Raw genomic sequence first — 49,168 nt, forward strand, 5'->3', positions numbered from 1 at the left:
CGAGTACGGACTTGGACGTGCCACTTGCTGCTTCCCTCGATTCCTTACAGGACAACCCTATTGGGTCCCTGTCCGGGATCTTCGGGGCCCCTCAGACGTCCAGTGCCGCCGCTGCGATCGACTTCTCGTCGAGAGCCCGCAAGAGGGCGGCCTCGTCCACCACGGGCCCTCGTGACGTGTTGACCAGGATCGCTGTCGGCTTCATCAGGCGCAGTTCACGCTCGCCGACCAGGCCGCGTGTCCGCTCGCTGAGCACGACGTGGATGCTCAGTATGTCCGAACGCGAGAACAGTGCGTCGCGCGCGACGCAGGTGACGCCTTTCGCCTGGGCGTCATCCGGTTTGAGATGCTGGCTCCAGGCGATTGTGTCCATGCCGAAGGCCGAAGCGATTTCTGCTACCCGGGTGCCCAGTCGTCCCAGCCCCAGGATGCCCAGGGTGGCGCCGTTCAGACTCGTGCCCTGTGCCGCAGACGGTGATGTCCAGCTCTCCGGCGGCGTCGAGATCGATCGCCGCGTTGGCTGGCGGTGGTGACGAGCAACCTCAGCCGGGGCAATTGGCCCAGCGTCGATGAAGGAAACGGCGTGCGCTCCCGCATCGCCACGGCCACGTCGTAGTCGGCCAGTGAGTCTTTCCCAGTAACGGGTCGTCGCTGACTGTGACCACGATGCTGGCGCTGCGGTCGGTGTGGACGCCAAGTCCGGGCAGGCGTAAGGCCCCTGGTAGGAACCTGGTTCCTTGATGGCACCCGACTGGCCCAACTCGCCCGTGACAACGGCCTGTCGGCCTCCACCGCCTACCGATACCTCCACGAAGGAGCCGTCCTGGCCGCCGGCGCACCGGACCTGTCCACCGCGCTGGAGCGTGCGAAGGCAGCCGGGCTGACACATCTGAACCTCGGCGGCACGGTCGTCCGCACCGACCCCGTGGCCGCCCCCGGCCCCAACGGCGCAGACCTGTAGTGGTCCGGAAAACACCGGCACCACGGCGGCAACGTGCAGGTCATCGCCACTCCGGACGGCTGGCCGATCTGGGTCTCACCGGTCCGCCCGGGCCGGGAACACGACACCACCTGCGCCCGCCACCACGGACTGATCGACGCCCTCAACCGGATCGCCGCCGAGCTGGACATGCCGACCCTCGTCGACCTCGGCTACGAGAACGTTGGCGACGGCTTCCGCCACCCGCACAAGAAGCCCGCCGGAGGCGAGCTGACCGAGGCCCAGCAGACCTGCAACAAGGTCATCCGCGGCATCCACGGAGTCTGCGAGCGCGCCAACTCCCTACTCAAGACCACCTTCCAGGCCCTGCGCAGAGTCAGCCTCGACCCCAGTCGCATCACGAAGATCGCCGCCGCAGCCCTCGTCCTGCTCCAACTCGAGTACGACCGCACCATCTGAACGATCACACACCGTCGTGATCCGTTAGGGGAAAGGCTCACTGCCTCGTACAGCTGGTGGGGCGCTGTCTCATGCAGCATGGATACGACATGCGTGAGCGCGCGGCTTCATGTGCGTCGACTTGATGGTGCCATTTTCGTGATGAGGAAAGGGATCCACTGATTTCGCCTGATCGCCCTGGTAGTGCGTCGTTACGTCGGGTGATCTCGCCTGGTGGTGAACAGCCGGACGCCGAGCCCACACCGATCGCCACTCGAACTCTCCCAGGGGGAGACGACGGTCTTCGCCCTCGACCGGTCAGCGGCGAGGCCCCGCCGCGCGGGTGCCCGCACGCCGAGGCCGAGCAAGCGTTCACCGCCACGGTCGCCCCACCTCGCCCTCATCAGCGCCGCCTTCAACCTCGACCGCGCCCGAGCTGACAGCCGACCGGCTGACGGCGTCCCTCGAACCACCTCGGCACGGCACGCCTGGTCGAGGACCAGGCGTGCCGTGACCATCCGGATGTGAGGCCCGTCGTGGGTCATGGCGTCGTCAGGATCGCATCAGAGATCGCGGCACCTTGATGCTCCGTGAGCGCAGCCATTCGCCGAGTGCCTTGGCCTGCGAGTCCAGCCGCAGTGTCGAGGTGGCGCCGGTCCCGAGCAGTCCTCGAATGAGGAAGTTGACCGCGCCCAGGTTGGGGAATTCGTGGCGCGAGATCTCCAGTGCGAGGGTTTCGGGAAGAAGGCGTCGCAGTTCGTCGACGGTGAGGGTGGACATGAGCCAGTCCGATGCCGCACGGTCGCGTACCCAGACGCCGAGATTCGCATCGCCGCCCTTGTCGCCGGAGCGGGCGTGCACGATCTCACCGAGTGGGGCGACGACGAGTTCGTCTGCCCGCGGCGCAGGCGCCGATGGTGCGAGCGCCGGCTCGGCCAGCGGCACTACCTCGCCATCGGCTCCGTCCGGGTTGCCGGGGGCGATGATCTCGGTCGTGCCGTCGTAGTGGTGGACCGTGTGTCGGATCATCCGCTGGTCGAGCAGCGCGGGCCAGTAGACACCGAACGCGGACCCCGGTTGCGGAGGGCCGAGGGAGTACAGCCCGGGGTAGCCGGCCAGGGCCAGCTCGACCACGCGCGACGAGAAGGCGCGCCCGGCGGCCTGCTGCGTCCCTTGCACGATGATCCTGAGCAGCTCGGTTCCCGCGTTCTGGGTGTCGGGATCGGGCTGGGCCCCCCCGATGCGCTCGACGGCGACCGCGTCGAGCCCGTCGACGGTTTCGGCGTAGCGGTGGACGAACCGCTCCACGAGGGCGGCCTTCGCGTCGAGGTCCGTTCCGGTGAGCGCGAGGATCGCGCTGTTCGTCCAGCCGCCCACCCCTGTGATCGCGACCTTGGTCGTCCTGGACGGCGCCGTGCCTCGCACGCCGCGGATCCCGACGCGGTCCTCGCCGAGGTCTGTCAGCGTCGCGGTGTCCAGGTGGGCGGTCACGTCGGGGTTGAGATACGCGGGTTCACCGATCTCATAGAGCAGTTGGGCGGTCACGGTGTCCTGGGTGACCATGCCGCCGGTGCCCTGGTTCTTGGTGATCACCGAGGCGCCGTCGGCGGCGATCTCGGCGATCGGGAACCCCGGCTCCACGAGGTCGGGGACGGAACGGAACCCGGAGAAGTTGCCGCCGGTCGCCTGAGGCCCGCACTCGATGACGTGTCCGGCGGCGACCGCGCCGGCGAGGGCGTCGTGGTCGTCAGGCGTCCAACCCCACCACCAGGCGGCGGGACCGACGACCAGGGAGGCGTCGGTGACGCGGCCGGTGACGACGATGTCGGCGCCGCCCTGGAGGGCGCGCGCGATGCCGAAGCCGCCGAGGTAGGCGTTGGCCGTCAGCGGCTGGTGCGGCCAGTCGGACAGCGGCTGACCACTCGTCAGGTGCGGCAGGCAATAGCCCTCTTGCCGCAGACTGTCGAGGCTGCCGAAGACGTCGTCGCCTTCGATGTGGGCGACCCTCAGGTCGTGACCGTGGCGTGCGATCAGTTCGCGCGTCGCGGCGGCCAGCCCGGCGGGGTTGAGTCCTCCTGCGTTGACGACGAGCCTGATCCGGTTGGCGACGAGGTGCTCGAGCGCCGCGTCGAGGTGCTGCAGGAAGGTGGTCGCGAAACCCTTCGTGCTGTCCTTGGCGCGCGCCTTGCCGAGGATCAGCATCGTGACCTCGGCGAGGTAGTCACCGGTGAGGACATCGATGCCGCCCGCCCGGGCCATGTCGGCCATGGCCGAGGCGCGGTCGCCGTAGAAGCCGGAGCAGTTCCCGACGCGGAGGGGGCGCCGGCCCCGTTCAGATGCTGACGTCATGCCGACTCTTCCGGTGTAGAGGAGCGAAGACCGCCGGCGTTCTCTCCCTCGGCCCTGCTGACCCGTATCGTCCCTTCGAACCCCACCTCGCCGGAGGGGTGTTCCTCTGCGAGCTCAAGGGTCATGCTGTCGCCCTCGATGTGGGTCACCCGCGCGGTGTAGGCCAGGTTGGCGGGAACACAGACGGGCTTGCGCAGGCGGTAGGCGACCTTCGTCACGCGCCAGTCGGGGCCGAGAGCCTCGGTGACACAGCGCAGGGCGAGCGCGGCTCGCAGGTGGGAGTGCACCACGAGACCGCCGTGGCCCTCCTCGCGCGCGTGGGACTCGTCGAAGTGGATGCGGTGGGGGTTCCAGGTGACCGCGCTGTAGCGGAACAGCTGAAAGGCCGTGGCCGTGTGCTTGAGCCGTGGGAGCGTGTCCCCGACCTGGTAGTTGATGGACACTACGACTCCTGCAAAGGGTTGCGCAGTACGACGGTGCGCCGGTTGCGGTTGAGGACGGCACCCTGGGCGGACGTGAACGTGTTGAGGGTGGTGACGAACACACAGGTGCCGGCGCGCGTCTGCTTGGGAGTGACCGCCTCGAGGGTGGTTTCGAGCACCACCTCCGTCCCCGCGGTTACGGGAGTGACCAGCTCCATCTCCTCGCCGGCGCCCATCACGCGCAGGCCGTCACCGAGGGGTGTGTCACCGCCGAGGGGTGTCCCGTCGGGCTGGAGCTGGGCCTCGGGGGTGCCGATGCCCCACTCCACGATCGCGGCGAGCATGTTCGGTGGCGCCACGACGTCCGCGTACCCGGCCGAACGTGCGGCCGCGGCGTCGTAGTGGACCGGGTCCGCGGCGCCGATGGTCAGTGCGTAGCGGCCGATGGTCACCGCGTCCAGCGTGCCGAGGCTCCGGCGCGAGAGGACGGCTCCGGTCCGCGGCTGGGTCTGGTCGTAGTACTCCGCCAACGGAGTACCGGGTTCAGGTGTGAACATGCCTGGGATCCTCATCATTGATCTGGCTGCCGGCTTCGCCGGCGGCATCCGCGTGGCCGGCGAGCTCCGCGAGAACCTCACGCGTCGACTCGCCGAGCGGCGGGGCGGCCCGCAGCGGGCCCACCGGCGAGTCGCTCAGCCTCAGAGGGCATCCCGCAACCGGCACCCGGCCCCTGGCCGGGTGCTCGACGTACTGGATCATGCCGCGCTGGATCAGGTGCTCGTCGGAGTCGACCTCGCGGATCGACTTGACCGGCGCGCAGGGCACACCGGCGGCCTGCAGGTCCCGCACCAGCTCGGCACGCGTCCGGGTCCTGGTGAGGGCAGAGACCTCCTCGTCGACCGCGTCGATGTGGGCGACCCGGTCCTTCGGCGTGCGGAACCTGGGGTCGTCGATCAGCTCGGGCCGGCCCAGTGCGGTGGCCACACCGCGCCAGTGCCGCTCGGCGATGCAGATGATGGCCAGCCATCCGTCGCTCGCCTCGTAGATGTTGTACGGCGCGACCGCCATGCCCGTATGCCGGTTCCCGGTGCGCTCGGGGAGCTCTCGGCCGGGGTTGTTGTGCAGGCCGCCCAGGCTGGACGCCAGCATCGGGTAGACGGTGTCGTGCATCGAGACCTCGACGATCTGCCCCCGTCCCGTGCGCTCGCGCTGGAACAGGGCCGTGCTGATCGCCCCGAACAGGTGGATGCCGCCGGAGAAGTCCACGAACGCGGCGCCGGCCTTGGTGGGCGGCCCGTCGGGATCCCCGGTGGCCGAGGCGCTGCCGGACATGGCCTGCACGGTGATGTCCATGGCCGACATGTGGGCGTAGGGGCCGGTGGACCCGTAGCCCTTGCCGGAGGCCACGACCAGACGCGGGTTGTGTTGGAGGAGCCGCGCCGGGCCGAGCCGGAGGCGCTCCATCGTGCCCGGCGCGTAGTTCTCGATGAGTACGTCGGCGGTCTCGACCAGGTTGAGCAGCGCCTGGCGACCGGCGTCGGTCTTCAGGTCGAGCACCACACTCCGCTTGTGGGAGTTGAGCATCACGAACTCGTGGGACTCGATCGGCTCGTGCGAGCGGAAGCGCAGCGGCTCACCGCCCGGTGGCTCGACCTTGATGACGTCGGCGCCCAGTTGCGCGAGCAGGAGCCCGCAGTAGGGGCCGTTGTAGATCTGGCCCAGTTCCAGGACCCGGATGCCGTCGAACGCCGGTCGCATGGCTGTTTCCCTCCGATCAGGACTTGATCACGCCGGCGGCGCCGCCGTGGATGTACGGGATCGGTCCGGTGCCCTGCGCCGCCGACACGGTCTCGGTCACGTGCTGAGCGGAAACCGCGTCCAGGGCCGAGTGGAAGGTGCCGTCCTCGTTGAAGTTGACTGCCGCGCCCTCGATCCAGGCCAGGGCGATGGTGTCCTCGGTGTTGTCCTCGGGGCAGTAGAAGGTGTGCACCGAGCCGCCGGGCTCGTACAGGTAGGAGCCCGCCGTCTGCACCTGGTCGGGGTACTCGCGGTACGTCCAGCGACCCTGGATCGTCCACACCTGCACCGGGCCGGTGTGGTAGTGCATGGGCAGCTCGGCACCGGGCGCCAGGGTGCCCAGGACGACCCACTCGCCGCGCTCGGGGTCCAGGCGCAGCGGCTGGAGGTGGATACCAGGGCCGATAGCGTCCTTGAGCAGCGGGATCTGGTCGATGTTGACGGTCAGAAGCTCACCCTGCGGCAGAGCGACCAGCGGCAGCGGGGCGCCGCTGCGAGTGGTGGCCACGCCGGGAGAAACGGGAGCGGTCATGGGATCGGTCCTTTCCATGTGAGGGCGTTGTCGATGTGAGGGCATCGGGCATGGGCAGCGCTGACAGGTGTCGGCGAGAGCCGGACTACCCCTGCACCGGAGCCGGCGCGACGAGCGGCTCGGCGCGCCGGGAGAACAGGTAGGCGGCGAGGCCCGCCGGCACGAACATCAAGATTCCGTAGAGAGCAGCGGGGACGGCCATCACCTCGTCGCCGATCACCGAGACGCTGACGATGATGGCCAGCGTGGAGTTGTGGAGGCCGATCTCCATCGCCGAGGCGATCGACTGGCGGCGGCTGACCCGGAAGAGACGGGCCACGGCGTAGCCGATCGTCAAGCTCAGCGTGCAGAGCAACAGGGCGATTCCGCCGAGCCTGCCGATGTTCGTCGTGAGGACGTCGAAGGATTGTGCGAGGGCACCCAGGGTCACCAGCACAAGCACCGACACCGAGGCGATCTTGACGGGTTGACGCATCCGGTCTGCCCAGGCGCTGAACCGATGGCGTGTCCAGACCCCGACGGCGACCGGGATCAGCACGATGGCAAGCACCTGGACGAACTTCCCGAACTGCAGACCGATCGAGGCCTCGTCTCCCTGGAATCTCAACGTCGCCAGCGCGACGACGACCGGCAGGGTGAACGCGGCCAGCAGGGAGTTGATCGCGGTCAGCGTGATGTTCAGCGCGACATCGCCACCGGCGAGATGGCTGAAGAGGTTTGCGGTGATGCCCCCCGGGGCGGCCACCAGGACCATCACGCCCACCGCCAGCGCGCCCTGCAGCTGAAACGCGAGTACCAGAGCGAAACAGACCACGGGGAGCAGCAAGATCTGGCAGGTCAAGGCCACGGCTGCGGCCTTCGGGTACTTCAGTACCCGGGTGAAGTCGGCGACGGTCAACGTCAGCCCCAGGCCGAACATCACCAGCCCGAGAGTGAGCGGCAGAAGGAGGGTGAACACGAGTGACGCCATGCGTGGCTCCTATCGGGATGGGCCAACTCGGGTGGTGCGGTCCTGGCGGGACGGTTGGGTCACTCGAGCGGGAGCCCGCCGGAGGAGCCGTTGGAGATCTGGCCCAGTCCGAGGACCCGGATACCGTCGAACGCCGGTCGCATGGCTGCTCCCCTGCCGGTCAGGACTTGATCACGCCGGCGGCGCCGCCGTGGAGGTAGCCGACCGGTCCGGTGCCCTGCGCCGCCGCGGCGGCCTCGGTCAGGTGCTGGAGGGTCACCGCATCCATGACCGAGTGGAAGGTGCCGTCCTCGTTGAAGCTGACCTGCGCACCCTCGATCCAGGCCAGGGCAACGGTGTCCTCGGTGTTGTCCTCGGGGGTGTAGAAGGTGTGCACCGAGCCGCCGGGCTCGTACAGGTAGGAGCCCGCCGTCTGCGGCTGGTCGGGGTACTCGTGGTACAGCCAGCGGCCCTGGATCGTCCATACCTGAGCGGAACCGGTGTGGTAGTGGACCGGCAGCTTGACCCCGGGTGCCAGGGTGGACAGGAAAACCCACTCACCGCGCTCGGGGTCCAGGCGCAGCGTCTGGATGTGAATGCCGGGGGCGACAAGATTCTTGAACAGCGGGATCTGGTCGATGTTGACGGTCAGAAGCTCACCCTGCGGCAGAGCGACGAGCGGCAGCGGGGCGCCGCTGCGGGTGGTGGCCACGCCGGGAGAGACAGGTGCGGTCATGTGTTGGGACCTTTCGGTGCGAGTGCTGACCTTCCGGGACATGCGACCTACGGGCGGTGCGTAGGGGTACATCCAGAGCGTACGTATTTACGTATGGCTAACCGGATTTCCGGATGGCTGGGACGCTACGGCGGCCCACGTCTCCCTGACAAGACGCGTGCACAGACTTTTGATGGAGAGGGCGGTGCTAGCATCAGCCGCATGCCTGTCCGCCCGCATCGCACGGTCGATCGAGTGATCGGGATCCTCGAAGCCGTGGCCCTGAGCCCGCGGGGAGTGACACTGGCTGAGCTGGCAGCCGCGCTGGACGCGGCGAAGAGCTCCGTTCAGGAGCTGACCAACGGACTTCTCGCCCGCGGCTACCTCATCGAGGACGACCGCCGGTTCCACCTCGGACCAGGGCCCTTCATCCTCGCCGCTCGCGCGAACAAGCTGGCCGCGCTGTCGCTCGATCACCAGTTCCTGGCCGAGCTCAGCAAGGTCCTCCGCTGCGTCGTCCTCGTCGGGGTGCGCGTCGGCGACGCCCTCGTCTACGCCGACCATGCCGGTCAGGAGTCGCCCAACCTGACGTTCGTCGCGCGCACTCACGCCCGTCGCCCCCTCTTCACGACCGCTGCCGGCAAGACTCTGCTCGCCAGCGTTCCCGACCAGGAGATGTACCGGCTCCTGGAGCTGGCCGGCCCGGAACAGGCGGGAGAGGTCCGGCAGTTCCTCGCCGAGCTCCCTGAGATCCGCTCCCGCCGACTCGCCTTCAATCGTGGAGTCACGTTCAAGGACGCCTTCGCCGTGGCCACGCCCCTGCTGGCATCCGACGGCAGTCCGATAGCGGCGATCAGCGCAGCCGTCGACCCCGCGGAAGCGGATCGTCTCGACGACGTCGGCGAGGAGCTCAAGAAGGCAATCGCCGTTCTCGGCCCCCGGTACGGGCTCGACCACGCCTGATCCCCGTGGCGTCGAGCGGCCCAGCTGTCGCCCTCCGGGTGCGGAACTGGCTGCCCTCTACCACCAGCGCTGGGAGATCGAGACCGCCTTCCACGGGCTGAAGGTCACCCCTGCGCGGAGCCGACCGGGTCCTGCTCGCGCACCGTGGACGGCGTCGAGCAGGAGCTCTTTGCGCTGTTGGTGCTTTACCAGGCCAGCCGCCGGGCCATCACCGAAGCCGCCAGCAGCGCACACCTCGGCCGCGATTTGCGTCCTCGACGGTCAACTATTTTCCAAGCAGGTGCGGACAACGTAGTAGAGCGGTCCGCAGGTGCGCGTCCCTCGCTGTCGCCGTCGCGCAACCAGCACATTCTTCGGCCCTGGCGGTCGCGTCTGCGAAGGTATGTCGCCAGGAAGCCTCGTAGATCAGCACCCGTCCGGACATGGGCGGGTTCCGGGGTGCCAGGGTCAGTTCTCGATCAGCGTGACGTCCTTGGCGACAGCCTCCAGGGGGTTGTGGACGAACTCGAACCCGCCGCACGGCGCGTTGAGAGCGCAGGAGTTGGGTGCCCAGGTGTCGCCGCGCTGGGCGGCGACGACCATCGGGGCGCCGATCGGGACGGCGTCCACCAGCTCCAACTCCTCGATGGGCTCCGCTTCCGCGCCTCGCGGAACGCGGCCGCGACCGAACGCGACGAGGACAGCTCGCCGGAGAACGGGGTTGAGTCGATGGGCAGATGGACGGCCTTGAGCCCTTCGGGTGCGGCGCCCTGGGCTTCTGGGGCCGAGCGCTGGAGCGGCTCAGCCGGCAAAGTTGCACTTAAGATCGTTACGAGTGATACGGTTGCAGTCGTAACAATAGTGATCGTGCAACTCGAGCAGGAGAATGTTGTTCGTGGATGTCTATGAGGCGGTCGCAAGCCGACGGGCGGTACGCAGCTTCACCGATCGTCCCGTCTCCAGACAGGTGCTGGAACGCGTGATGTCGACCGCGGCCTGGGCGCCCTCCGGATCGAACCTCCAGCCGTGGAAGGCCTACGTGCTCACCGGCAGCCCGCTGAAGGAACTCAAGCGGCGCGCGGGCGAACGCTTGGCTTCCGGCGACGATTGGGACGAGCCGGAGTACGAGCAGTACCCGTCCGTGCTGAAGTCGCCCTACGCCGAGCGCCGGTCGGCCTTCGGCGAACAGCGCTACGGGGCGCTCGGTGTCCCGCGCGAGGACCTGGAAGCGCGCCAGAGAGCCGCATCGGCGAACTGGGACTGCTTCGGTGCCCCCGCCGCACTGTTCTGCTACATCGACCGCACCCTGGGGCAGCCGCAGTGGTCTGACGTTGGCATGTTCCTGCAAAGCGTGATGCTGTTGCTGCGCACCGAAGGGCTGCACAGCTGCGCGCAGATGGCGTGGGCAAAGTTTCACAGGACCGTCGCAGAGATCGTGTCCCCACCCGACGACCTGATGCTCTTCTGCGGCATGTCGATCGGATTCGAAGAGCCAACGACATGCGACCCACGTACGGGCCGTGCGCCTCTGGCGGAGACGGTCACCTTCATCGACTGCCTGTAATGCGCTGAGGAATCATCAGATAGCCACAGAGCTACGGTACTTGACGCCGGTAATGTCCTGAGCCGTAACTCCCTGAGTTGAGTCACCAGTACGGGCGCGCGCCGACACCGTCGGTGCGCGCCCGTGTCATATCCGCGTCTACGTCGCGCTACCTCAATCGACTGCGCCTGAAGGCGGCTCCTCACTCAGGACTCACGTGGAGACCAGGGCAGCCACGGGGAGGCGCTCTCGAAGGTGGTGTCACGGGTGGCGTAGGTGCCTTGTGCCGCACGCGTTCCAGCAGCTGCTCGAAAGTCAGTCGCGGGCCATGCTTGCCGAACGCTACGATGCCGGTCATGGAGTGCTTTGCCGCCGAGCGTACCCGCCTCTGAGGGTCCCGCTCACTGCCGACTCAAGGGACTGAGCGGGCTGACCGACGCCCTTTTCCCCCTCAGCCTGAAAGGCGCACTCCCATGCCCATTCGCGCATTCGTCCCGGACGACCTCGCGCCCCTCACCGAACTGACCATCGAAACGTTCCGACCCTTCTACGAGGATTCCTTCCGGCCTCTGGTGGGGGAGGTCGTCTTCGCGGGCCTGCACGACGACTGGCGCGGCGATTACCGCAAGCAGATCGCCGAACTCCACGCACCCGAGCGGCACGCTTACGTCGCGGTCGCCGACGCCGAAGACGGCATCGCCGGGTATGTGGCGTGGAGCGTCGACCCGAGCCGCAGAACCGGCAGCGTCACGCACCTCGCTGTCGCCGCCCGACACCGCCACCACCGCGTGGGCACGACACTGTGCGAGCACGCCTTCGCCCAGATGCGGACGCTCGGAGCGCGCTCCGTCGAGATCGGCACCGGAGGGGATTCCTTCCACGCACCCGCCAGAGCCCTGTACGAGAGTCTCGGCTGCACCCCGTTTCCGGTGACCTACTACTACCGGGAGCTCTGACACACCACCGGGAACCGGAATCGGAACCGAATCCGCTCCGGGGCGGGCACATGCACACGCACATGCGCGAGCCCGTCCCGGAGCGTGCCGGCACCGGAGATCGCCGGCCTGCGTCAGCTCCCGCTGCCCTTCAGCGCGGAAAAGGGCTTCACTTGGTGCTTGAGTCGAAGCGGGCCCGATTCTGGCTGATCTCGTCGTGGTGGAGGCCCGCCCAGTCGATCAAAGACACCACGATGTCGTGCAGAGTCGCCCCCAGCGGGGTGAGGTCGTACTCCACGCGCGGCGGCACCTCGGCGTACGCGGTACGGGTGATGAGTCCGTCGCGATGCAACTGCCGCAGGGTGAGCGTCAGCATGCGCTGGGAGATGCCGGGGATGCGGCGCAGCAGGTCGGTGTAGCGGAGCGGTCCGTCGTTCAGGGCGGCGATCACGAGCGCGCTCCACTTGTCGCCGGCCCGGTCCATGATCTGCCGGATGATCGCGCGGTTCTCCGGTGGCCACCGGGCGCAGGGCCCTGAGGTCACGACGGTGTCCCTCTCGTCCGTGAGGTCCTCTGAGGTGGCGTCCATGGCGCACATTCCCTTCCGGTTGCACACACCCATGTGCCTTATGTACGGCCTCCCATACTGGCCCATCATGGCGCTGCGCCCAAGACGTAAGAAGTGGAGGTGCCGGCGTTGAAGGTGGAAATCTGGTCCGACCTCACGTGTCCGTGGTGTGGTCTGGGCAGCCATCGTCTCGACAAGGCTGTGGAGCGGTTCGCCCATGGCGGCGACATCGAAGTCGTCCACCGCTCGTTCCCGCTGGACCCCGATCTGCCGAGCAGCCCCGCGGTGCCCACCCGGCAGCTGCTGAAGCAGAAGTACGGGATGGACGACGCCCAGGCGGAGGCGGCCGCCCGCCGGGTCGAGGACTTGGCCGAGCGGGAAGGGCTGAGGCCGTACGTCGTCCTGGAGAACAAGAAGGCCAACACTCAACTGGCCCATGAGTTCCTTGCCCATGCCTCCGCCCAGGGCAAGCACGCGGAGGCGTGGCACCTGGGCTTTCGCGCCTACTTCGGCGAGGTCCGCTCCCTGTTCGACGTGGACGCCCTGCTCGAACTGAGCGACGAACTCGGACTGGATCGGAATGAGACCCGCCAGGCCCTCGCCGACCGCCGTTTTCGGCAGCAGGTCCAGGACGAGACCCGCCGCGCCAAGGAGCTCGGCGCCCGGGGGGCACCCTTCCTGGTCATCGACGGCCGGTACGCGATCTCCGGCGCGCGGGACGCCGACACACTCCTCGGCGTTTTTCAGCAGGTATGGGACGCCACCCACTCGCCGCTCATCCAGACCCCGGTCGAGGACACGGACGGGATCTGCGGTCCGGAGGGATGCGCACTGCCTGCCGATCACGTCGCAGGTGGCTGAGCGTTCTTCGCTGCTCCACTGCCCTCGAAGTCCGGGGGTTCGCATCGAAGCGCGGCCCCTCTTTCCCTCACCCCATACGACAGGAAGCGTTTGTCATGTCCTACCTGCTGCACGTCGACTCCTCCTCCCTTGGTACCGCTTCGGTCTCCCGTCAGGTCGCCGACTCCTTCCGGGACGCCTGGACGGGCGAGGTCGTCCATCGGGACCTCGCCGCCTCCCCCGTACCGCACCTGAGCGCTGCGGCCATATCCGCCCAGTTGACGGACCCCGCCGAGCGCACCGCGGAGCAGGCCGCAGCTGCCGGCGTTCAGGATGAACTCATCGCGGAGTTCCTCGGGGCGAGTGCCTACCTGTTCACCGTGCCGATGTACAACCGCACCATGCCCTCGGTGTTCAAGGCCTGGCTCGACCAGGTCATCGTCGTCGGCCGGACCATCAGCCGCACCGGCGCCGCCCCCGCCGCCGACCGCCCGGCCGTGCTGATCTCCGCCCGGGGCGGCGGCTACGGCCCCGGCACCCCCAACGAGGGCAAGGACTTCCTCGTCCCGACCCTGGAGTCCATCCTGGGTGACCCGGCCTACCTCAGCCTCGACGTCACCACCCTTACCGCCGAGCTGACCAAGGCCCCTGTCGTCCCGGCACTCGCCCACCTCATCCCCGCTCACGAGGCCTCCCTCGCCAACGCCCACGAGCAGGCGCGCCTGCAGGCCGAGAAGATCAGCCAGCAGCTCACCGCCTGAGTCACCCGCTCTGCGAGTCGACCACGGCCGCGGCCGGTTCCACGCTGCGGCCGTGGCTCGGCGGCCTTTGACGGGCCTGAACCGCCACGGCGGGCAAACAGCTCCGCACCCGCTATGAGCGCCGCGCCGATCTCCACAAGACTCTGCTCGCTCTGACCTGCAGCCTCATATGCTTCCGCCGCTTGCGAACCTCGTCCTGGAACGATGCTGCACTGCTTCGGCTATGTCGGCTGGTAGGCGCTGACCGAGTCGGCCATGGGCGGGTCTGTACGGTCTTCGGTGTAACTTCCGATCATGGAAGTAGCACCTGATGAGCGACGTGACTTGTCTCTGCCGAGGCGGTTGAAGAGGTCCGGCCGGCCGAGTTGGCGGCGGACGTGCTGGACGAGCAATTGATCGGGCAGTTGGTCGACCGGGCCTGCGCGAGCGGCCTGCAGCTGACCGGTGAGGGCGGCCTGCTGCAGCAACTGACCAAACGCGTGCTGGAGTCCGCGCTCGAAGGCGAGATCACCGACCACCTCGGCTACGAGAAGCACGACCCGGCCGGTGCCGGCAGCGGCAACAGCCGCAACGGCACCCGGTCCAAGACCGTGCTGACCGACATCGGCCCGGTTCAGATCAAGGTGCCACGTGACCGCGACGGCAGCTTCGAGCCGCAGATCGTCAAGAAACGGCAGAGGCGCCTGACCGGCGTCGACGAGATGGTCCTGTCGCTGTCCGCACGTGGCCTGACGCACGGTGACATCTCCGCCCACCTGGCCGAGGTCTACGGTGCGAGCGTGTCCAAGCAGACCATCTCGACCATCATCGACAAGGTCATGGACGGGATGGCCGAGTGGCAGAACCGGCCGCTGGACCCGGTCTCCCCGGTGATCTTCATCGACTGTGTGCACGTGAAGGTACGCGACGGGCAGGTGGCGAACCGGCCGATCTACGTCGCCCTGGCGGTCACAGTGGACGGCACCCGCGACATCCTCGGCCTGTGGGCCGGCGACGGCGGCGAGGGCGCCAAGTACTGGCTCCAGGTCCTGACCGAGATCAAGAACCGCGGCGTCGAGGACGTGTGCATGGTCGTCTGCGACGGGCTCAAGGGCCTGCCCGACTCCATCTCGGCCGTCTGGCCCCAGGCGGTCACCCAGACCTGTGTGGTCCACCTGATCCGGGCCTCGTTCCGCTACGCAGGGCCGCCAGGACTGGGACAAGATCTCCCGCGCGCTCAAGCCCGTCTGCACGGCTCCGACCGCGAGCGCGGCGGAAGACCGGTTCCTGGAGTTCCAGGAGGAATGGGGCGCCAAGTATCCCGCGATCGTGCGGCTTCGGGAGAACGCCTGGGCCGAGTTCGTGCCCTTCCTCCAGTTCGACACTGAGATCCGCCGCGTCGTCTGCACCACCAACGCGATCAAGTCGGTAAACGCTCGCATACGGAAAGCCGTCCGGGCCCGCGCGCACTTCCCGAACGAGGCTGCAGCCCTCAAATGTGTCTACATGGGCGTCATGAGCCTCGACCCCACCGGCCAGAGACGCAAACGCTGGACCATGCGCTGGAAGCTGGCCCTGCAGGCTTTCGACATCGCCTTCGACGGCCGACTCTCCGTCGGCCGCCGCTAACTCACACCACCCGAGTTACACCGTCGGCTGGACAGACCCTATTGTCGAAGCCCACCGACAAGACCAAATAGGAAAAACCGGTGGACGTCGTCGGGATACTTGGCAGTAGAGGCGGTCGCTGGCGGTCCTTCATCCGGACGCGGCGTTTCGGCAATCAGTTTGGATGGCTGTCCTAAAGCGTTCCGCAGTGAACGCGCGCTTGCCGGCTGCGGTCCCCATCGTGGCCGATGGGGCGCCGGTGGAGTGGGGACCTGCGTCGGTTTCCCACGAAATCCGGTGGAGTCTCAGCGGCCGGAAGTGGTTGGGTCCTGCTCAATGCTTCGCTGACGGGCACAGTGCGAGGCGCAAGGTCCGCATCGCAGGCGCGGTCTAGCCCGCGTGCCGTCGAGTGATGGAGGTTATCGCGGTGGCTGGTTATGGGGCGCTTTCCGACGTATACGAGTGGCTGATCGGGGACGACAGGTTGACCCCCGCCAAGGCAGCCGCGGTCTACTACAGCGATGTCGTGGGCTCTCTGCCGCCCAACGCGCGCGCCCTTGACTGCGCGTGTGGAACCGGCCAGCTCGCCGTCGGTCTTGCGAGTCTTGGCCTTGACGTGGTCGCGGCAGACGCCAGCAATGGGATGGTTCGCCGGACCGAGAAGGCCGCCGACGAGCAGGGTGTCTCGCTTCGAGCCCTCCGCGCGAGCTGGGACGAGCTGCCCGACCACCTGGAGGACTCCACGTTCGATCTGGTGTTCTGCGTCGGCAACTCGCTCGGGCACGCTGAGGGCGCAGCCGGGTGCCTGACCGCACTGGAAGCGATGTCGCGGCTGCTGAGTCCGGGCGGACGCCTCGTGCTCACGTCACGCAACTGGGAGCTGGTGCGTTCCGCCGGCTCACGGGTAGACGTCCGCGATCGACTCATCCGCCGCAACGACCGCGATGCGGTCGTCAGCTACTACTGGCAGATCGAACAGCGATGGGAGCAGGAACACTTCCTTGAGATCGTGGTCGCCCAGATCGAGCCGGATGGGGTAGTGCGAGCCTGCTCGGAGCGGTTGTCCATCTGGCCCTACCGGTACGAGGACCTCGTGGCGCAATTGCGGAGCGTTGGGCTCACGGTGCAGTCCACCACCTTCGACCCCGAGAGCGATGGATACCTGGTGGTCGCCAGCCGCGACCAGGCGCGAGGCACGTCTGAGCCGGCGCGCTGATCCGCCTTTCCTCGTTGTCGTTGCCGACCTGCCGGCTCGCGACCGCCTGCAGCGGGTTCTTCGCGCAGTGTTGAGCGCTTGAAGCGGTTGCTGCGGTCGCTGGGAGACGCTTTCCGCAGGTTCAGCAGGCTGTCAACCGCTCGCATGCGAGGATCCGTGCGCTCGTCGAGCAGGCCATGGCCACCCTCAAGACCTGGCGGGCTCCTGCGCGAAGCTGCGATGTTCCACGACTTGCATCACCAGCCTGGTTCAGGCCGTCCTCACCTTGCATCTGACCTGCTCAAGCTGAGGTTGGAAACAGCTGCACTCCTGACCACTTCGCACAACCGATGGGGCAGCCCCTGGCGCCCGCGGTCGCGATGGCGACCTGTGAGCATCGGGCCTCACCGGCTGTCGGCGGTGGCTGAAGGCGACCGTGGTCAGCTCAGCGCACTAGCTGTGGGTTCGTGGCCCATTGTTCGGCCGACGCCTTCCGGCCCTGGTCAGCGCATCCTCCGCCTGGGCAGCCAGCGCAGTGACGAGGTCGGCGGCGCCAGGTAGATCGGTGATGAGGTCGACTGCCTCGCCCGCCCAGACCGGCAGAGGCGGAATCGCTCCTTGTGCCACGTCGGCCTGGTAGTCCTGACGTACCTGGGAATCGCCGGCCAACTCGGCCTCCCGACCACGCCAACGTTCGAGATAGGGGTGGGCGAGAGTACGGGCGGTGTACTTCCCGGTCGGCCAGTCCGCGCCCCGGGCGATGTCCAGCACGGTGCTGCGTTCGGTGTCCTGTCCGCGTCCTTCGAGGAGCGCCTGGCTGATGGAGGGGGCGACCAGGGCCTCGGCCGTGGCCTGGAAGCGGGTGCCGATGAGAGCTCCGGCGGAACCCAGGGCCAGGGCTGCGGCGACGCCGCGGCCGTCGGCGATCCCGCCCGCTGCCAGGACCGGTACGGGTGCCGCGAGGTCCACCACGAGCGGCACGAACGGGAGCGTGGAGCGCCCGCGGCGGGCACCGTGACCACCGCTCTCGGTTCCCTGCGCCACGATGACATCGGCGCCCACGTCCACGGCCTGCCTGGCCTCGTCAAGATCGGTGACCTGCACGATCAGCACCGCGCCCGACCGGCGGATCCGGTCGACGAAGGGGCTGGGATCGCCGAAGGACAGCATCACTGCCGCAGGGCCGAACTCCAGCGCCTGCTCCACCGCGTCAGCATTGATCGCCCAGCTCAGAAAGCCCACTCCCCAAGGCTGGTCGGTTCCCTCTGCGACGATCGGCAGCTCTCGCTCCAGCCAAGCCCGGTCCCCGTACCCACCGCCCAGCAGTCCGAGGCCGCCTGCTCGGGAGACAGCCGATGCAAGCGCACCTCCGGCCGATCCGCCCATCGGTGCCAGCACGATCGGGTGCCGCACGCCCAGCAACTCCGTGAGCTCGGTCGACAAGGCCATGACCACATCATTCCTCCGGCACCAGCGGCAAGGACCGGGCTCGAGGCAACGCGGTCCCCAGGAGCACCACTCCGAGCCGCCAGGCGCGGAGCTCGCGGCGGTTTCGGAAGCCTCCTGTGCCGCCAACGGAGATCGAGCACTCCGTCCGATCCTTCCCTCCGTCCGCGAGCGCGTGGCCGGCATGGGCATCGAGCGGCCCCCTTCATCCAGAGCCAGACAGCCGTGGGCCGCATCGGTCTGACGGGAGCATCGCTCGGCCAGTTCTCGTCAGGCGACCCAGACCGGGGCGTCCGTGCCCCACAGGCCCGCCGGGCGTGCCCAGTTCACCGGCCCTGCCTCGTACGACACCGGCGGCAGCGCGTGCCGCAGCCGGCCCGCCGGGCGTCGTACTGGTCGGCCTGGCTGACCAGTTCGTTCTTCTTGCGCCGCACCTGGTCGCGGGCCTTACCGCGGGCACAAGGGTGAGGTCGACGGTGTAGTCGACGGGAAGTCCAAGGTATCCAGCTGGGCGAAGAGATCCGCGGCGTCCTGGGCTGACCGCGAGTGGGCGTTCCGCCAGCGCCAACTGCGCCTGATAGCCGACATCGGCGTCGCACTCCACCTGCAGACACCGCCGACGCAGCGGCGGCGATGCCTGCACCGCCACCAGGCGTTGCGGCCCGAGCGCGCGAGCCGGTCTGTGCCGGCCAGGTCGTACGCGTTGCCGAGCGCGGGATCGACGCCGCCCACCTGCAGACGGCCTTGCCCGAGGCCGGCGTAGCTGGGGGAGTGCAGGATCTGTGCCCTGAGCGCCCGCCGTGCATATCGCTGGTCTCCGCCTCGGTCAGCAGCGGCTCGGCAAGGCCTCGGTGGAGGGCGTGCTGAATCATCCACACGATGTTCGCCGGGCGGGCCGGACGCAACGCGACGCCGCCGGCGAGCGCGGACTCCACCCGGAAGGCCTGCTCGCGGCAGGAGGTCACCTCGCGGCGCGCTACGGGAGCGGCCCGCTTGGTCGACGCCCCGACGTACAAGCGAGGCCAGGCACATGGTTACCGCGAATGCGTACCCGGCGTATGACCGAATGCGCGCCGGAACACGTCGATGAAGGCGCTGGTGGACGACCAGCCGCACTGGTTCGCCACCTTGGTCACCGGTGTCTGCTCGGCCAGCAGGACCAAGGCGCGGTGGAGGCGCAGCTGGGTGCGCCACTGGGGGAAGGTCATCCCCAGCTCCTTGCTGAACAGGCGTGAGAGTGTCCGGTCGCTCGCTCCAGCCTCTCGGCCCAGTTCGGCGAGTGTGCGGTTGTCCGACGGGTCGGTGCGCAGGAGGTCACAGACCGTTCGCAGCAGTGGGCTGCTCGGGGTCGGCAGGTGCAGGGGCTGCTGCACCGAGATGCGTAGCTGGTCGAGAAGTACCCCGCGCAGTCTCGTCCGCTCCGGGCTGTCGCCGTCCTCAGTGCGCGTATAGGTGATGATCAGCTCGCGCAACAGCGGGCTCACCGCCAGCACGGTGGGGCCGTCCAGACGCAGCGGGTCCTCTCGCGGGGGTAGTCCCACCAGATGCAGTTCGAGATCACCGTGCGCCTGATGGGCGTGGACGGTGCCGGCCGGGACCCAGATGGCGCGAGTCGCCGGGGCGACCCAGGAACCCGCGCTGGTGGTGACGGTCAGCACGCCCCGGCCCGCGTAGACGATCTGATGGTCGTCGTGCCGGTGCGCGTCGATCTCCCCACCGGAGGCCAGTCGCTGGGTGCGGGTGGGGGCCACGGGCGTGTGGCGGACTTCCGTCATTATCTGGCAGCTTATCGGAAGCGCGACGCGCAAAGTGCCGCGCAGGATGACGAGGTGAGAAGAAACCTCTCGATCACCCTGCTGTCCGTCGGGCACGGCTGTGTCGACGTCTATCAGGGGGCCGTCGCCGCCCTCGTGCCCTATTTCGTCGCCGAGCGCGCCTACAGCTACGCGGCCGCCTCGGGCATCGTGCTCGCGGCCTCGCTCCTGTCCTCGGTGGCCCAACCGCTCTTCGGCGTGCTCACCGACCGCCGGGCCATACGCTGGCTGCTCCCGGTCAGCACCCTGCTCGCGGGCCTGGGCATCGCCCTGAGCGGGGTGAGCGACTCCTACGCCGTCACACTCGCGGTCGTCGCGGTCTCCGGGATCGGAGTGGCGGCCTATCACCCGGAGTCCGCGCGGGTGGCCAGGGTCGCCGGCGGCGGCAGCCACAGCGCCATGGGGTGGTTCTCGCTCGGCGGCAACCTCGGCTTCGCGCTGGCCCCGCTCACGGTCGCAGTCGTGGTCGCCGCCGGCGGACTGCGGCTGACACCGTTGCTCCTGCTGCCGGCCGTTGTCGGTGCCGCGCTGTGCCTGCCCGTGCTGCGCGCCCTGGAGACCCGGCTGTCCGACACCGCCAAGGCCCCTGCGACCGGCCGGGACGACACCGCGTCGTTCGTCCGGCTCTCCCTGGCCGTGGTGTGCCGCTCCATCGCGTTCATCGGCCTGGGCACGTTCATCTCGCTGTACGCCACCGAGCGTATGGACGGCAGCAGGGCCGCCGGCACGGCCGCGCTGTTCCTGCTGTACCTGGGAGGGGCGGTGGGCAGCGTCCTCGGCGGTGCGCTGGCAGGCCGCTGGGACCGGGTCCGGGTCTCGCGCTGGTCGTACCTGCTGACCGCCGGGTCGATCGCCGGCCTGGTCTTCGTCGCCGGCCCGGCCTTCTACCTGTTCGTCATCCTCACCTCGGCAGGTCTGTACATCCCGTTCTCGCTCCAGGTCACCCTGGGCCAGGACTACCTGCCCTCGCGGATGGGCACCGCCAGTGGAATCACGCTCGGTCTGACCGTGAGTATCGGCGGCCTGATCAGCCCGGTCATCGGCACCATCGCCGACAGGACTTCGCTGCAGACCGCCCTGGCCCCCCTGATCCTGATGCCTGTCCTCGCCTGGCTGCTGTTCAAGACCCTGCCCGAACCTGCCGTGCCGGTGTCCGAGGACACGGCACCGAAGGGAGCAGACGCCCATGCCGAACCCTCTTCCGTCCAGCCCGATCTCCGCTGAGGAGCTGGCACATCCACTGAGGCCGGTTACGGAGACAGATGATCCTGTGCTCCGGTCAGCCACGGAGGGATGTCCGCTGGTCGCCTGGGGCTGTACGGCCACCGCGAACACACCGACCTGGAAGCTGTTGTCCGCCCATTCGACGTCAAGTGGCGAGGTCGAGTACTGCAAGTGCAGCTGCGACGCCATCGTGGTGCTCTGCCGCGGCGAGGTGGCCGCGCTCGCTGACCTTCCGGACGGTGACGGGCCCGGCGCGCAGGACCGCGGCGAGCGAAGGCCATGAACGGCACGACAACCCCCTGTTTCGGCACGACGTCCATTCGGCTGCACAAGTAAAGAAACCTGAAATTCTCCTCTGTTGAAGTCTCACCATTCGAGAGAGAAGGCAGCTGATCGCAGGGTGAGTTGACGAAAAACAAGCGCTGATGACTCCGGGAAGCTTCGGGCAGTGCGGAGTCATCGCCCTTTCATGTCCTCATAAAGGTACTGCACATGATTTTCCAGCCATTCGGGCGGAGAGTGAGAAACGGCCAGATGACTTGATCTACATCTGGCTACGCCGAACTTTCGGTACGTATGTTGACGCATGGTTGCCATGCATATGCGCGGCAACCGAGGAGCACTCCACGACCTGGAGGAACAGTATGCGCGTCAGCATGTGTGCGGCAGGACAGATGTACGGTGCCGCCAAGCCAGTGGACACTCGAGGGCCGGCCCGCGTGCGGCTCGGAGTGCTGGGTCCTTTGCGCCTTCACGCCGATGATGCGAAGGAACCAATAAGCATCGCGCCCAAAATACGGACGGTACTGGCCGTGCTGGCCATTCACCCTGACCAGTTCGTGTCGGCCGCCGTGCTGATCCGCGAATTATGGTCCGAACAGCCGCCCGTCACCGCACTGCGCACCCTGCAGACGTACGTCCTCAGCATCCGTAAGGAGCTCTCCAGGCTCACGGGGCTCAAGCCCGTGGACGTCGCGGACCAGCTGCTGTCCACCCGGGACAACGGCTACTGCCTGCACAGTTCCGATCTGCGGCTGGACTGGCTGGAGTTCATGCGACTGGCCGACCAGGGCCGCCGGAGCCTGCGGACCGGTGACAGCCACACCGGTATCCGGGAACTGGAACAGGCGCTGGGCACATGGCGCGGCAGCGTCCTCACGGACGTTCCCAACGGAGCTTTGCTTGAGTCGCGCAGGCTGATGCTGGAAGAGTCACGGCTCGACACGATCGAGACGCTGATCGACGCCCGCATCGAGGCCGGCCTTCATCACGAGGTGATCGCCGAGCTCGCCGCTCTCACCAGCGAGCACCCCTATCACGAGGGTCTGCACGCCCAGTACATGCGCGCTCTGGCACTCAACGGGCGCCGTGCGGCGGCTCTCGAGATATTCGTGCGCCTGCGTACCCGGCTGATAGACGAGATCGGAATCGAACCGGGTTATCCACTGCAGCAACTGCAGCGCACGATACTCGACTCGCATAAAGCCGCGCACACGTCACTCACTTTCGCCGCGATGGGAGAACCGGTCGCGGCGAAGTAGGAAATCCTCCCCCCTCGCACGCTGGGGCCTGCCCTCATAAGGGCAGGCCCCTTCGTATACGCGTGCCCGCCTCCGGCCCCACCTGGCTCTTGAGCGTTTCTCGTCATAGATCTCGACAGGCCGGTGCGACGGTTGAAGTGCAGAAGCGAGGCATCAGCCCGTGCCCGGTCCTTGCCGACCGAGCCCCGTCCGTTCGAAGGGACGTCATGACCGTCATCTCCGCGGCGCACGAACTCCTCGACGGCGACGTGTACATCGATCTGCGAGCCAGCCTGGGGCTTCCCCTTCACCTCAAGTGCGAAGGGTTCAACTTCGCTGGCTCCATCAAGATCCAGCCTGCCGTCCGGATGGTCGAGGAGGCCCAGCGCGACGGGCTGATGGGGACGGACTCAATCCTGATCGAGTCCTCCTCGGGCAATCTCGGTGTGGCCCTCGCCGTCATCGCGGCCTCCAAGGGCCTGAAGTTCGTCTGCGTCACCGACCCGCACTGCAACCCGGCCACGGTGGCGCTGATCCGGACCCTCGGCGCGGAGGTCGTCACCGTGGACCAGCCCGACGCCTCCGGCAGCTACCTCGGCGCCCGCAAGGCCTACGTCCGCGAGACCTGCGCGCGTGATCCGCGGCACATCTGGCTCAACCAGTACGAGAACCCGGCGAACTGGATCGCGCACTACGAGAACACCGCCGCCCTGCTGGCGAAGGACTTCCCCGACCTCGACACCCTGTTCATCGGCACGGGAACCGGGGGGACCCTGATGGGCTGCGCCCGGTACTTCCGTGAGCACCGGCCGGAAACCCGCATCATCGCCGTCGACAGCGTGGGCTCGGTGAGCTTCGCCGGCGTCCCCGGCCCGAGGCACATCCCCGGACTCGGTGCCAGCGCGCCGATGCCGCTGATCGACCCGGTCCTCGTCGACGAGGTCATCCGCATCCATGAGGTCGACACCATCCACACCTGCCGCAGGCTCGCCGCCCGCGGACTCCTCCTCGGAGGCTCCTCCGGCACGGTGATCACTGCCGCCGCCCAGTGGTTCGCCCACCACGGCGGTGCCACGCGCACGGCCGTGGCCATCGCACCGGACCTGGGAGAGCGCTACATCAGCACGATCTACAACGACACCTGGGTCGGCCGTCACTACGGCCAGGACGACCTGCACAAGATTCTGGAGACATCGTGATCGAGCAGACCACAGCCCCCCAGTTCTGCGTGGTCCCGGGGAACATCGTGCACGAGGTGCTCGACGGACGGCAGACGGAGGTCATCGACCTCGTGGAGAGCGCCTACCGCCTGCACGGAGAGGGCCGTACGGTGAACCCGCCGTCGTACTTCCTGAGGTTCCCCGGCCGATCCACGGCCCGCATCATCGCCCTGCCCGCCTCGGTCGGCGGTAGCCGGCCGGTCGACGGCATCAAGTGGATCTCCAGCTTCCCCTCCAACCTCGACCGTGGCTTACCCCGCGCCTCCGCGGTCCTGATCCTGAACGACCCCGAGACCGGATATCCGTACGCCTGCCTGGAGAGCTCGATCATCAGCGCCGTGCGGACGGCCGCTTCCGCTGCCGTCGCGGCCCGCGCCCTCGGCGAGAACCGGCCCGCACCCCGGCGCGTCGGCTACCTCGGGACCGGCCTCATCGCCCGCTACGTGCACGCATACCTGACCGCGCTGGGCCGGGCCCCGGCCGAGTACGCCGTCCACGACCTGTCCGCCGTGTACGCGGGCCAGTTCGCCGAGTACCTGAGGACAACGGCCGGCACGCCGGTCCATGTGCTGGACTCCGCCGAGGAACTGGTCCGCTCCAGCGACGTCGTCGTCTGCGCGACCACCGCGGCCACGCCGCATCTGCTCGAACCTGCCTGGTTCGCCCACCACCCGCTGGTGCTGCACCTGTCCCTGCGCGACCTGGGCACTGATGTCGTCCTGGACAGCTGCAACGTGGTGGACGACGTCGAGCACGTCCTCAAGGCCGACACCTCGGTCCACCTGGCCGAACAGCGCACCGGCGGGAGGGACTTCCTGGACGGCACCCTGTACGACGTGCTGACCGGGGCGCTGAAGACACCGGCCGACCGCACGGTGGTCTTCTCCCCGTTCGGGCTCGGTGTCCTGGACCTGACGGTCGGGGAGCATGTGCGCCTCCGTGCCGAGGAGAGCGGCCTGCTGAGGCCGGTCGAAGGGTTCTTCCACGACCTCGACAGGCACAGCGCCCCGCTCCCGGAAGGGATCCGGCGATGACATCCCTTCCCCCACGCACCGCAACGGCGCCGGTCAGGGCTGAACTTCCCCTGGTGCCTGGCGCCGTCGAGCGGGCCCGGAAGCTCGCCCTGCGCCACACCCGCGCCCTCGACACGGGGACCGCCCTGCTGGACCACGTCATCGGTCACGGCGAACGCGGCCCGGACCGGCCGGCCGTCGTCGACGGTGAGCGGACGGTGAGCTACAGGGAGCTGCTGGGTCTGGTCGCGGTGACACGGGACGCGCTGAACGCGGCCGGAGTGAGGGCCGGCGACACCGTGGCCGCCCTGGGGGGCCGCAGCGTCCACACCCCGGTCGTCTTCCTCGCCCTGGAGGCCCTGGGCGCCTCGTATCTGCCCCTGGACCAGAACTGGCCGGAGGTTCGGGTCCGGGACGTACTCGCCCGCAGCAGGGCCAGGCTACTGGTCGACTACAGCGACGGCACCGCGCACGCAGCGCGGGCGGCCGCCGTCGCCGAGAAGACCACGATCCTGCCGCTGCCGCAAGGAGGCGCCGGTGCCATGCCGCCGACCCGGGCCGGCGACCGCTCCCATGAAGTCCGGTACACCATCTTCACCTCCGGTACCACCGGCCGCCCCAAGGGCGCGACGGTTGAGCACCAAGGCATGATCAACCATCTGTGGGCCAAGGCAACCGACCTGGCACTGGGCCCGGACGACGCGGTCGCGTTCACCGCGCCGCTGGTCTTCGACATCTCCATCTGGCAGATGCTGTGCCCGTTACTCGTCGGCGGACGGCTGGTCGTCGTGGGCGACGACGCCATGCGGCTGCCCCGCTGGCTCATCGGTGCCCTGGACACGGCGGCCGTCACGGTGGTGGAACTCGTCCCCACCGTCATCGGCTGGCTCGTGGACCACCTGGACCGGGCCGGTGGCGACAAGGGGCTGCCCGAGCTGCGCTGGCTGCTGTCCACCGGCGAGGAGCTGTATCCAGCGCTCGCGGAACGCGCCCTGAGGACCCTGCCTCATGTGTCCGTGGTCAACGCCTACGGTCCGACGGAGTGCTCCGACGACGTGACCCACCACGTGGTGACGGACGCCGATCTCACCGATGCCCGGTTGCCCGTGGGCGCCCCCATCGTCAACACCGCGCTCTACGTGCTGGTCGAGGAGGGGGAAGGCGGCCGGTGGCGGGCGGCAGAACCCGGTGAGAGCGGGGAGCTGTTCGTCGGCGGTACGGGCGTGGGCCTGGGGTATCTCAACGACCCCGACACCACGGACCGGGTCTTCTTCCGCGACCCCTTCGATGCCGGATCGCCCACCGGACGCCTGTACCGGACGGGAGATCTGGCCCGCGCCGACGGCGGCGTCGTGTACTACCTCGGCCGCGGTGACCGCCAGGTGAAGGTGGCCGGTGTCCGGATGGAACTCGGCGAGATCGAGGTCGTCCTGAGCAGGCACCCGGCCGTGGACCAGTGCGCGGTCGTCGTCGCCGGCGAGGGCGAGCGCGCTGAACTGGTCGCCCACTACAGCACCCGCACCCCCGTCGGCACCACGGTGCTGCAGGAGGCGCTGAGCACACAACTGCCGGCCGCGATGGTGCCCCGCCGCTGGCGGGAGTGGGAGGCACTGCCCCTGACCCATAACGGAAAGATCGACCACAGGTCGCTGCACGCGGCCACCGGCCCCGGAAAGCAGGCATCGTGACGACCACGCCGCTCAACTTCACGTCATCGCAGCCGCCCGCACCCAAAGGCCGCCAGGCGTCGGCATCCGTCGCCGAGCGTGTCGCCTCCGTGGCTCACGTCGCACAGGAGCACCTGGAGGCCACCGACCGCGACGCCTCCTTCCCCCGGCACGCGCTCCGGCAGATGCGCTCCACCGGTCTGCTCGGGCTCCTCGTGCCCGCAGAGTACGGCGGCCTGGCGGGCACCGTCGGGGACCTGATCGACGCAAGCATGGCCCTGGGCCGTGTCGACATGTCCGTCGGGATGATCTTCGCCATGCACTGCCAGCAGTCCGAGGCGATCGTCCGGTACGCCGCATCGCCCCTGCGGGAGGACCTGCTCCACCGGCTCGCGGCCGGCGACCTCTACCTGGCCTCGGTGACCACCGAACCGGGCAAGGGCGGCCACCTGTTCCGCTCGTACGCGCCTCTGCACGAGTCCGGAGACGCCCTGCGGATCGACCGGGTCGCACCGATCGTGACGGGTGGCGCCGAGGCGGACGGGTTCCTCATCACCATGCGCAGCCCGCATGCGACCGCCGACCACCACGTCTCCCTCGTGTACGCCCACCGGCACCAGCTGACCGTGGAGGGCAGCGGAGTGTGGAACCCGATGGGCATGCGTGCCAGCCACAGCCTGCCCCTGACGCTCACCGGGTCGATTCCCCCGCACCAGGTGATCGGTGAGCACGGGGCCTTCCACCGGATCGCCCAGTCCGTGTTCGGTCCTTTGGCCCACATCGGCTGGTCCGCGGTCTGGCTCGGCACAGCGGCAGGGGCCCTGTCCCGCGTGCTGCGGCTGCTGCGCGACCCGGCCGGCCGCAAACGCTTCGACCTGGGCTCCGAACTTCTGATGACCCGGCTGTCCCGGGCCAGGCAGCGGCTCGACACCGTGCATGCCCTGCTCCGGCGCACCGAGTCCCTGATGGCCGGCGACACCGACGTGTCCGGCACAAGCAGCCAGCTGCTGCTGAACAGTCTGAAGATCACCGCGGCCGAGGAGTGCTACCGGGCCGTCGACGAACTGGTGGACGCGGTCGGACTGCGCCACGGCTACCTGCGCGACTCGCCGACCCGACTGGAGAAGAGCCTGCGCGACCTGCGGTCGGCCGCGCTCAACTACAGCAACGACCGACTGCACCTCGCCGACGGGCAGCTGTGCTTGCTCGACCCGGACGTCCGCTTCGCCTGACCGCACCGGCCCACCGCTGGGCGTAACAGCCCCGGCCGCCACCCCCGTTCACGGCTCCCCCCGCATCCCGCGCCCACCTCCGGCACCGCCCCCCGGAATTCGCCTTACGCCTCCGCATCCTGTACTCACACCCGAGGACTCTTCATGCCTGAAAGCGAGCAGAAAACCTCCCACGAGAACTGGAACACCGCGCTGCGCTACATCGCCGGCCGGAAAGCCGCCGAGGAATCCCTCGGATTCCTCGCCCACATCAGCGCCACCGTGCAGCAGACTCCGCAACTGAAGGAAGTCGTACCGGCGGTGGCCAAGGCCTGCGTCCCGTTCCTCGCCTCCGCCGTCTCACTCGGCGCCCTCGCTACCCACTCCCAGCTCGTCGTCCAGTCGCCGACCGGGTACTCCACCGCCCTGGAGGGAGTGCGCGGCCTCCTTTCCGGCAACGGCACCGGGAAGCTCGTGATCAGCACCCACGAGAGCCTGGCGCAGCAGACCGACTCCGACCACCTGGCGCGGCTGCGCCAGTGGCAGGCGGACTCCGCGGTCGCCCTCCCCATGACCTACCGTGGTCTGCACGGGGGCCACCTGATCGCGCTGCGCGGTCCGGAACACCGGCGTGGTCCGATCAGCGCCGCGGACATCGCGCTCATCTCGGAGGTGGCCGACCGGGTCGCCGCGTTCAACGCCTTTGTCACGCAGCGGTCCGGCGTGGACGGCGCGTGATGGCCGCCACCTGGCAGGACGTCCGCTCCTGGATCCTCCAGCGCAATCCCGGACTCTCCGAGGACGACGTGCGCCCGGAGACCGACATCATCGAGTCACGGATCGTCGATTCCCTGCAATTCGTCGAACTTGTCCTCCACATCGAGGAATTGCGCGGCGAAATGATGGAGTTCACCGAGGTCGACCTCGACTCCTTCCGCACGCTCAACGACATCGAGAAGAACTTCCTTTCCGTCTAGCAGGAGAAACCACCACAGAGCACGGGGAGGTGACATCGTGAACGAACAGACCGTCGTCCTTCAGGGATCACTCCACGGCAGGACCGACGCGGTGGTCTTCCTGCCGCCCGCCGGCAGCGTCGGCTCGCCGCTACGCCCCCTGGGAGACCATCTGCCGGACACCCTGCCCGCCCTCCACTGCGAAGTGCCCGGCCGCGGCCGGCTCGCCGGTCAGGAGTGGCCCGCGTCCGTGTCGGAGGCCGCGGACCGCTGGACCGAAGATCTCACCGCACTGCTGCCGCACGGGTTGCGGCTGCACCTGTTCGGACACAGTCTCGGGGCGCTGTTCGCCTACGAGATCGCTACCCGGCTCCAGGCACTGCCCGCGCTTGCGGTCCGCAGCCTCAGCGTCTCCGCCGCCCGCGAGCCCGGCCACACGCCGCGCACCGCCGTGGCCGCCGCCTTCGCGGCGCTGCAGCGCACCGGCGGCGACAAGGCCGACCCGGACGGCACCTGGCTGACGCACGACCTGGGGATGCGCCGGGCGCACCGCGCCACCCGGCGGCCGGTACCTGCCCCGATCGCCCTGTTCTGCGGAAAGGACGACCCCTTCGCGCGGCCCGCCGACATGGCGCCGTGGGCCGCCTTCAGCACCGCCCCGCCCCTGGGGACGTTCACCTTCCCCGGCGGACACGACTACCACCGCTCCGCACCAGCCGCCGTCGCCGCGGCCCTCACCGATGTGGTGAACCGCAGTGGCGGCCCCCTGCCCACCCATCCCGTCGTCAAAGGAGTCGGACATGACGGTTGAACACCACAACGCGCCCACCGTCGAGCAGCTGATAGACGTGGTCGGGAACAGTTCCGTCGGCATCGCGGTCACCGACCGCGCCGGAGCAGTCCTGCTGCACAACAAGGCCCAGTCCGTGCTCATGCACGGCGAGGCCGACCACCTCGGCGGCCGGATCCAGGCCGGCGGCAAGGACGCGCTGCCGCAGCTGCTCGCGGACCTGGAACGCAACGGCCGGATCGAGAACGTTCCCGTCACCTACCTCAGCGCCGACGGTACGCAGGAGCGCGTGTCCGCGGTGAACGCGGTGGTCGCCGGGGCGGGCGACGAGACCAGGATCCACTGGGTGAGCCGGCCGGAGCTCGGCGAACGGCTGCCGGTGCCCAGCACCAGCGACGAGGACCCCACCTCCGACGCCACCGCCTGGATCCGCGCGGTCGACCAGCGCAGCGAACCCGTCCTGTCCCCGACCAAGGAACAGGAGTCGGTGCTGCGGGAGTTCTACGAGGTCGCACCGGTGGCCATCCACCTGATCGGCGTCAACGGCCAGGTCATGCACGCCAACCCGGCCGACGTCGCCCTGGTGGAGTACAGCGCCCGGCCCACGGAGTACGTCGGCCAGCACATCCGCAGGATCTACGAGGACCAGGGACTGCTGGACGACTTCCTGTCCCGCTGGGACGAGGACTCACCGATCATCAACTTCCGGGCGAACTTCGTCACCCGGGAGGGCGCACCCAAGCCGGTGCTGATCTTCTCCACCGCGCAGGCGGCCGGCGGCAGCGTCTCCAATACGCGCTGCTTCGTCTTCAACGACCCCGAGCCGCAGCGCGCCCGCGACACGGTCAGCGCCTTCGGCTGGCCGTCCTGAACCGGGCGGCGGGAGGGGGCCCTTGCCCGGCCCCCTCCCGCCGCACCCCGACGTCAACCCCATTCCTTCCTGGGAGCGACCATGTCCAACGTGCTGGTGATCTCGGGGAGCCCGTCCCCCACCTCCCGGACCGAACTCGTCGGCGACTACGTGGCACAGCGGCTGGCCGAAGACGAATGGCAGGCCGGGCACCTGAAGGTGCGCGACCTTCCCGCGCGGCCGCTGCTCACGGCGGACACCACCGAACCCCGCATCGCCGATGCCGTGGACCGGGTCGCCCGGGCCGACGGCATCGTGCTGGCCACCCCGACGTACAAGGCGAGCTTCTCCGGACTGCTCAAGACCTTTCTCGACCTGCTCCCGCAGCACGGCTTCACGCACAAGGCGGTGCTCCCGCTGGCCACCGGCGGCAGCACCGCCCACGTCCTGGTACTTGACTACGCACTGCGCCCCGTGGCGCACGCGCTCGGCGCACGGCACGTCGTCCAGAGCTTCTTCCTGCTCGACACGCACCTGGCCCGGTACGGCGACAGCCTGCACATCCGGCCCGAGAGCGCCGGCGTGCTGGACGGCGTCATCGAGCAGTTCCGCAAGGCCCTGGTCGTCGGCGTCTGACCGCATCGGCCCCACGACCGACCCTTCCCCGCCCGGACACCGTCGTCCCCGCCTCCGCCGCCCACAGCCCGCGCCGCGACGACCGGCGCGGGGGGAGTACGCACACCATGGCTGAGAAGAAACCGAAACGCCCGTGGATCACCGGCTGGGACCCTGAGGACGAGGACGCCTGGCACCGGGGCGGCCGTCGCACGGCCCGCCGCAACCTTGTCCTGTCCGTCCTCAGCGAGCACGTCGGCTTTTCCGTGTGGACCCTGTGGTCCGTCCTCGTGCTCTTCATGACACCCGAGAACGGGCTGGCGTTCACGCCGGGGGAGAAGTTCCTCCTGGTGGCCACCCCCACGGTCGCAGGAGCCCTGTTGAGGCTTCCCTACAGCTACGCGGTCACCCGATTCGGCGGCCGCGACTGGACCGTGTTCGCCACGACAATCCTGCTCGTCCCCGTGACCCTCGCCCTGTACTTCGTACGGCAACCCGGGACGCCGCTGTGGGTGTTCCTGCTCATCGCCGGCCTCGGCGGAGTGGGCGGAGGCACCTTCGCCTCGTCCATGACGAACATCACCGCCTTCTACCCGCAGCGGCACCAGGGATGGGCCCTGGGGCTCAACGCCGGGGGCGGCAACCTCGGCGTCGCCGCCGTCCAGCTGATCGGCCTCGCGGTGATCCACGCGACCGGGCGCGAACATCCGGAGTACGTGGCGGCCGTCTACCTGCCCCTCGTCGTAGTCACCGCCGTACTGGCGGCCCGGCTCATGGACAACGTGGACGCAGTCCGTACCGCCCCCCAGGTCCAGCGCGAGGCCGCCCGGTGCCCCGACACCTGGTGGATCTCCCTGCTCTACATCGGCACCTTCGGTTCCTTCATCGGGTTCGGCTTCGCCTTCGGACTGGTGCTCCAGTACGAGTTCGGCACCTCGCCCGTGCAGGCGATGGGGTACACCTTCCTCGGCCCGCTCCTCGGGTCCCTCTTCCGGCCGCTCGGCGGATGGCTGGCGGACCGACTGGGCGGAGCACGCGTGACCCTGTGGAACTTCCTCGGCATGGCGGCTGGCACCGCGATACTCGTCCTCGCCTCCCACGCCGGTTCCTTCGGGCTGTTCGTCGGCGGGTTCACCGCGCTCTTCGTCCTCAGCGGCCTCGGCAACGGGTCCACGTACAAGATGATCCCCGCGGTCTTCGCACGGCGGGCGGAAGCCGCGGTGACAGGCGGCGGCGACGCCGCACGGGCCTTCGCGCGGGCCCGCCGGCTGTCCGGCGCGGCCATCGCCGTCGCCGGCGCCGTCGGCGCACTCGGCGGCGCGGCCATCAACGTCGCCTTCACCGTCTCCTACGCCGACGTCTCCGGCTCCGGCACCCCGGCGTTCCTCTCCTTCCTCGCCTACTACGCCGTATGCGTCCTGATCCTCCGGTTCGTCTACCTCCGCCGGCAGCCGCCGCGGGCATCAGCGAAGCCGGAGGCCATCCGGGAGGCCAGCCGTGCCTGACACCCGGCAAACGGCGGCCGCACGGCAGACGCACTGCCCGTACTGCGCCCTCCAGTGCGGCACGCGGATCTCCGGCACCCGCGCCGACGCCGTCACGGTCGAGCCCGCCGACTTCGCGGTCAACCGCGGCCGGCTGTGCCAGAAGGGCTGGACGGCGCCCGAACTCCTTGCCGCCCCCGACCGGCTGGTCACGCCCCTCGTACGGGGCAGGAGCGGAAAGCTGCTGACCGCCTCCTGGGACAGCGCCCTGCAGGCCGCCGCCGAGGGCCTGGACCGGGTCCGCAGCGCACACGGCGCGAACGCGCTGGCGGTCTTCGGCGGTGGCGGCCTCACCAACGAGAAGGCCTACCTGCTCGGCAAGTTCGCAAGGCTGGCCCTGGGCACGAGCAACATCGACTACAACGGCCGCTTCTGCATGTCCTCCGCAGCGGCGGCCGGCAACGAGGCCTTCGGCCTGGACCGCGGCCTGCCCTTCCCTGTCACCGACCTGTCCCGGGCCCGGACCGTGCTGCTGGCCGGTGCCAACGTCGCCGAGACCATGCCGCCCCTGATGCAGCACCTCGACAACGCCCGGCTCGTCGTCGTGGACCCGCGCCGCAGCGCCACCGCCCGCCGCGCCGCGCTGCACCTCCAGCCCGCACCCGGCACCGACCTGGCCCTCGCACTGGGGCTGCTGCACGTGGCCATCACCGAAGGCCGCCTCGACACCGCGTACATCGGTCGGCGCACCACCGGCTTCGAGATTCTCGCGGGCCGCGCCGCCGGGTGGTGGCCCGAGCGGACGGAGGCCGTCACCGGCGTCCCCGCAGCCGCCCTGCGCACGGCCGTGGACCTCCTCACCGACAGCAGCGACTGCTACGTCCTCACCGGCCGAGGCGTCGAACAGCACCGGCAGGGCACGGCGACGGCGGCCGCCTTCATCAACCTCGCCCTGGCCCTGGGCCTGCCGGGCACCCCGTCAGGCGGCTACGGCTGCCTGACGGGCCAGGGCAACGGCCAAGGAGGCCGCGAACACGGACAGAAGTCCGATCAGCTGCCCGGCTACCGGTCGCTGAGCGACCCCGGGGACAGGGCCCATGTCGCCGGAGTGTGGGGAGTGCCTCCCGGCCGGCTGCCCGGCCCGGGACCGCGCGCCTACGAACTGCTCGACTCCCTGGGCCGGGAGAACGGGCCGCGGGCCCTGCTCGTCATGGGCTCCAACCCGGTGGTCTCCGCCCCGCACGCGGCACGCGTCACCACACGCCTGGCCGCACTGGACTTCCTCGTCGTGGCCGACTTCCTGCCGTCCGACACGGCGCGGATGGCCGACGTGGTCCTGCCGGTCACCCAGTGGGCGGAGGAGGAGGGCACCATGACCAACCTGGAGGGCAGGGTCCTGCGCCGACGCGCCCTGCTCGATCCGCCACCACCTGTCCGCAGCGACCTGCACGTCCTGCACGACATCGCGGTGCGCCTCGGCGAACCGGCCGAGCACTACCCGACCGAGCCCCGGAAGGTGTTCGAGGAGCTGGCTGCCGCATCCGAGGGCGGACGCGCGGACTACTCCGGCATCACCTACGACCGGCTGGACGCGGGGGAGAGCCTGTACTGGCCCTGCCCGGCCACCCCCGAACCCCACCCAGGCACCCCACGGCTGTTCCTGGACCGTTTCGCCCACCCCGACGGACGCGCACGCTTCGCCGACGTGGAGCACGACGGACCAGCCGAGGACACCGACGCCGCGTACCCGGTGCACGCCACCACCGGCCGCGTCCTCGCTCACTACCAGTCCGGCACACAGTCCCGGCGGGTACCGGAACTCGCCGCGGTCGCCCCCGAAGCCTTCGTGGAGGTCCACCCGGACACGGCGGCTCGCAGCGGCCTGGCCGACGGGGATCTGGCCCGAGTGACCTCGGCCCGAGGAGGCATGACCGCCCGTGTCCGGCTCGACCCCACACTCCGCCCCGACACGGTGTTCGTCCCCTTCCACTTCTCCGGGGACGGCAGGGCGAACCTCTTCACCAATCCCGCGCTCGACCCCCGCAGCGGCATGCCCGAATTCAAGGTCAGCGCCGTCCGACTCGACCCCCTCCCGGAGTGACACTGTGAACCACGTCGTCGTCGTCGGCCACGGTCCAGCCGCGCACCGGCTGCTGCGCGGCCTGCGGCGCCATGGGCATCGCGGGACAGTCACCGTCCTGTCCGCGGAAGGCCACCCCGTCCACAGCCGTTCGCCGCTGACCGACGTCCTCGCCGGCCGGGTCGCGCCGGACCTGCTGGAGGCGGCACCCGAGCCCGGAGTACGGGTGCTGACCGGCGCAGTCGCGGACACCCTCGACCTCCGCCGTCGCGTAGTGCACGCCGAGCAGGGCAACACGCGCACCCGGCACCCCTACGACGTCCTCGTCCTGGCCTGTGGCGCCCGCCCGGTCACCCCCGAACTCCCCGGCGCGACCGACCGGCACGGACGGCTCGCGGCCGACGTCACCACACTGCGCGGCACCGCCGACTGCGCCCGCGTACAGGGCGCGGCCGTGACGGTACTGGGCGGCGGGCCCCTGGGCGTGGAGACGGCCGGTGCCCTGGCACGGCGAGGCACCGCGACCACCCTCGTCTGCCGCGACCCCCACCCGCTGCAACACCGGCTCGGCGACACCGCCGCGGCCCTGCTGACCGCACGGCTGCAACAGGCCGGAGTCACCGTCCTCGGCGGTCGCCGGGCCGTACGCCGCGACCCGGGTCGCCTGCTGCTGGACGACGGCACCGAGGCTGCGGCTGACAGCCTGGTCCTGTGCACCGGCGTGGAACCCGACGTCCGGCTCGCCCGCGCGGCGGGTCTGAGGGTGCACCACGGCATCGTCGTGGACGACACCCTGCGCACCAGCGACAGCCGCGTCCACGCCATCGGCGACTGCGCCGAACACGCGGGACGGACGGTCTCCGGCCACGAATCCGCGCTCGCCCAGGCCGACACCCTCGCCAGGGTCCTGACCGGCGGCGCGGCAGCGCACCGGCCCACTCCCGACCTGCTGCGCCTGCGCACGCCCGCTGCGGACGTGGCCTGCGTCGGGACACTCGACGCGTTCCGGCGGCACGGCCTGCGCACTGTCGGTCTGCTCGACCCGGCAGGCCGGCGCTACGCACGGATCGCGCTGGACGGCGACCGGATCGTTGCCGCCGTCCTCCTCGGCCTGCCGGAGGCCGTCGCCACGGTGAGCCACGCGCACAGGCGCGGCCTTCCCGTCCCCTCCGACCGGCTGGGCCTGCTGCTCGGCATTCCCTCCCCGCCCCCTGCCACCACGGACGCCGGCCCGGACGACTCCGTGGTGTGCCTGTGCAACCACGTCTCCCGGCAGCAGCTCGCCGACGCCTTCGCACTCGGCGCCCGCACAACTCCCGCTCTGGCCCGGGCCACCCGCGCCACCACTGGGTGCGGCGGCTGCGCCACGCAGATCGAGATGCTCCGCACGGCCTGGGCCGACGCCGGGCGACGGGACCTGGAGCCGGCACCATGACCTCCACCCTGGTGGTGATCGGGCACGGAATGGTCGGCCACCGGCTCGCGGACCGACTGCGCGAACTGGACACCGGCCACCGGTGGCGCGTGTGCGTCCTGGGCGAGGAACGCGAGCCCGCCTACGACCGCGTACGCCTGTCCACGTACCTCAAGAGCCGCAGCCGGGCGGGGCTGAGCCTGGTCCGCCCCGAGTTCCTCGCCGACCCCCGGATCACCGTGCGCTCCGCCGCGCCCGTCGTCTCCGTCGACCGGCGGGCGCGTACGGTGCGCACGGCCGACGGGGAGCCGATCACGTACGACGCGCTGGTCCTGGCCACCGGATCACGTCCGTTCGTTCCCCCGGTGGAGGGCCGGGACCTGGGCAACTGCTTCGTCCAGCGCACGGTCGAGGACATCGACGCGCTGAGTGCGGCGGCACGGCCCGGACGGCCGGCCGTCGTCATCGGCGGCGGACTGCTGGGTCTGGAAGCCGCGCAGGGCCTGCAGTTGCTGGGGATGCGGCCCCATCTCGTCGAAAGCGCCCCGCACCTGATGCCGGCGCAGCTCGACATGGTGGCGGCGCACGTACTTCAGGACGGGGCCGAGCGCCTCGGCCTGCACCTGCACTGCGGCACGACGGTGGCGTCGGTGAACGGCGGCACCGACGGCCTCGTACGGTCCGTCACCCTCGGCAACGGCAGCGTGATCGACGCCGACCTGGTGGTCTTCGCCGCCGGGGTGCGCCCCCGGGACGACCTGTCCGTCACTCCCGCCCTGCCGCTCGCCGAGCGGGGCGGGTACCTGACGGACGCCTTCTGCCGCACCCGGGACGACCGCGTCTGGGCTGTCGGTGAGTGCGCGGCGGTCCAGGGGCGCAGCCGCGGCCTGGTCGCCCCGGGATACCGGATGGCGGAGAACGTCGCCCGACAGCTCACGGGCCACGCCGGCGAACCACTCGACGACATGGACGACTCCACCGAGCTGAAACTGCTCGGAGTCCACGTGGCGACCTTCGGACACACCAAGGGCGACACCGCGACCGCCGTCGAGGTCACCTTCCAGGAGGGCGTCTCCCGCTACGCCAAGATCTTCCTGCACCGCGACTCAGGAGCCCTGCTCGGTGGCATCCTCGCAGGTGAGACAGTGTCCCGCGGCGATCTCGCCACGTGGGTCGGCAAACGACCGACCGCCGATCTGGAGAGCGTGCTGTTCCCCGCCCCGTCGTTCTGACCCCGTCCGTGGAGGACCTCCATGTTCGACGAATCCGCCCGCTGCTCCAGGCTGGCAGTGGGCCGCCGACCTGTTCACCGAGGTGGGCGCCGGCGACGTCATCGTCCCGGGCAAGCGCGAGCGCACGGCGGGCGACGAGGTCCGCGACCTCGCACAGGAGCTGTTCGACAAGTGGGAGACCGACTTCGGACGCACCTGCGTGCTGGGCGACGACCCGGCCCGGCTGCGGCTGCGTGATGCCCTGCCGTCTCTGTTCGCCGAGGGCAGGCGTCTTTTCGACCGCCATCCGAACCTGACGGCCGAGCAACTGTACGCGCGCGTCCGGGGACTGGCCGGCAGTCGTCACTGGATCCTGGAGCTCCATGTGATCGACCGGCATGGCGGGTTCGGGGGCTTCCGCGAGGATTTGCTGGATCTGTGATGGCCGGCGCCGTTCACGGTTCGCCTCGCCCGGGATCATGGGAAGCGCAGGGCGCGTGTCAGCGCGGCGGCGACCCTGTCGACGTCGTCCTCGGTGGTGCTCCAGTTGCTGAAGGCCGCGCGCAGCGCCGGCACGCCGTCCAGGACCGTCGGTGACAGGAACACCTCGTCACGGACGCGCTCGGCGAGCGCCGCGAGCCGTTCGGCGGTCGGCCGCCCGGCGAGGGTGAAGCAGACCACGTTGAGCCGGACGGGAGCGAGCAGCCGCAACTCGGGTATGGCGGACACGGCGTCCCCCAGGGCCGTCGCACACGTCATGCACCGCTCGACGACGCTCCGGTGCCCGTCCCTGCCGTAGGCCCGCAGGGAGAACCACGCGGCCATCGCCCGCAGCCGGCGGGAGTTCTCCGGTGTCAGGTGCACGAGATCCGGGACGTCGCTCTGCGGGCCGAGGTACGCCGCCGCGTTCTGGAAAACCCGTACCTGGAGATCGGGGCGCCGGGTGAACTGCACGGCGCTGTCGTACGGAACGTTGAGCCACTTGTGCAGGTCGACACAGAGGGAGTCGGCGGCCTCCAGGCCGTCCACCAGGGAGGCATGGGAGGGAACGAGGCCCGCGAACGCGCCGAAGGCGCCGTCCACATGGAGCCAGAAACCGTACCGTTCCCGCAGCGCTGAGAGGGCGCGCAGGTCGTCGAAGTCGCCGGTGTTCACGGTTCCGGCGTTGGCCACCACCACACAGGGCTCGCCGGCCTCGTCCAGCGCCCGCTCGAGCGCTTGCGTATCGACGGCCTCCCGCCCCGGCAGGGTCGGCACCCGGGTCAGCGACCGCCGCCCCAGTCCGAGGAGGGCGAGCGCCTTCGGCACGCTGGAATGCGCCGACGCGGACAGGACACGGACGGGACCGAGCGCCGCCGCCCCGGACTCGGCCGGCGATACGCCCGAGCGCTCGCCCAGCCACTCGCGGGCGATGGCCAGGCCGACGAGGTTGGACATGGTGGCACCGCTGACGAAGGTGCCGTGGTGCTCTTCGGGCAGTCCGAGCAGTTCACGGACCCAGCCGACCGTCTCGCGCTCCAGAGCCTGCCCGGCCCCGTCGAGCCGCGAGATGGGATTCTGGTCCCAGACCGCCGTCGTCCAGTCGCCGATCATCGCGGCGGGTGTGGTACCGCCGGTGACGAAGCCCAGGTAACGGGGCCCGGCGCTGGCCGACAGCACGGGCTCCCACCGGGTCTCGAACGCGTCCAGTGCCCCCACCGGCCCCGCGCCCCGCTCCGGCAGCGGGACGGCCTCCGGTACGCAGCGGGAGGCAATCACCGGCCGGTCCGCCATCCCGCGCAGCGTCACGACGGCACGCCGCAGGAAGTCCTCCAACAGACCGGGCAGCGAGTCGTGGTCACCGACTGCGAGCGGATCGGTCAAGGCACTCTCCCCTTCATCGCCCCCCTCCTCGCCCCATCGGCACGAGACGGCGGGATCTCTCTTCCCCCGGGTGATATCCACCGCCACCCTCGCCGAATCGGCCCGGAGCGACGCACGGCGCGCCTCGGCGTGGCTCGCAGCACTCTTCGGGTGCTCGTCGGCCACCGTCTGCCTGGTCATTGCGCGTCTGCCACCGTTGCTTGCGCTGGAACCGGCGCCCCGGCCGGTGACGGGCGCGGAACGGTCATGGATCATTTGTCTGTCATGCTTTGCTCAAGGCGAGGAGGTCCCGCCAACGAGCTGGCCGCTGCTGCTCTGCACCCCGAGTGCGCGCATGCCCATCCGTCGCGGACGACTTTGCGCGGATCTTGCGACAGCACGGGGGCGGGCCCGGTGCCGCAGGCACGTCGACGCCGCCCGGGATGCCTCCAGATCGAGGTCGAGGGGATCGACCAGCCCGAGGACGACGGCATCGAGAGGTTCATCGTGCCCGGTGCGTGCCCGTTCCGAGGGGGACGCAGCGGGGAACGGCGGACGCGGCGCCGCTCCCCTGCCAGGCTGGAGCTTTGCCGGGCCGGCCGGAGGCCACAGACTCCTCCAAACTGGGGTCCGTCTTCAAACGGATCTTGCCCAGAGCAGGCACGATGCAAGGTTGTCTGCCGCTTCGTAGGAGGAGGCGGTCTCCTCGTACCTGGGGGCGATCCCGGCGGAGGTCCTTGATCCGGTTGAAGCCGCGCTCGCTCATATTGCGCCGCCAGTAGGTCTTCCGCCGGTCGCACCTCGGCGGTCGGGGGTCGCCGTCCAGGGCGTAGTGGCGGAAGCCGGTGTTCCCGGTCTTCGGCGGCCCGAGCGTTCCGGGTCGCGCCACGATTGATTACCTGCCGGTTGTCCACGCGGAGGCCGCCCCGTCGCGGCGGCCCGGCGTATCAGCGGAGCAAGCGAGCAACTCCGTGTGCATGTCGTCTCCGCCTGGCCTGCAAAAGCGACCTGATCACGGTCTCTACCGCATCCAGAACCGGCCCTGCTCACGAAGTAGTACCAAAGCCCCCAAGAGGGGCATACCTCTTGAAACAGGTGACCATCATGATCTTTCAGAGCTTCCGCGTAGCGGCTGCCACGATGAGCTCCTTCGGCATAGCCCTGGCTGTCACCACGCCCACCATGGCAGTCCCAGCGGCCGAGACCGACGACCAAGCCATGGTGTCCGTCTTCCACGGCGTGCCCGGAATGACCGTCGATGTGTATGCCGACGGCAAGGAATTGCTCGGGAACTTCAAGCCCGGGACCGTCACGGATCCGCAGGCCCTGGACGCAGGGACCTACAATGTCCAGATCTTCAAGGCGGGCGCAGGGCCTGACGGCACGCCGGCCATCGAGAAGGACATCAAGGTACCGGCGGGAGCGAACGCTACGGTCGCCGCCCACCTCTCGGCCGAGGGCACGCCTCAACTCACAACCTTTGTCAACGACGTCGCCAAAGTCGAGGATGGCAAGGCGCGGCTAACCGTGCGCCACGTCGCCGCGGCCCCCGCCGTGGACGTCCGAGCGGGCGGGCAACCGATCTTCGAGGGACTGGAGAATCCCGACCAGAAGTCCGCCACGGTCGACGCCGGATCCGTCGACGCTGATGTCGTCCTCGCAGGAACGGACACCGTGGCTATCGGCCCGGCCGACCTCAAGCTGCAAGAAGGAACCAACAACGTCGTCTACGCCTGGGGGAGCGCCCAGGACAAGTCATTGGCGCTGAAGACACAGACGATCAGCGGCACGGAACCTGCACCCTAGTACTCCAGCAGCGGTTCGCTGTCTGGCCTGGTCAGAGACGGCTTGGGGAGTGTAGTTGGCTGTCGGTGTCAGCAAGTCGCCGCCTCACTGCTCGTCGAGGGGGCGGGTATGGAGTGGACGAGTCCCTCGTGGCAGCGACGGCAGGCGGCGAGTCAATAGCCGACGGTGAAGCGCTCGCCGATGTGTTGAGGCCTTTCGATCTCGTCCACAATGGCGACAGCGTAGTCCTCGGTGGTGATGTGACTGTTGCCTTCGTCGTCGACCACCAGGTCGTCCAGGTCGGTGCGGTAGGTGCCGGTGCGTTCGCCCGGCTGGATCGACGCCGGGGGGCTGCAGTTCGTCCACTCCAGGTCTTGCACGCGGCGGTATACGTCCAGTGCGTCCCCGTGGGCATGCATGACCTGGAGAATGTCTTCCGACAGTCCCTCCGCGTCCCAGACGAGGCTGCCGGCCGGGGTGCGTAGCGAGCCCGCGCCCCCGACCGCGATGAGTCGCGGAGCGTGGTCAACGGCTTCGCGGAGTCCGGTGACGAGTGATTCTGCGCTGGGTTTGATGGTGGCTGTGTGGCCCGGCCCGTCGCCGCCGCCGACTGCGCTGACCAGCACGTCCTGTCCCTCGGCGACGGAAGCGACGGATTCGGGGTCCAGGACGTCGCCTGCGGTCACGGCCAGGCGGGCGTCCGTTTTAGTGTATTTCGACGGGTCACGTACCACTGCGGTGACGTGATGGCCGCGCCTGAGTGCCTCATCCACGATGCGGGAGCCGATGGTTCCTGTGGCTCCGAAAAGGGCGATCTTGGACACGATGCTCCCTTTTTCTCTGTTGGGAGAAGAAACTCCATTTTTTCGCATTCTGCGCTGAGCGGCGACGGGGCGTCGAAGGTCGCCCGGTCGACCACGACGCGATGCGCGCCGCCGGTGGCTGGTTCGTCAGCCGCAGCCCGCATGTGCGCCAAAAGGGCGCTGTCGGAGGTGGAGCGCGGACTATGAGGTCGCGGAAGTCGCGCCAGCCGAAGCCCTCCGGCTCGCCCTTGCGGCCCCGGTACTCGCGGATATCGTAGATCAGCCGGGAGCGCTGGCCCGGCTTGTAGCAGGCCATACCCGCCGTCGACACGCGCCCCGAGCCCCGACCCCTCACCCTCACGACCGGGGTCTCGCCTATCCGGCCCCAGGTCCTGGCGGACGGCGGAGTCATCGACTGCCCGGCCTCGTCCTCGAAGACGATCCAGGCCCCGCGCTCCGCCGCGGTGCTCATACCCGCGGCCAGGTCTCCTTCAAGCACACCTCGACCGCGTCGTTATTGCGCTCGATCGCGCGCCTGGTGGGCTGCTGCCAGCTCCAGCCGTGGCGCTTCAGCAGCCGCCAGGTGCCCCCGACCGTGTAGGGGACGTGGAAGAGCCGGCCGATCAGCGCCTTGATCCGCGCCAGGGTCCACCGCTTGTCCGCCCAGCCGTGAGCCAGTGAACCACGCTCCAACTTCCGCTCCAGCCCAGCGATCTGGGCGTCACTGAGTCGAGGTCTTCCCGGTGCCCCCTTCGACAGGACTCCCGCATCGCCGCCCTAGCGCCAGGCCCGGCGCCACCGCTCGACCGACCGCACGCTGATCCGCAGGGCAGCGGCAATCTCCGCGTTCTTCTGCCCGCCCTCGAAACGCTCCACGGCCTGGAGCCGTAACCGCTCCCGCGTGGTCCTCTCGGCGTCGGTCAGCCCGCTGCCCCGCGCATACCTCACACCCAACGGCTATCGGTGCCCACGGCCAGTTGTCATGCGAACGGCACCGACATCACTCAATCAAGTTCAGTACCACTCTGAGTGGCCCTGGCAAGACTTCCGTGAAGCTGGGGTGTGCCACTGTGCGCCGGTGACGCTCCGTCACGGGTAGCGGCGTCGGAGCAGGGTCATGAGGATGATGCGGTGGCGGAGTAGCGGGACGCCCGTGCGTCTGGCCGTGATCTGCTTCTGGAGCTTCAGATCGGTAGCCACACCGCGCGTGACGATCGCGTTGTGCTCTTGGTCGGTGCCGGGCATGAAGCCGGGGCACGTCGGCCAGCGTCACGAGCCGGGTGTTGAACTCGTCGCAGGTGCGCACGAACCGGGCGGCCTTCTCCGAGGAGTCGATGCCCAGCACCCCCGGCCATGGCGGCGGGCTGGTTGCCCGCGATCCCGACCGTGTGGCCGTACAGGTGGGCCGGGGCGCACGCGAGGTTCGGCGCCCAGCTCTCCTGGATCTCCAGGTAGTCGCCGTCGTCGACGATGTGGCCGATGACCGTCCTGATGTCGTACGGCGTGCGGTTGTCGACCGGCACCAGCCGCAGCAGTCCCTCGCCACGCCGGTCCGGGTCGTCCAGGGTCCTGGTGTACGGCGCCGTCTCGGCGTTGTTCGACGGCGGGCAGGACAGCAGTTCCCGTACGCCCTCGACGCAGAACTCCCCGTCCGGAGCCGCGAAGCTCGCTACGCCGGTGCGGGTGCCCTGGGTGTACGCGTCGCCGGGCTCCTCGTGCGTGACTTTCTCGCCGGTCACCGCGTGCACACGCCGGGCCCTGGTGATGCACACGTAGGCCATGCCCTCGACCGAGGGGCAGCTCCGGCGAGTAGACGGCGCCCCGGATGCTCCCCGAATCCCGCTACCGGACACTGGGGGAGGCGAGCCGGGGGCTGACACGGGCCGACGTGGCCCGGCAGGTCCGAGCCGCAGGTCAGATCAGGCACCCGGAATCTGCTGCGCTCTGGCATTGGCCTTCCAGTCCGACCACAGCGCCGATTCGAGGCAGTAGCCACACCCCGGTCCGAAGAACAGCCCGCGGGCGTCCTCGTCGCCCATCAGCCAGTAGCGGAGCCAAGCGGTGACAGGGGCGCGGAACGCACCCCCGTCGGCGATGGAGCTGAGGTGCCCGGCGCCGCGGACCTCGCCGTAGACGGCCGGGACGTGGTCTGAGTCGTTGTAGAACGCCTTGACCAGGATCGGCCAGACGATCAGGTCGTCCTCCCCCGCGAGGTAGAAGACGGGCTCGTCCATGTTGTCGGCGTCGGCGATCGGTCCGGGCTGAATGGGGACGGCTGTGTCCACCCGCGGATCGATGGCGGCGTTGAGTGCAGCTGCGCCGCCCTGGGAGTGCCCGGCGGATCCGATGTGCTCGAGGTCGACCTTCTGGTGGAAGACGCTGTGGCTGTCGGCGTTTCGCCGTTCCAGTACGTCGATTCCGGCACGCATGCTGATCGCGAAGTTGGACGTCACGGTGTTGGCCGCGGCCACGATGAATCCGTGGCTGGCCAGGTGGCGCAGCAGGCCGCTGTAGACGCCGGGCACGGCGCCGGTTCCGTTCCCCCAGATCACGACTGGGTGCCGTTCGCCCGACTGGCCCATGTTCTTGGGGTAGTAGAAGGTGTGCACGACTTCTATGCCGACGCTCACCTCGTACGGACCGGCCTTCCCGAAGTCCGCACCGGCGAAAGGAAGGGAACCGGGCGACTGCGCGGTGGCGCTCGGCACTTGGGCGGCCGCGGGCAAGGCGGGGGCGGCGACGGCCGTCAGGCCGGTGAGAAGTCCGGTGACCATGAGGCCCCGGAGTGTGCGGTGAGTTCTGCCGGGCATCGAATCTCCTTGTGTCCCAGACACGTTGCGGCTCGTCCTGAACGTGGCTGAGCGCCCATGGTGTAGTTCCGCGCTCGCACTGTCTGCTGGCAGGTGCCCAGGCTTGAGGGCGCCCGCTTGGGAGTTCGCACACCGCACCAGGTCGGAACGCCCGTGCCTGGGAGGGACGGGCTCACCGGCCGCCTAGCGAGGCACCTGCGCCGCACGCAGAGCCAGTGCCCAGCCGAGGCGGGCCTCGCCCGATTCCACGGGCCAGCCGGTGAGTTGGGTGATCCGGGCCATGCGGTTCAGGATCGTGTTGCGATGGCAGTACATCTGCTTCGCCGTGTGTGCTGCCGAGCAGCCGTTGTCCAGCCAGACGCGCAGGGTCTGCAGGAGGACGGGGCCGTCGGATCCGCTGTCCGCCATGCCGTTCAGGTAGCGGGCGACCAGGCGGCCGGCGATCTCCGGGTCGTTGGTGAGGACCGCCTCGACCAGCCGGTCGTCCACTTCCGCCACCTCCTTGCTGCCGGGCGGCAGTGTGCGCAATGAGCGCTCGGCCAGGCGCAACGCGGTGTCCGCGTCGGCCAGTTCTTCAAAGGGTGGCGAGATACCAGCCGTTCCGACCCGTCCGCTGCGCAGGGTCTCCGCCAGCTCTGCCGGTTCGGCCGTCCCAAGGCGCACGATTCCGGTGTTGCGCTCGCCTCGGGGACGCCAGAAGGACCACATGCCCGCCGCCTGCAAGGCGGGCTCGGGGTCGGTGGGCGCCAGGGGATCCTGGTCGACCGCGACCACCGCGTAGCGGTCCCGCAGGGGAATGCCCAGGGCGGAGGCCGCAGCGGCCGCCACGGTGGGATCGCTGCCGCGGCCGTCCAGCAGCGCTTCGAACAGGGCGCCACGGCGGGAGCCTTGACGGTGGTGCAGTTCCAGCTGGGTCAGCCGGTAGGCATCCGCCATCAGGGTCGAGAAGCGGTCGATGGTCTCCCACAGCGCACCCGCGACCTCGAGCACCAGGTCCTGGTCGACCGCCTCCCGGCCCCGCAGCGGCGTCGTCATCGCCTGCCACAGCACTCGGCCTCCACGGCGGTAGGCCATCAGTACGGTGTCCAGGGGCATCCCCTGCCGGGCCCGCCGCTGACCGGTCTCGGTGGCCGCGGCGGCGAAGTCCCCGGAGCTCGCGGGCAGTCCGCCGAAGTCTTCCAGAGCGAGGACCAAGTTGTTGTGGCAGATCGCGCGAAGATCGGAAAGTGCCACCGGACGCCCGGAGGCGTAGGCCGGGCTGTGCGCGCAGATATCCGCGACGACGCGTCCCGTGATCGCGTCGACGTCGTTCAGCAGGGTATGCGCCAGATGGCGGTGCAGCTCTTCTTGGCCATCGTTCATGCTGCGCAGACTAGGCGGTTGCCCTGGACCCGGCCAGACTCCGGGATGCCATTGCCCAGGTCGCGGCAGCCGACGCTGGGCAGCTGCACATGGCCCGGAGCGGTCGGATGCTGGATGCTGAGGCGGCCCCGCCGTACGGGTGCCTGCCGCACCCTCGCTTCCCACGGGTCCTGCCAGGCCGGGATCTGCCCACACCGCTCGTTGTGCAGGAGAGCCGCATGCAGCTGAGTGTCGCCACCATCTTGCGGGAGTCAGCCACCCGCCATCCCGACCGGACCGCGGTCGTCGAGAACGGCAACCGGATCACCTATCACGAGCTGTGGCAGGAAGCGCTCCGCTTCGCTGCCGCGTTGCGTGCCCGGGGGATCGGGCCGGGGGACCGGGTCGCGGTGCTGCTGCCCAACTCCGCCGACTTCCCACGGGCGTACTACGCCGTGCTGGCAGTCGGAGCCACTGTCGTTCCGGTGCATGCACTACTGGTCGCAGACGAGATCGGCTTCGTGCTGCGGCACAGCGACTGCCGCGCCGTCGTGAGCGGCGAGTCACTGCGTCCGGCTGCCGAAGCCGCGGCGGCGGCCGTCGGCATCGAGGTGATCGGCGTGAGCACCGCGCACCAGCCACTCGAACGTGCCGTACCGCGCCGACCGGACGACACCGCCGTGATCCTCTACACCAGCGGCACCACCGGCCGGCCCAAAGGCGCCCTGCTCACCCACCTCAACCTGGTCATGAACGCCGGCATCTGCGCCCAGGACCTGATGGGGCTCACCGCCGACGACGTCGTACTGGGATGCCTGCCCCTCTTCCACAGCTTCGGTCAGACCTGCGCGATGAACGCCGCCCTGCGCGCCGGCGCCACTCTCGTGCTGGCCCCGCGCTTCCGCGGACCCGACGCCCTTGACCTGCTCGTCACCGAGGGCGTGACCGTCTTCATGGGCGTACCGACCATGTATCACGCGCTCGCCGAGGCGGCGGCCGATGACCCTCGTCGCCCGGCGGCGCTGCGGATGGGGATCTCCGGTGGCGCCGCGCTGCCCGGGGCGCTCCTGGAGCGCTTCGAGGCCATGTTCGACATGGAGGTACTGGAGGGCTACGGCCTCACCGAGACCTCCCCGGTGGCCACCTTCAACCGCCGCGAACACCGCCGCCCGGGCACGGTCGGTCAGCCCGTCTGGGGCGTGGAAGCCGGTATCGCCGATGCCGGTACGGAACGCCGCGTCGAGCTGCTCCAGGACGGCGAGGTCGGGGAAGTGGTGCTGCGCGGCCACAACGTCTTCGCCGGTTACCTCGAAGACGCGCAGGCCACCTCGGCGGCGCTGGTCGATGGCTGGTTCCGCACCGGGGACCTGGGGAAGCGCGATGCGGACGGTTTTCTCACCATCGTCGACCGCAAGAAGGACCTCATCATCCGCGGCGGATTCAACGTCTACCCGCGCGAAGTCGAAGAAGCCCTCGCCCGTCACCCCGCGATCGACCAGGTGTGCGTGATCGGCCTGCCCGACGAGTCACGGGGAGAGGAAATCTGCGCCGCCGTCGTCCTGCGCCCGGGCGTCTCGGCAACCCCCGAGGACATTGTCGCCTGGTCGCGTGAGCGGCTCGGAAAGCACAAATACCCTCGCGTCGTACGGCTGCTCGGCGCGCTTCCACTCGGCCCCAGCGGCAAGATCCTCAAGCGCGAACTCAAAGAGGTGTGCGCGTGACCCTGATCACCACCACGCACGGCACGCTGCGCGGCACCACCGAGCACGGCGTCGCCGTCTTCCGCAACATTCCCTACGCCGCGGCGCCGACAGGTAAGTTGCGCTTCCGCTCGCCGGCAGCCGTCACCCCCTGGGACGGCGTCCGTGACGCCACCGCCTTCGGGCCCACCGCACCGAAGAACCCCTACCCCGCGCCCTTGGACGAACTGCTCCACGACCCCGACATTCCGGGCGATGCCTGTCTCAACCTCAACGTCTGGACACCCTCACCCGGCAAGGCCCGGCTCCCGGTCATGGTCTGGATCCACGGCGGATCCCTGCGCAACGGCTCGTCCGCCGTACCCACGTACGACGGGACCCAGTTCGCGCGTGACGGTGTCGTACTCGTTTCGCTCAACTACCGCCTCGGCATCGAAGGATTCGGTGTCTTCCCCGACGCCCCGGCCAACCTCGGTCTGCGTGACCAACTGACAGCACTGCGCTGGGTGCAGGAGAACATCGGCGCCTTCGGCGGCGACCCGGCGAACGTCACCTGCTTCGGCGAGTCCGCCGGTGCGATCAGCATCGCCGCGCTGCTGACGAGCCCCTACGCCAAGGGCCTCTTCCACCGAGCCGTACTGCAAAGCGGCGCGCCCGCGGCCGTCCCGCCCACCACTGCGCGAGCCACCACGAAAGCGATGGCGCGCCACCTCGGCATCGCCGCCACCGCCAAAGCCTTCTCCCAGGCGGACCGGACCGAACTCCTGGCCGCTCAGGCGGCCGTCACCCGCGGCGGCAACCCCCTCACCGGCGGAGCAGGCTTCCACATCGTCATCGACGGCGACGTCATACCCGACGACCCCGCCACCGCATCGGCACAGGGCGCCGGCCACGCTGTCGACCTGCTGCTCGGCACGAACACCGACGAATACCGCCTGTGGTTCGTCCCCGGCGGGCTGGTGGACCGGATCGGCCGGGCGACGCTGCGAGCAGCCGTGCTCAAGCATCGAGCCCCGTGGCGCTCACCCCGGGTCTACCGCACCGCGCGCCGGGGCGCCTCACCGGGCGAGATCCTGGGCGCCATCGCCACCGACAAGCTGCTGCGCATCCCACTCAACCGCCTCGCGGACGCGCGCACCGGCCGTCCCGGTCAAGGTGGGGGTCGGGGGCGGACCTTCTTCTACGAGTTCGCCTGGCCGTCGCCCGTACGTGAACTCGGCGCCTGCCACGCCCTGGAGATCGGGTTCGTCTTCGACACCCTTGACTCACCCGACAGCCGCGCCCTCGCGGGCGACACGGCACCACGCGCGCTGGCGACCGCCATGCACACCGCGTGGACCTCCTTCGCCACCGACGGCGACCCCGGATGGGCCGAATGGAGCGAGGAGCGACCGGTGATGACCTTCGGCGTGAACGGTTCCGAAGTCGTGCGAGCACCACGGGAACGGGAACGCCGGCTGTGGGGGTGAGCGGGCCCTCGCAGCAATGGCATCGGTGGGTTTCGCGGAGGGCCGACCACGGGGATCCACTCGCGGCCGGCGGCCGCTGCCGCCCGCCGGCTTTCGCCCAGACCGGCGGGCATGCCAACGACGCGCCCACCTTCATGGGGTGACAGCTCGTCTGCGCATGCCCCGCCCAGGGGAAAGGCCCGAACCCGACGGGATGTGGTTCTGGCGTACAAGGCTTGGCAGCGCAGCACGGTTGAGCGGTTCATCAACCGCCTCAAGCAATGGCGAGGAACAGCGGGCTTGTCCCCGAAGTGTGGACTGAGGGGCCTCGTGTTCTTCGGACAGGGATCTGACTGTCTATTTCACGCGACGGCTCGCAACTTCACATGTTCGGCGTGGACTTCTCGGGGA

41 protein-coding genes and 9 pseudogenes are annotated in these 49,168 nt (G+C 69.4%); 30 read left to right on the forward strand and 20 right to left on the reverse strand.

Annotation, left to right across the window (positions count from 1 at the left end; all coding sequences use genetic code 11):
- Window positions 1–91: 91 nt before the first annotated feature.
- Window positions 92–811 (reverse strand): NAD(P)-dependent oxidoreductase, encoded by a 720-nt coding sequence (locus ACIHCM_RS35820; RefSeq protein ID WP_399905703.1) that lies wholly within the window; start codon window positions 809–811, stop codon window positions 92–94.
- Between ACIHCM_RS35820 and ACIHCM_RS35825 the strand changes: the two are divergent.
- Window positions 719–1,399 (forward strand): annotated as a pseudogene (locus ACIHCM_RS35825) (transposase family protein); the annotation flags it as partial. The gene ACIHCM_RS35820 and the pseudogene ACIHCM_RS35825 sit on opposite strands and share 93 nt — an antisense overlap.
- Before the next feature lie 531 nt (window positions 1,400–1,930).
- Here the strand turns inward: ACIHCM_RS35825 and ACIHCM_RS35830 are convergent.
- From ACIHCM_RS35830 to ACIHCM_RS35860, 7 genes are all read right to left on the reverse strand, one after another.
- Entirely contained in the window at window positions 1,931–3,727 is a 1,797-nt protein-coding gene (locus ACIHCM_RS35830; RefSeq protein WP_399905706.1) for an acyclic terpene utilization AtuA family protein, read from the reverse strand.
- Complete coding sequence (locus tag ACIHCM_RS35835; RefSeq protein WP_399905709.1) at window positions 3,724–4,170, reverse strand: MaoC/PaaZ C-terminal domain-containing protein; 447 nt, start codon at window positions 4,168–4,170, stop codon at window positions 3,724–3,726. Before ACIHCM_RS35835 ends, ACIHCM_RS35830 begins: the two co-directional genes overlap by 4 nt.
- The gene (locus ACIHCM_RS35840) at window positions 4,170–4,706 is read right to left on the reverse strand and encodes a MaoC family dehydratase N-terminal domain-containing protein (RefSeq protein WP_382044498.1); all 537 of its coding nucleotides are present in this window, start codon (window positions 4,704–4,706) and stop codon (window positions 4,170–4,172) included. The genes ACIHCM_RS35835 and ACIHCM_RS35840 overlap by 1 nt, the downstream gene beginning before the upstream one ends.
- On the reverse strand, window positions 4,693–5,907 hold the full coding sequence (locus ACIHCM_RS35845) for a CaiB/BaiF CoA transferase family protein (protein ID WP_399905713.1): 1,215 nt from the start codon (window positions 5,905–5,907) through the stop codon (window positions 4,693–4,695). Before ACIHCM_RS35845 ends, ACIHCM_RS35840 begins: the two co-directional genes overlap by 14 nt.
- A gap of 16 nt (window positions 5,908–5,923) precedes the next feature.
- Complete coding sequence (locus ACIHCM_RS35850) at window positions 5,924–6,478, reverse strand: 2,4'-dihydroxyacetophenone dioxygenase family protein (RefSeq protein WP_399905715.1); 555 nt, start codon at window positions 6,476–6,478, stop codon at window positions 5,924–5,926.
- Window positions 6,479–6,563: 85 nt separating this feature from the next.
- Window positions 6,564–7,448, reverse strand: a complete 885-nt coding sequence (locus ACIHCM_RS35855) for a bile acid:sodium symporter family protein (RefSeq protein WP_399905718.1) — start codon at window positions 7,446–7,448, stop codon at window positions 6,564–6,566.
- A 160-nt stretch (window positions 7,449–7,608) separates the two neighbouring features.
- Window positions 7,609–8,163 carry a 2,4'-dihydroxyacetophenone dioxygenase family protein gene (locus tag ACIHCM_RS35860; protein ID WP_399905721.1) on the reverse strand — a complete coding sequence of 185 codons (555 nt, stop codon included), beginning with the start codon at window positions 8,161–8,163 and terminating at the stop codon, window positions 7,609–7,611.
- A 201-nt stretch (window positions 8,164–8,364) separates the two neighbouring features.
- On the opposite strand from ACIHCM_RS35860, the gene ACIHCM_RS35865 reads away from it, so the two are divergent.
- Window positions 8,365–9,105, forward strand: coding sequence for an IclR family transcriptional regulator (locus ACIHCM_RS35865; RefSeq protein ID WP_399905723.1), 741 nt, complete (start codon window positions 8,365–8,367; stop codon window positions 9,103–9,105).
- Window positions 9,106–9,552: 447 nt separating this feature from the next.
- On the opposite strand, the gene ACIHCM_RS35870 is transcribed toward ACIHCM_RS35865, so the two are convergent.
- Window positions 9,553–9,714: a hypothetical protein gene (locus ACIHCM_RS35870; protein WP_399905726.1), complete on the reverse strand. Its 162-nt coding sequence runs from the start codon at window positions 9,712–9,714 to the stop codon at window positions 9,553–9,555.
- A gap of 265 nt (window positions 9,715–9,979) precedes the next feature.
- On the opposite strand from ACIHCM_RS35870, the gene ACIHCM_RS35875 reads away from it, so the two are divergent.
- Entirely contained in the window at window positions 9,980–10,648 is a 669-nt protein-coding gene (locus tag ACIHCM_RS35875; RefSeq protein ID WP_399905729.1) for a nitroreductase, read from the forward strand.
- A 452-nt stretch (window positions 10,649–11,100) separates the two neighbouring features.
- The gene (locus tag ACIHCM_RS35880) at window positions 11,101–11,583 is read left to right on the forward strand and encodes a GNAT family N-acetyltransferase (protein ID WP_399905732.1); all 483 of its coding nucleotides are present in this window, start codon (window positions 11,101–11,103) and stop codon (window positions 11,581–11,583) included.
- 148 nt (window positions 11,584–11,731) lie between these two features.
- On the opposite strand, the gene ACIHCM_RS35885 is transcribed toward ACIHCM_RS35880, so the two are convergent.
- The gene (locus ACIHCM_RS35885; RefSeq protein WP_399905735.1) at window positions 11,732–12,151 is read right to left on the reverse strand and encodes a winged helix-turn-helix transcriptional regulator; all 420 of its coding nucleotides are present in this window, start codon (window positions 12,149–12,151) and stop codon (window positions 11,732–11,734) included.
- A 114-nt stretch (window positions 12,152–12,265) separates the two neighbouring features.
- On the opposite strand from ACIHCM_RS35885, the gene ACIHCM_RS35890 reads away from it, so the two are divergent.
- From ACIHCM_RS35890 to ACIHCM_RS35915, 6 genes and pseudogenes are all read left to right on the forward strand, one after another.
- Window positions 12,266–12,991 carry a DsbA family protein gene (locus ACIHCM_RS35890; protein ID WP_399905813.1) on the forward strand — a complete coding sequence of 242 codons (726 nt, stop codon included), beginning with the start codon at window positions 12,266–12,268 and terminating at the stop codon, window positions 12,989–12,991.
- A gap of 95 nt (window positions 12,992–13,086) precedes the next feature.
- Window positions 13,087–13,731 carry an FMN-dependent NADH-azoreductase gene (locus ACIHCM_RS35895; RefSeq protein WP_399905738.1) on the forward strand — a complete coding sequence of 215 codons (645 nt, stop codon included), beginning with the start codon at window positions 13,087–13,089 and terminating at the stop codon, window positions 13,729–13,731.
- Window positions 13,732–13,820: 89 nt separating this feature from the next.
- A pseudogene (locus tag ACIHCM_RS35900) lies at window positions 13,821–13,922 on the forward strand (IS5/IS1182 family transposase); the annotation flags it as partial.
- A 174-nt stretch (window positions 13,923–14,096) separates the two neighbouring features.
- Window positions 14,097–15,339, forward strand: a pseudogene (locus ACIHCM_RS35905) (IS256 family transposase).
- A gap of 391 nt (window positions 15,340–15,730) precedes the next feature.
- Window positions 15,731–16,534 (forward strand): class I SAM-dependent methyltransferase, encoded by an 804-nt coding sequence (locus ACIHCM_RS35910; protein WP_399905741.1) that lies wholly within the window; start codon window positions 15,731–15,733, stop codon window positions 16,532–16,534.
- A gap of 94 nt (window positions 16,535–16,628) precedes the next feature.
- Window positions 16,629–16,823, forward strand: a pseudogene (locus ACIHCM_RS35915) (transposase family protein); the annotation flags it as partial.
- Between the two features lie 143 nt (window positions 16,824–16,966).
- On the opposite strand, the gene ACIHCM_RS35920 reads toward ACIHCM_RS35915, so the two are convergent.
- From ACIHCM_RS35920 to ACIHCM_RS35930, 3 genes and pseudogenes are all read right to left on the reverse strand, one after another.
- Window positions 16,967–17,962, reverse strand: a complete 996-nt coding sequence (locus ACIHCM_RS35920; protein WP_399905744.1) for an NAD(P)H-dependent flavin oxidoreductase — start codon at window positions 17,960–17,962, stop codon at window positions 16,967–16,969.
- Between the two features lie 368 nt (window positions 17,963–18,330).
- A pseudogene (locus ACIHCM_RS35925) lies at window positions 18,331–18,951 on the reverse strand (ATP/GTP-binding protein); the annotation flags it as partial.
- A 42-nt stretch (window positions 18,952–18,993) separates the two neighbouring features.
- Window positions 18,994–19,734, reverse strand: coding sequence for an AraC family transcriptional regulator (locus tag ACIHCM_RS35930; RefSeq protein WP_399905747.1), 741 nt, complete (start codon window positions 19,732–19,734; stop codon window positions 18,994–18,996).
- 54 nt (window positions 19,735–19,788) lie between these two features.
- Between ACIHCM_RS35930 and ACIHCM_RS35935 the strand changes: the two genes are divergently transcribed.
- From ACIHCM_RS35935 to ACIHCM_RS36010, 16 genes are all read left to right on the forward strand, one after another.
- Window positions 19,789–20,997, forward strand: coding sequence for an MFS transporter (locus ACIHCM_RS35935; protein ID WP_399905750.1), 1,209 nt, complete (start codon window positions 19,789–19,791; stop codon window positions 20,995–20,997).
- A gap of 644 nt (window positions 20,998–21,641) precedes the next feature.
- Window positions 21,642–22,538: a BTAD domain-containing putative transcriptional regulator gene (locus ACIHCM_RS35940; RefSeq protein ID WP_399905753.1), complete on the forward strand. Its 897-nt coding sequence runs from the start codon at window positions 21,642–21,644 to the stop codon at window positions 22,536–22,538.
- A gap of 206 nt (window positions 22,539–22,744) precedes the next feature.
- The gene (sbnA, locus tag ACIHCM_RS35945; protein ID WP_399905755.1) at window positions 22,745–23,716 is read left to right on the forward strand and encodes a 2,3-diaminopropionate biosynthesis protein SbnA; all 972 of its coding nucleotides are present in this window, start codon (window positions 22,745–22,747) and stop codon (window positions 23,714–23,716) included.
- Window positions 23,713–24,771 carry a 2,3-diaminopropionate biosynthesis protein SbnB gene (gene sbnB / locus ACIHCM_RS35950; RefSeq protein ID WP_399905757.1) on the forward strand — a complete coding sequence of 353 codons (1,059 nt, stop codon included), beginning with the start codon at window positions 23,713–23,715 and terminating at the stop codon, window positions 24,769–24,771. Before sbnA ends, sbnB begins: the two co-directional genes overlap by 4 nt.
- 53 nt (window positions 24,772–24,824) lie before the next feature.
- Window positions 24,825–26,438: an amino acid adenylation domain-containing protein gene (locus ACIHCM_RS35955; protein WP_399905759.1), complete on the forward strand. Its 1,614-nt coding sequence runs from the start codon at window positions 24,825–24,827 to the stop codon at window positions 26,436–26,438.
- Complete coding sequence (locus ACIHCM_RS35960) at window positions 26,435–27,649, forward strand: acyl-CoA dehydrogenase family protein (protein WP_399905762.1); 1,215 nt, start codon at window positions 26,435–26,437, stop codon at window positions 27,647–27,649. Before ACIHCM_RS35955 ends, ACIHCM_RS35960 begins: the two co-directional genes overlap by 4 nt.
- Before the next feature lie 144 nt (window positions 27,650–27,793).
- Complete coding sequence (locus ACIHCM_RS35965) at window positions 27,794–28,366, forward strand: hypothetical protein (protein WP_399905764.1); 573 nt, start codon at window positions 27,794–27,796, stop codon at window positions 28,364–28,366.
- The gene (locus ACIHCM_RS35970) at window positions 28,366–28,605 is read left to right on the forward strand and encodes a phosphopantetheine-binding protein (protein WP_399905766.1); all 240 of its coding nucleotides are present in this window, start codon (window positions 28,366–28,368) and stop codon (window positions 28,603–28,605) included. The genes ACIHCM_RS35965 and ACIHCM_RS35970 overlap by 1 nt, the downstream gene beginning before the upstream one ends.
- Before the next feature lie 37 nt (window positions 28,606–28,642).
- The gene (locus ACIHCM_RS35975; RefSeq protein ID WP_399905769.1) at window positions 28,643–29,395 is read left to right on the forward strand and encodes a thioesterase II family protein; all 753 of its coding nucleotides are present in this window, start codon (window positions 28,643–28,645) and stop codon (window positions 29,393–29,395) included.
- Window positions 29,385–30,245, forward strand: coding sequence for a hypothetical protein (locus ACIHCM_RS35980; RefSeq protein ID WP_399905772.1), 861 nt, complete (start codon window positions 29,385–29,387; stop codon window positions 30,243–30,245). The genes ACIHCM_RS35975 and ACIHCM_RS35980 overlap by 11 nt, the downstream gene beginning before the upstream one ends.
- An 81-nt stretch (window positions 30,246–30,326) precedes the next feature.
- Complete coding sequence (gene ssuE / locus ACIHCM_RS35985; protein WP_399905775.1) at window positions 30,327–30,860, forward strand: NADPH-dependent FMN reductase; 534 nt, start codon at window positions 30,327–30,329, stop codon at window positions 30,858–30,860.
- Between the two features lie 107 nt (window positions 30,861–30,967).
- Window positions 30,968–32,344, forward strand: coding sequence for a nitrate/nitrite transporter (locus ACIHCM_RS35990; protein ID WP_399905778.1), 1,377 nt, complete (start codon window positions 30,968–30,970; stop codon window positions 32,342–32,344).
- Window positions 32,337–34,424, forward strand: a complete 2,088-nt coding sequence (locus tag ACIHCM_RS35995) for a molybdopterin oxidoreductase family protein (protein WP_399905781.1) — start codon at window positions 32,337–32,339, stop codon at window positions 34,422–34,424. Before ACIHCM_RS35990 ends, ACIHCM_RS35995 begins: the two co-directional genes overlap by 8 nt.
- Before the next feature lie 4 nt (window positions 34,425–34,428).
- Complete coding sequence (locus tag ACIHCM_RS36000) at window positions 34,429–35,838, forward strand: FAD-dependent oxidoreductase (protein WP_399905784.1); 1,410 nt, start codon at window positions 34,429–34,431, stop codon at window positions 35,836–35,838.
- Window positions 35,835–37,049: an NAD(P)/FAD-dependent oxidoreductase gene (locus ACIHCM_RS36005; RefSeq protein WP_399905787.1), complete on the forward strand. Its 1,215-nt coding sequence runs from the start codon at window positions 35,835–35,837 to the stop codon at window positions 37,047–37,049. Before ACIHCM_RS36000 ends, ACIHCM_RS36005 begins: the two co-directional genes overlap by 4 nt.
- Before the next feature lie 82 nt (window positions 37,050–37,131).
- Window positions 37,132–37,470 (forward strand): hypothetical protein, encoded by a 339-nt coding sequence (locus ACIHCM_RS36010; protein WP_399905790.1) that lies wholly within the window; start codon window positions 37,132–37,134, stop codon window positions 37,468–37,470.
- 35 nt (window positions 37,471–37,505) lie between these two features.
- Here the strand turns inward: ACIHCM_RS36010 and ACIHCM_RS36015 are convergent, their stop codons facing one another.
- On the reverse strand, window positions 37,506–38,891 hold the full coding sequence (locus ACIHCM_RS36015; protein WP_399905793.1) for a pyridoxal phosphate-dependent decarboxylase family protein: 1,386 nt from the start codon (window positions 38,889–38,891) through the stop codon (window positions 37,506–37,508).
- A gap of 133 nt (window positions 38,892–39,024) precedes the next feature.
- On the opposite strand from ACIHCM_RS36015, the pseudogene ACIHCM_RS36020 reads away from it, so the two are divergent.
- Window positions 39,025–39,147 (forward strand): annotated as a pseudogene (locus ACIHCM_RS36020) (IS5/IS1182 family transposase); the annotation flags it as partial.
- Between the two features lie 863 nt (window positions 39,148–40,010).
- Window positions 40,011–40,673 (forward strand): annotated as a pseudogene (locus ACIHCM_RS36025) (DUF4397 domain-containing protein); the annotation flags it as partial.
- Between the two features lie 155 nt (window positions 40,674–40,828).
- On the opposite strand, the gene ACIHCM_RS36030 reads toward ACIHCM_RS36025, so the two are convergent.
- The 6 genes and pseudogenes from ACIHCM_RS36030 to ACIHCM_RS36055 form a co-directional block, all read right to left on the reverse strand.
- Window positions 40,829–41,479: an NAD(P)-dependent oxidoreductase gene (locus ACIHCM_RS36030; RefSeq protein WP_399905796.1), complete on the reverse strand. Its 651-nt coding sequence runs from the start codon at window positions 41,477–41,479 to the stop codon at window positions 40,829–40,831.
- A 447-nt stretch (window positions 41,480–41,926) separates the two neighbouring features.
- A pseudogene (locus ACIHCM_RS36035) lies at window positions 41,927–42,406 on the reverse strand (winged helix-turn-helix domain-containing protein).
- A 52-nt stretch (window positions 42,407–42,458) separates the two neighbouring features.
- On the reverse strand, window positions 42,459–42,803 hold the full coding sequence (locus tag ACIHCM_RS36040) for a carboxyl transferase domain-containing protein (RefSeq protein WP_399905799.1): 345 nt from the start codon (window positions 42,801–42,803) through the stop codon (window positions 42,459–42,461).
- Between the two features lie 13 nt (window positions 42,804–42,816).
- A pseudogene (locus tag ACIHCM_RS36045) lies at window positions 42,817–43,239 on the reverse strand (carboxyl transferase domain-containing protein); the annotation flags it as partial.
- A gap of 138 nt (window positions 43,240–43,377) precedes the next feature.
- Entirely contained in the window at window positions 43,378–44,268 is an 891-nt protein-coding gene (locus ACIHCM_RS36050; protein WP_399905802.1) for an alpha/beta hydrolase family protein, read from the reverse strand.
- A 183-nt stretch (window positions 44,269–44,451) separates the two neighbouring features.
- Window positions 44,452–45,630: a PucR family transcriptional regulator gene (locus ACIHCM_RS36055; protein ID WP_399905805.1), complete on the reverse strand. Its 1,179-nt coding sequence runs from the start codon at window positions 45,628–45,630 to the stop codon at window positions 44,452–44,454.
- A gap of 218 nt (window positions 45,631–45,848) precedes the next feature.
- Here ACIHCM_RS36055 and ACIHCM_RS36060 point away from each other — a divergent pair, with 218 nt between their 5' ends.
- Both ACIHCM_RS36060 and ACIHCM_RS36065 read left to right on the forward strand, forming a co-directional pair.
- The gene (locus ACIHCM_RS36060) at window positions 45,849–47,330 is read left to right on the forward strand and encodes a long-chain fatty acid--CoA ligase (protein ID WP_399905808.1); all 1,482 of its coding nucleotides are present in this window, start codon (window positions 45,849–45,851) and stop codon (window positions 47,328–47,330) included.
- Complete coding sequence (locus ACIHCM_RS36065; protein ID WP_399905811.1) at window positions 47,327–48,778, forward strand: carboxylesterase/lipase family protein; 1,452 nt, start codon at window positions 47,327–47,329, stop codon at window positions 48,776–48,778. Before ACIHCM_RS36060 ends, ACIHCM_RS36065 begins: the two co-directional genes overlap by 4 nt.
- Window positions 48,779–49,168 lie beyond the last annotated feature (390 nt).

This window comes from Streptomyces sp. NPDC052023 (assembly GCF_044548465.1).
In the GTDB taxonomy this organism is placed as follows: domain Bacteria; phylum Actinomycetota; class Actinomycetes; order Streptomycetales; family Streptomycetaceae; genus Streptomyces.

Bases quoted from the DNA above. Each gene is read 5' to 3' on its own strand.
- ACIHCM_RS35830 (WP_399905706.1), bottom strand. From the start codon at position 3,727: ATGACGTCAGCATCTGAACGGGGCCGGCGCCCCCTCCGCGTCGGGAAC.
- ACIHCM_RS35840 (WP_382044498.1), bottom strand. From the start codon at position 4,706: ATGTTCACACCTGAACCCGGTACTCCGTTGGCGGAGTACTACGACCAG.
- ACIHCM_RS35845 (WP_399905713.1), bottom strand. From the start codon at position 5,907: ATGCGACCGGCGTTCGACGGCATCCGGGTCCTGGAACTGGGCCAGATC.
- ACIHCM_RS35850 (WP_399905715.1), bottom strand. From the start codon at position 6,478: ATGACCGCTCCCGTTTCTCCCGGCGTGGCCACCACTCGCAGCGGCGCC.
- ACIHCM_RS35855 (WP_399905718.1), bottom strand. From the start codon at position 7,448: ATGGCGTCACTCGTGTTCACCCTCCTTCTGCCGCTCACTCTCGGGCTG.
- ACIHCM_RS35860 (WP_399905721.1), bottom strand. From the start codon at position 8,163: ATGACCGCACCTGTCTCTCCCGGCGTGGCCACCACCCGCAGCGGCGCC.
- ACIHCM_RS35865 (WP_399905723.1), top strand. From the start codon at position 8,365: ATGCCTGTCCGCCCGCATCGCACGGTCGATCGAGTGATCGGGATCCTC.
- ACIHCM_RS35880 (WP_399905732.1), top strand. From the start codon at position 11,101: ATGCCCATTCGCGCATTCGTCCCGGACGACCTCGCGCCCCTCACCGAA.
- ACIHCM_RS35885 (WP_399905735.1), bottom strand. From the start codon at position 12,151: ATGGACGCCACCTCAGAGGACCTCACGGACGAGAGGGACACCGTCGTG.
- ACIHCM_RS35895 (WP_399905738.1), top strand. From the start codon at position 13,087: ATGTCCTACCTGCTGCACGTCGACTCCTCCTCCCTTGGTACCGCTTCG.
- ACIHCM_RS35910 (WP_399905741.1), top strand. From the start codon at position 15,731: ATGGAGGTTATCGCGGTGGCTGGTTATGGGGCGCTTTCCGACGTATAC.
- ACIHCM_RS35920 (WP_399905744.1), bottom strand. From the start codon at position 17,962: ATGGCCTTGTCGACCGAGCTCACGGAGTTGCTGGGCGTGCGGCACCCG.
- ACIHCM_RS35930 (WP_399905747.1), bottom strand. From the start codon at position 19,734: ATGACGGAAGTCCGCCACACGCCCGTGGCCCCCACCCGCACCCAGCGA.
- ACIHCM_RS35940 (WP_399905753.1), top strand. From the start codon at position 21,642: ATGCGCGTCAGCATGTGTGCGGCAGGACAGATGTACGGTGCCGCCAAG.
- sbnA (WP_399905755.1), top strand. From the start codon at position 22,745: ATGACCGTCATCTCCGCGGCGCACGAACTCCTCGACGGCGACGTGTAC.
- ACIHCM_RS35965 (WP_399905764.1), top strand. From the start codon at position 27,794: ATGCCTGAAAGCGAGCAGAAAACCTCCCACGAGAACTGGAACACCGCG.
- ACIHCM_RS35970 (WP_399905766.1), top strand. From the start codon at position 28,366: ATGGCCGCCACCTGGCAGGACGTCCGCTCCTGGATCCTCCAGCGCAAT.
- ACIHCM_RS35980 (WP_399905772.1), top strand. From the start codon at position 29,385: ATGACGGTTGAACACCACAACGCGCCCACCGTCGAGCAGCTGATAGAC.
- ssuE (WP_399905775.1), top strand. From the start codon at position 30,327: ATGTCCAACGTGCTGGTGATCTCGGGGAGCCCGTCCCCCACCTCCCGG.
- ACIHCM_RS35990 (WP_399905778.1), top strand. From the start codon at position 30,968: ATGGCTGAGAAGAAACCGAAACGCCCGTGGATCACCGGCTGGGACCCT.
- ACIHCM_RS36005 (WP_399905787.1), top strand. From the start codon at position 35,835: ATGACCTCCACCCTGGTGGTGATCGGGCACGGAATGGTCGGCCACCGG.
- ACIHCM_RS36050 (WP_399905802.1), bottom strand. From the start codon at position 44,268: ATGCCCGGCAGAACTCACCGCACACTCCGGGGCCTCATGGTCACCGGA.
- ACIHCM_RS36055 (WP_399905805.1), bottom strand. From the start codon at position 45,630: ATGAACGATGGCCAAGAAGAGCTGCACCGCCATCTGGCGCATACCCTG.
- ACIHCM_RS36060 (WP_399905808.1), top strand. From the start codon at position 45,849: ATGCAGCTGAGTGTCGCCACCATCTTGCGGGAGTCAGCCACCCGCCAT.